Genomic DNA, 53206 nt, shown 5'->3' with positions numbered 1-53206 from the left:
GGCGCCGGCGCATCGGGCTGCGCGCCCGGCTGGCGATCCGGCCGGGAAGGGCGGATCCCGAGATTCGGCTCAGGGGCCGGTGGCAGGCCCGGCTCGGTGATGCGGCCTCTCTCGGTGTCGGCGGATCGCTCGGGCGCCGCCGCTTCCGGCAGCACGTCGCGCTCCTCCGGTACGGCGAAGACCGGTGGCGCGACATCGTTGGCGACGGTGGCGGGCGGCCCACCATGCTCGCTCTCGACCCGACTGATCGCGGTTTCGAGGGCCTTGCTCTCGAGGTCGATATCGGCTTCGGACAGGGGCGGTTCGAGCGAGCGGAGTTGCCCGATCAGGGCGCCGCGTGCCCGGTCGTAGACCGCCTTGCGCAAGGCCGGAGAACGATCCGGCATCGCTTGGAGCGCTCGTGCCAGCAAGGGGTAATAGTCGGCCATCGAACCTCGGTCCGCCCTATACGGGCCGGCCGGCAGGCCGCCCTCTTCTCACTGCAGGGATGGAACACCCTTGGGCGAGGCACGTCGGCATCATCCGCGATGTCCGCCCTTCGGACGAGGCTTCATCCACCCGCACGGCGCTTCATCCCCTGTCATTCGTCCACCGGTTGCCCTGGAGGAACCGGTGGGCCTCGCCTCGGCCGGACGCTCAATCCTCGAAGGGATTGTGCATCAGGATGGTGTCGTTGCGCTCCGGTGACGTGGAGAGCAGTGCCACCGGCGCTCCGATCAGTTCCTCGATCCGGCGCACGTACTTGATCGCCTGAGCGGGGAGGTCGGCCCAGGAGCGTGCTCCGGCGGTGGTGCCGGACCAGCCCTCGATGGTCTCGTAGATCGGCTCGACCTTCGCCTGCGCGGCCTGGTTGGCGGGGAGGTGGTCGAGCACCTGTCCGTCGAGGCGGTAGCCGGTGCAGACCTTGATCTCGTCGAACCCGTCGAGGATGTCGAGCTTGGTCAGGGCGATCCCGTCGATGCCGGAGGTCCGCACGGTCTGGCGCACCAGCACGGCGTCGAACCAGCCGCAGCGGCGCTTGCGCCCGGTATTGACGCCGAACTCGCGGCCCTTGGCGCCGATCGTCTCGCCGATCTCGTCGAAGAGCTCGGTGGGGAACGGCCCCTCGCCGACGCGGGTCGTATAGGCCTTGGCGATGCCGAGCACGTAGCCGATCGCCGACGGCCCCATGCCGGAGCCGGTGGCGGCCTGGGCGGCGACGATGTTCGAGGAGGTGACGAACGGGTAGGTGCCGTGATCGACGTCGAGGAGGGCACCCTGCGCGCCCTCGAACAGGATGCGCTTGCCCGCCCGGCGCTCGTCGTCGAGGAGCTTCCATACGGTGGTGGCATAGGGGAGGATCGTCGGCGCGATCGCCTTCAGTTCGGCGAGGAGCGCGCCGGCATCGACCTCGTCGATCCCGAGGCCCCGTCGCAGGGCGTTGTGGTGGGTGAGGACCCGCTCGATCTTCGATTCCAGCGTGCTCTCGTCGGCCAGATCCACCACGCGGATGGCGCGGCGGCCGACCTTGTCCTCGTAGGCAGGGCCGATGCCGCGCTTGGTCGTGCCGATCTTCAGGCCGGCATTCGAGGTCTCGCGAAAGTGGTCGAGCTCGCGGTGCAGCGGCAGGATCAGTGTCGCGTTGTCGGCGATGCGCAGGGTCTTGGGCGAGATCTCGACGCCCTGCGCCTGGAGCCGGGCAATCTCGTCCACGAGGTGCCACGGATCGACGACGACGCCGTTGCCGATCACCGACAGCTTTCCGCCCCGGACGACGCCGGACGGGAGCAGGGCGAGCTTGTAGGTCACGCCGTCGATGACGAGCGTGTGCCCGGCATTGTGGCCGCCCTGGAAGCGGACCACCACGTCGGCCTGCTCGGAGAGCCAGTCGACGATCTTACCCTTGCCTTCGTCGCCCCACTGGGCGCCCACGACGACGACGTTCGCCATTCACTTCAACCTGTCCGGTGCCCGCGTGGAAACGCCCCGCCGCGAGGGCGGGCCGACACGCATCTCCGGGGTCTTTCCGCGATCCCTCGCAGGAAATCAAGCAAACCGCGCCCGAACGCTTGGGGTGCGCCCAATTCCTAGCGCGCTTCCGTCCCCGGTTCGCTGCCCGGCAACTGGCCCGGCTTGATCACCGGCATGCCGCTGTTCCCGGTCTCGGGAGGCTTGACCACCAGGCCCGGGGCGGAATTACCGGGTGGCGTGATGACGCCGTCGTTCTTCTCGAGCTTGTCGCTCAAGGTCGAGCCGCCGGTCCCCTCCTCGGACGGACGAACCTTCTCCGGCACCGTCTCCGTGGAGGGCGGGATGTTCGGGGAGGTGTCGCGCCCTTTCAGCGGTGCATCGGGCGACTGGGCATAGGCGCCCGACGCCGTGAGGGCGAAAGCGAGCAGTGCGGCGTGACGAAACGGTGTCGGCATCGATGTCCCCCAGGAAGTCGGGAGACAAACCGCTCCGGCGGCGATGCAGTTCCTATGGCGGCGCCGGATGACGGATGAGACCGGCTGCCCTCATGCCCCGGCCATCTCCAGATAAAGTGCGCGCAGGCGCTTCGTCAGCGCGCCCGGCTTGCCGTCGCCCAGTTCGTGCCCGTCGATGTCGATGACGGGCATCACGAAAGCCGAAGCGCTGGTGTAGAAGGCCTCCTGCGCCGCGAACGCCTCCTCCACGGAGAACAGCCGCTCCTCGATCGTCAGGCCTGCTTCCTCGGCAAGGCGCATGACGGCAAGGCGCGTGATGCCGGGCAGCAGGGCGGTGGAGAGCGGGCGGGTGACCACCTTTCCGCCGGTGATGATGAAGGCGGTCGACGAGGAGCCCTCGGTGACGAAACCGTCCTCCACCATCCAGGCTTCCGCGACGCCGGCCCTGGCCGCCTCCTGCTTGGCCAGAACCTGGGCGAGGAGCGCCACCGACTTGATGTCGCGGCGCTTCCAGCGGATGTCGGGGACGGTGATGACCTTGGCGCCCCGCTCCGCCAGCGGGTTCCTGGCCACGGTCTTGGCCTGCGTGAACATCACCACGGTGGGTTCGGTCTCGGCCGGCGGGAAGGCGAAATCCCGCTCGAAGGCGCCCCGCGTCACCTGCATGTAGACGAGGCCCTCGTCGACGCCGTTGCGACGGACCAGTTCGGTCTCGAGCCGGATCCACTCTTCGGTCGGGTAGGGATTGCGGATGCCGATCTCGCCCAGCGACCGGTCGAGCCGGGCCAGATGCGCCTCGTTGTCCACGAGACGGCCGCCGAGGACGGCGGACACCTCGTAGATGCCGTCCGCGAACAGGAAGCCCCGGTCCATGATCGACACGGTGGCGGCCTCGAAGGGCACGAACTCGCCGTTGACGTAGACGATGCGCGACATCGAACTTCCTCTTCTCCGGATAGAAACGGCGGCCTCGCCGCTACGCGATCCGCGAAGCACGAAGCGTGCTCCGCGGATCGCCGAGTCGGGGACGGTCCTGGCTCAGGCCGTACCGAAGACGCGCGAAAAAATCGTGTCCACGTGCTTGAAATGGTAGCCGAGGTCGAAGCACTCCTCGATCTGCTCCGGGCTCAGCGACGCGGTGACGTCCGCATCCGCCTTCAGCAGGGTGAGGAAGTCGCCTTCGCCGCGCCAGACCGGCATGGCGTTGCGCTGGACCAGGCGATACGCGTCCTCGCGGGACACGCCCGCCTGCGTCAGGGCCAGAAGCACCCGCTGCGAGTGGACGAGGCCGCCGAGCTTGTCGAGGTTGCGCTGCATCTGCTCGGGGTAGATCAGCAGCTTGTCGATCACGCCGGTGAGCCGCGCCAGGGCGAAGTCGAGGGTCACCGTCGCGTCGGGGCCGATCATGCGCTCCACCGAGGAATGCGAGATGTCGCGTTCGTGCCAGAGCGCCACGTTCTCCATGGCGGGCAGCGCGAAGGAGCGCACCATGCGGGCGAGGCCGGTGAGGTTCTCGGTGAGGACGGGGTTGCGCTTGTGCGGCATGGCCGACGAGCCCTTCTGCCCCTCGGAGAAGAACTCCTCCGCTTCCAGGACTTCCGTGCGTTGCAGGTGGCGCACCTCGATGGAGAGACGCTCCACCGAACTCGCGACCACGCCCAGGGTGGCGAAGAACATGGCGTGGCGGTCGCGGGGGATGACCTGCGTCGAGACCGGCTCGGGTGTGAGGCCCATCGCCTTGGCGACATATTCCTCCACGCGCGGATCGATATTGGCGAAGGTGCCGACGGCGCCCGAGATCGCGCAGGTGGCGACTTCCTCGCGGGCGGCGACGAGGCGGGCGCGGGCGCGCTCGAACTCGGCATAGGCCTGGGCGAGCTTCAGGCCGAAGGTCACGGGCTCGGCATGGATGCCGTGCGAGCGACCGATGGTCGGGGTCAGCTTGTGCTCGAAGGCCCGGCGCTTGATCGCGGAAAGAAGTGCATCGACATCCTTGATCAGGATGTCGGCGGCCCGGACGAGCTGCACGTTGAAACAGGTGTCGAGGACGTCCGACGAGGTCATGCCCTGGTGCACGAACCGCGCATCGGGGCCGACGATCTCGGCGAGATGCGTCAGGAAGGCGATGACGTCGTGCTTGGTGACCGCCTCGATGGCGTCGATGCGGGCGACGTCGAACACCGCGTCGCGGCCCTTCTCCCAGATCGTGGCGGCGGCCTCCTTGGGCACCACGCCGATCTCGGCCAGCGCCGTGGTGGCGTGAGCCTCGATCTCGAACCAGATGCGGAAGCGGCTCTCGGGAGACCAGATCGCCGTCATCTCGGGGCGGCTATAGCGGGCAATCATACGGGCGCCTCGGGTCGGACGGATCGGGACAAGGAGGCTGGCGCCTAGCATGAGCGGGGCCTGCGCTCAACGCGCGGCCCCAGGGGGCGCTCTGTGCGAAGTGATACATTTCTGCATCGCCTCGGTGAAACCAGATGTGCTCGACTCTCAGCGCTGCTTTGCGGGCGAGGCGTTTTCCGCCGCGCGTTCCGTCGCTTAGTCGGTATCTTAGAACGCTTATTAAATGACCTGCAAAATTACAGCGTTGTCAATCCGATTATGACAGGTTGCCGATCAACTATGCGTGTCTATTAGACGAATGTGATCTGCAGATAAGCGTAATATTTCTCCGCTTATGCAGAATAGTACCAATAGAATTGAGACGCGCCGATGCATCCTTTCGCCCGTATACGTCTGATCACGGTTCTCTCGGCCGTGCCTTTCCTATCGGACATGCGGGTCGCGGAAGCACAGGCCGTTGCCGCCGATCCCGGCAACCACACTGAAGTGACTCTCGACCAGCTCAGTGTGGACGGGGTGGGGGGCCATACCGTTGGCTACCGCGCCAACCGCAGCCGGAGCGCGACGAAGACGGACACCCAACTGATCGACACCCCGCAGGCGGTGACGGTCGTGACGCGCGAGCAGGTCCAGGATCAGGGGTTTCAGGGCGTCACCGAAGCATTGCGCTACGTGCCCGGCGTGTTCCTGCACCAGGGCGCCGCCAACCGGGACGAGGTCGTGATCCGCGGGCAGCAATCCAGCGCCGATTTCTACGTGAACGGCATGCGCGACGACGCGATGTATTACCGCGATCTCTACAACGTCGAACGGATCGAAGTGCTCAAGGGGCCGAACGCGATGATCTTCGGTCGCGGCGGCGGCGGGGGCGTCGTCAACCGCGTGCTCAAGGACGCCACCGGAACCCCGGTCCGGGAAGTCATCCTTCAGGGTGGCCAGTATTTCAACAAGCGGGTGGCCGTGGATGTCGGCGACCGGGTCTCGGACAGCGTGTTCTTCCGCCTCAACGGCATGTTCGAGGACAGCGGCACCTATCGTGACTACGTCGACCTGCGGCGCTGGGGCATCAATCCGACGGCGACGATCCTGCTCGGGCCCGAGACCACGCTGAAACTGTCCTAAGAGTATTTCCACGACGACCGGACGGCGGATCGCGGCATCCCGTCCCAACTCGGACGTCCCTATCGCTATCGCGACAACATCAGAACGTTCTTCGGCAATCCCGACCTCAGCTACTCCCGTGTCGATGCGCATATCGCGACGGCGGTTCTCGATCACCGCTTCGCCTCGGGCGTCGAGATGCGGAGCCAGTTCCGCTACGCCGATTACGCCAAGGCCTATCAGGTCGTGTATCCGAGCATCCGCTCCGGCGGCGCGGTGAACGCCGCCGGGACGGCCGTCGATCTCAGCGCGTTCAACAACGACACGCCGAGGACGAACTTCTTCAACCAGAACGATTTCACCTACAAATTCGCCACGGGGCCGCTGGCCCATACGCTGCTCGCAGGTTTCGAACTCGGCAAGCAGGACGGCATCACCTACCGGGAGGACGGCTTCTTCGCGACGACCGGAACGCAGACGCTGACCGTCAATCCGCTCTCGCCGGTCTCGCGAGTCCCCGTCACCTTCCGCAACCTGGCCTCGGCCTCCAACAGCCGCTACGACCTCGGATTGGCTGCGGTCTACGTCCAGGATCAGGTCGAGATCGGTCCGCATGTCCAGGTGATCGGCGGCCTGCGCTACGATCACTTCGATTTCTCCTCGACGGACCGGCGCACCAACGTCACCAATTCCCGCATCGATGACCTGCTGTCGCCGAGGGTCGGGCTGGTGTTCAAGCCGGTGGACACCCTCGCCTTCTACGGCAACTACAGCGTTTCGTACCTGCCGTCCGCGGGCGACCAGTTCACCGCCTTGTCCGAAGGGCTCGCCATCGCCGAGCCGGAGCGGTTCGAGAACCGCGAGGTCGGCGTGAAATGGGACGTCTCGTCGACGCTCCAGCTGACGGGCGCGCTCTACGACCTCGACCGGTTCAACCAGCGCCTCGCCGATCCGAACCGCCCCGGCTTCTTCCTGCTGAGCGGCCAGACCAACGCGAAAGGCGTCGAGATCGGCGCCAACGGCTACGTCACCGATTGGTGGCAGGTCGCGGGCGGCTATGCCTTCACCGATGCGCGCATCGTCAGCGGGTTCAGTTCCGCGGCCATCGTTCCGGGCAACCATGTGGGGTTGGTGCCGTTCAACGCGGTCACCGTGTGGAACAAGTTTGCGGTCACGCCGTCCTTCTCGTTCGGCGTCGGCGCGATCCACCAGACCCATACGTTCGCGGCGGCCGACAACACGGTCAGGCTCCCCGGCTACACCCGCTTCGACCTCGGCCTCTTCTATCAGGTCACGGATCTGGTGCGGGCGCAGATCAACATCGAGAACGTCTTCGACCGGGGCTACATCGCCACGGCGGACGGGAACAACAACATCAGCCCGGGCGCGCCGAGGATCGTTCGCGCTCAGGTCATCGCCAAATTCTGACCCGTGGTTCGCGTCGACGCCGTTCCGGCGAATGATCGGGGCGGCGGCCTATTCCACCCGCTGCCAGCCCGGTCCCATCAAGCGTTCCTGAGGCCGGAAGCGGGCCTTGTAGTCCATCTTGCGCGAGCCATCGACCCAATAGCCGAGATAGAGATACGGCAGGCCGAGGGAGGCGGCGCGGCGGATATGGTCGAGGATCATGAAGGTCCCGAGCGAACGCTGGGCCTCCGCCGGATCGTAGAACGAGTAGACCATCGACAATCCGTCGGAGAGTACGTCCGTCAGGCACAGGGCCACGGTCGGCCCGGTGCCCCTTCCGTTGATCGCCGTATCGGGACCGCGCCGACGATAGGCCACGAGATGGGTGTCCACATGGCTGTCCTCGATCATCATGGCGTAGTCGAGCACGGTCATGTCGACCATGCCGCCATCGCCATGGCGCGCATCGAGATAGCGGCGAAACAGGGCATATTGCTCCGAGGCCGGGCGGTTGGGCTCGGGATTGCCAATGAGATCGGCGTTTCGCTGAAGGATGCGGCGATGACTCGCCGAAGGCAGGAAATCGGCCACCACCACCCGCACCGAGATACAGGCCCGGCAGGTCTCGCAGGCCGGCCGATAGGCGATGGTCTGCGAGCGCCGGAAGCCGCCCTGGGTGAGGATCTCGTTGAGGTCGCGGGCGCGCCGCCCCACGAGATGGGTGAACACCTTCCGTTCCTCTTGCCCCGGCAGGTAAGGGCAGGGCGAAGGCGCCGTCAGATAGAATTGCGGTGTGTCGCGGGGATGGCTCGTCACGCTTGCAGCTGACCTCGGGGCCGGCGGGAGCGTTCCCCGCACGAGACGAGTGTACCCGCCCCGTGGCGGGGCTCAAGTGGGTGAGCGTCGCAGCGCCCCATTTTCGCGAAGGGTGGCTGGCATGGCAGGGCTGCTGCCCCTATCAATGGCGCCATAGGTAGACCGGTCGCGTTTCCGACCCAATTCGGGATGAATGCACCCGTTGTCGCGGGGTGGCCATCGGTGACGGGCGGAAACACGGTGGCAAAGTTCGCGCGCGCATGGTGCCCGCCGCCTTCCGGGGGTGGGCCGGAACACGTGAGGCGGCTTCACGGGATCGCCGGTCCCCGCCGCTGCCGAGCGTGACCCGATCTTTCAAGACCGGATAGGGAAATCGTCTCATCAACGCTCTCGCAACATCGATGCCGCGTTCCGACCGTTCGCGTGAAGCCTCGGCCGGTCCCTCGCGTGAGGAAGCCGGACCTGCGGATTACACCCGTCGTGTCGTCGCTGTCCTGATCGCCTCTTTCCTCGCCCGTCTCGTGGTGGTGCGGTTCCTCGACCTCACCTTCATGGAAACCTACGGTGCGGTCGTCGCGAGGCAGCCGTCGCTCTCGTTCTTCGACCAGCCGCCGCTGACATGGTGGACGATCGCGGGCGCCATGCGCCTGTTCGGCTCCGACGATGCCTTGATCGTGCGCCTGCCGTTCCTCGTCATGTCGGTGATCTCGGGCTGGCTGATCTATCGGATCACGACGCGTCTCTTCGATTCCCGTGCGGGATTCTACGCGGTCTGCGCCTATCTGCTGTCGCCGCTTCTCGGACTTTCGGATGGGAGTCTCGCCCAGACGAACGGGCCGATGACCGTCTTCATTCTCGCGGCCCTGCTGACGTTTCTTCACATCGACTTCGCCGCGTCGCGCATCCGCGACAACGGGATCTGGTACACCTGCGCATTCCTGTTCGGATGCGCCCTCGCGTCCAAGTATCTCGCGATCCTCCTGGTCCCCGGACTGCTCGTCGCCGTGGCGAGCCGGGCGGAGGGGAGGCGCTGGCTCCTGCGGCCCGCCACCTATCTCGGCCTCGTTGTCCTGCTGGTGCCGCTTCTCCCGGTCATCGTCTGGAACGCCGAGCACGGCTGGGTCTCCTTCCTGTATCAAGGTGCCCGCGCCGGTGGGGACGGCAGCATCAACATGGCGCGGGCATTCCGCTGGACCCTGACACAGGTCTTGATCGTCCATCCCCTCGTGTTCGGCCCGGCGCTGTACATGCTGTATCGCGGCCTTCGAAACGGGCCGAGGCAGGAGGGGCCGTGGCTTCTGGCCTGCATGTCCGCGCCGGTCCTCCTGTTCATCTTCGGCGTCATGGTGTGGAGCAGCCACCCGCTGCGCGGCTATCACTGGGCCTCCATGGGCTATCTTCCATTGCTGCCCCTCGTCGGCGCCTGGGCGGGTGGCCTCGCCGCCGATCGGCCGGACGCCGCACGGCGCTGGCTCGCCACCCTGGCCGCGACGACGATCCTGGTGATCGGTCTTCTCATGACCCATGTCTTCACCGGCTGGGCCGAGCGGGTCGCCCCGGCCAAGGCTTTCCGGTCGCAGGACCCGATCCTGCTGGAACTCTACGATTGGGACGATCTTCCCGTCGCGCTGACGGCGCGCGGGTTCGATCCCTCGCGCACCTTCATCGCCGCGACCCGTTGGGAGGATTGCGCCAAGGCCTTCTATGCCGTCGGGGACAGATTCCGCAGTCTGTGCCTCGCGGGCGACAACATCCACTTCACGTATCTCGCCGATGCCGAGAAATTCCGCGGCATGGATGCCGTCATCGTAGACAGGTATGCCAATCTCGATGCGGTCAGATATAATCTCGACGGGCATTTCGAGACGTTCTCGGAAGATGTGCCCATCCGCCTGAATTTCCACGGGCGTAAGATGCATGATCTCAGGATCGTCCGGGCGACCCATTTCGATGGGACCTGGCCAAAGCCCAGGATCGGCGCGAAAGGCCGCCAGTGACGCTTCCCTCTACCCAGACATCGTCCGCCTCGCAGGCGGATCGGCCCCTCCTCACGATCGTCATCCCCACCTTCAACGAGCGGGACAACATCGCCGTCATCTGCGGCCGGATCGCCACCGCGCTCGCGCCGCACCGTTTCGAGGTGATCGTCGTCGACGACAATTCGCCCGATGGCACATCCGCCGTCGTCGAAGAACTGGCGAGGAGCGATCCGCGGATCAGGATCATCACCCGGACCGGCCGGCGGGGGCTCGCGGGAGCCTGTATCGAGGGGATGCTGGCGGCCCGTTCCGACCTCGTCGCCGTGATGGATGCGGACCTGCAGCACGAACCGGCGACGCTGACGCCGATGCTCGATCTGATGATGTCCACCGATTGCGACGTGGTCATCGCCAGCCGCTACCTCGACGATCCCGACGTGGCGGCCTTCTCGTCGGTCCGCAAGGCCCTGAGCAATGCCGGAAACCGGCTGGTGCGCGCCTTTCTCCGGGTCCAGACCAGCGATCCCATGAGCGGCTTCTTCCTCATGCGCCGGAGCATTCTGGTGAAGGCCGCGCCACGCCTGAGCCGCGACGGCTTCAAGCTCCTGGCGGATATCCTGGCCCAGGGTGGCCGGTCGCTGAAGATCGGGGAAGTCCCCTATGTCTTCGGCCCTCGACTGACCGGACAGAGCAAGCTCGACGAAAGGGTTCTCTTCGATTTCGCGGTCCTTCTCATCGCGAAATCGGCCTTCGGCGTGCTCCCGACCCGGTTCGTCTCCTTCGCCCTCGTCGGCGGCCTCGGCGTCCTCGTCCACCTGTCGCTGCTGGGGCTCATGCTCTTCGCCCTGAACGACAATTTTCTGATGTCCCAGACCATCGCCACGCTCGGCGCGATGACGGCCAACTTCTTCCTGAACAACATCCTGACGTATCGGGACCAGCGGATCGTCGGCGCCGACCTCCTGCGCGGGCTCGCGGTCTTCTGCCTGTCCTGCTCCTGCGGCGCGTTCAACAATATTCTCGTTGCCCACCTCATCTACACCGGGACCGGCATCTGGTGGCTGGCCACGGGAGCGGGCATTCTGGTGGGCGCAGCCTGCAATTACGTGCTGTCGGCCCTCACCGTATGGCGGCGCTTCGAAAAGCAGCCGGACCGGGAGAAGCAGGTCCACCAGAGCGATGCCGCTCTGGCGAAGGGCGGCGGAGACCTCGGCATTCCCCAGCCTCCCTCCCTATCGCGGTAGTGGCGAAGTCCCAGCTGGACTTCGCCCGGTAGGCTCAGACCCGCACCACCGCCAGGCCGACGAGCACGTCGTGGCCCAGGCGCCGGTCCGACCTCATGAGCCCGAACAGGATATCGACGAACCACAGCAGGAACGTCGAGATGGCGACGTAGAACAGCAGGGCGTGGATGGCGGCGGTGAGGAAATCCACCCGCAGGCCGCTGGCCGGAGTCACCACGCGCAAACCCATCATCCGCATGCCCCAGGTGCTCTGGGCGGCGCCGCCCACCGTCACCGCGCTGTAGAGGATGCCGCTGGCGGGAAGGATCGCAAACAGGGTCCAGCCGAGGCCGAAGGTCAGCACTCCGAGCACCGTGATCGCCAGGGTGAGGAGCGCGGTGAAGCCCAGGATGAAGAGGATGTCGAGGAGATAGGCGACGAAGCGCGCCCCGAGGCTCGCCCTGACGAAGGGGACCGGTAGGGCGTTCGGGAACCCGGTCCCGTAGCGCTCGGCATAGCCGGCGGGGTCGTAGCCTGGGGGCGTGTTGAGCATGGCCGATAGCCTTCGAGAGGGGAGACGATTCTCCCTCATGAAGAAGACATGGGAGGACCCATGCCTTCGCTCAAGGTCACACGGGCTTCGCCGGGGTCGAGGTCAGGCGGATTGCTCGATCACGCCGCGCCATCCCAGTCCGCGATACGTCTCGTAGCCCGGGGTCTCGTGGAAGGCGACGAGGCGCCCCGCTGCATCGATGTAGCTTCCCTGGCTCCGTCCGTCCGTGCGGAGGGGATAGCGCTCGGTGAGGAGGCCATTGCCCTTGGAACAGGCGATGACGCGGTTCTCGGCATCGAGCAGCATGACACGGCTATGGGCCCGCTCCGCCGGCGCGAGGCGGACGCCCTCGACGATGGTGCGTGCCTGCGGCTCCCAATCGAAATGGATCGCGAGAAAGCCGATGGGCTTGCCGTTCGCCTCGCCGCCTTCCCGCACCGAGGCGACATAGGTGGCGCTCTGTGCGCCGTTGAGCGCGGCGACCCGTGCCACGTTGGCCACCGCGAACTCATCGCCGGAGGCCAGCGGCTTGGCGCGGGCGAACCACGGCTCCTGGCTCACATCCTGGCCGACGACATTGAACCGGTCGGGCCGGCCATTGGCGATGACCTTGCCGTCGAGGCTGCACAGCCAGAGATCGAGATAGACCGTGTAGGCGGAGAGGATGACTCCGAGCCGGTGGGAGGCGTGGTTTCTGACCGCTTCGGTCGGAGAGACCGCGCATGCGACCACCGCGGCATCGGTCGCCCACCACCTCACGTCGCAGGTCCGCTCGTAGAGATTGCGGTCGATGATCTCCACGGCGTTGAGGGCGAGATCGATGCAGCGCGCGGAACGGCTCTCGCTGGCCAAGTGCTCCACGGCCTGGGTCAGGCTGTCGACGCCGTCGCCGAGAGCGCTGCCGAGGCCCGAGACCAGGCCCTCGATTTCGCCTGCGACGCTGCGAACCTCATTGGCGACGACGGAGAAACCGGCGCCGCGCTCGCCCGCATGCGCCGCTTCGATGAGGGCGTTCAGGGCCAGCAGATTCATGCGCCGTGTGATGGACTTGATCGAGCCGACGCTACGATGGGTGAGAGACTTCAGCTGCTGGGTCGATGTCTCGACGAGCATCGAGAGACTGTCGGCCGGGTGATCTATCTCGTTCAGTTTTGTCGACATCGCATCCTCAAAATGGACCGCCCAAGCTCAGCGCTTGGTATTTCGTATATGTATTCAAGACTGAGATTGGCCGGCAGGCGACTGCGAACGTTTCGAGGTCTGCCGGTCAGAGACAATCCTGCCGCCTCCCCAAGCAAACCGAAGCAATAAGAATGCCAGGGCCGCGCGAATGCCTAGCGCGCCGGCGCGGGGTCGTTTGCTTCGGAATCTAATGTTTCGAGATAGTATTTCTTAAGCATGAAAAGCGCCCCGCCCGACACCGCCTTGTGGTCCATGCGGATGCCGATGAGACCCGCGCCGCCGTCGAACAGGCAGTCGATGCGGTGCTGGCGTTGGCCCAAAGCGTAATCGACGCGCACGCTGTCGGGCGCCGATCCACGGCCGACATGGAGCAGACGGGGCGAGAGGTCGGCTGCCACCAGCGCGGGAAGCGTCCGCCGGCAGGTGGTGATCCGCAGCCGGTCGACGGAGCTGTCGCAGGCCGTCAGGAATGCGACGACCGCGATCGGCAGGAGCGCGCCGGCGGGCCGAGCCGCCCGCGGGCGCATCTCAGATGCCGTCGCGCAGGCGTTCGGCCACGCGGGGCGCGTAATAGGTCAGGATGCCGTCGGCGCCGGCGCGCTTGAAGGCGAGGAGGCTCTCCGTCATGGCGCGGGTGCCGTCGAGCCAGCCGTTGAGGGCGGCGGCCTCGATCATCGCGTACTCGCCCGAGACCTGATAGGCGAAGGTCGGAACGCCGAATTCGTCCTTCACCCGGCGGATGATGTCGAGATAGGGCAGGCCCGGTTTGACCATCACGGAATCCGCGCCCTCCTCGAGATCGAGGGCGACTTCCCGGAGGGCTTCGTCCGAATTGCCCGGATCCATCTGGTAGGTGCGCTTGTCGCCCACCAGGGCGGCCGAGGTGCCGATGGCGTCGCGGAACGGGCCGTAGAAGGCGCTGGCGTACTTCGCCGCGTAGGCCATGATCTGGACGTCGCGAAAACCGGCCTTGTCGAGGCCGGTGCGGATCGCGCCGACGCGGCCGTCCATCATGTCGGAGGGGGCGATGATGTCCGTGCCCGCCTCGGCCTGGATCAGGCTCTGCTCCACGAGGAGCGCCACCGTCTCGTCGTTGAGGATGGCCCCGTCCTCGATCAGGCCGTCATGGCCGTGGCTGGTATAGGGATCGAGGGCGACGTCGGTCATCACGCCGATTTCCGGCACCGCCTTCTTCACGGCACGCACGGCGCGGCAGACGAGGTTGTTGGAATTGAGGGCTTCCGATCCGGTCGGGTCGCGCAGGGACGCTTCGGTATAGGGAAAGAAGGAGATGGCCGGGATGCCGAGCCGCGCCGCGCGTTCCGCCTCGCGGACGATCTCGTCCACGCTGAGGCGCTCCACGCCGGGCATCGAGGCGATGGGCTCGCGCCGTCCGGTCCCCTCGATGACGAAGAGCGGCCAGATAAGGTCATCCACCGTCAGGGTATTTTCGCGCACGAGGCGGCGCGACCACTCCGCCTTGCGGTTGCGCCGGGGGCGCTGGGTGATGCTCAGCGACGCGGCGGAACTCGCCTTGGCGCTCTCGATGGCGAGGGGACGCGGGGTCGGGGTCGCTTCGGTCATGGTCTCTACGTCTCGAAGGCCCGTCGCGGGCGCGTCGGGGCCGGCCTAACACATCCCCAAAACTCTTCGAAACCCGGGCCGATCGCCGCCCCCCGATTGACGGGTCACGACAGAGTTCGTCTAAGCGACACGGTGAACGCGGCGTTTCCTCGACCCCGCACCGCGCGACGCGCCGAATCCCGCGAGCCCCCGAGGGTGAGGCAGCCGCCGACCGGAGACGATGGATGACAGGCGCAGACGAACCGGAGATCCTGTTCGAGCGGCGCGGGCACGCCGGCCTGATCACCCTGAACCGGCCTAAAGCCTTGAACGCGCTCACGGTCTCCATGACGACGGCGATGTATCGCGCCCTGTCGGAGTGGGAGCGCGACGACACGATCACCCGCGTGGTCGTCCGCGGCCGGGGTGGGAGGGCGTTCTGCGCCGGCGGTGACATCCGCCAGATCCACGACCTCGCCCGCCGGGGGCTGGACGACGAGGTGAGGCGGTTCTGGCTCGCGGAGTACCACCTCAACGCCTATGTGCAGCGCTATACGAAACCCTACATCGCCCTGATCGAGGGGATCGTCATGGGCGGCGGGGTGGGTTTGTCCCTGCACGGGAGCCACCGGGTATCCTCGGAGCGCTACACCCTCGCGATGCCGGAAGTGGGAATTGGGTTTTTTCCCGATGTGGGAATGACCCATTCGCTTCCGCGCCTGGCCGGTCGCGCAGGGGTCTATCTGGCCCTGACCGGCGCCCGGATCGGTGCCGGCGATGCCCGCGCTCTGGGGCTCGCCACCCACCATGCGGCGGCGGAGAATTTCGACGCCATCACGGACGAGCTGGCCGGAGGTGGCGCCATCGAACGGGCTTTCGACCGCCACGCGACGGCCTTTCCCGAGGTCGGTCCGATCACGGCGCATGGCGCCACGATCGAGGCCTGTTTCTCCGCCGACAGCGTCGCCGGGATCCTCGCGAGACTCGACGCGGACGGGTCGCCCTTCGCCACCGAGACCGCCGCGCTGATGCGCACGCGCTCTCCCCACTCCCTGTGCATCGCGCACGAGCAGATGAGGCGGGGCATCGGCATGGACTTCGCCGAGGCGATGCAGGCGGAGTATCGCCTCGCCATGCGGGCCATGCATTGGCACGACTTCCACGAGGGGGTCCGCGCCGTGCTGGTGGACAAGGACAACCGCCCGGACTGGCGGCCCGCCGCTTTGGCCGACGTGGACCCGGCCGGGATCGCCGAGGCGTTCACCGACCTGCCCGATGGCGACGCGCCGACATTCGATGGATCGGCGACATTCGATGGATCGGAAAGGATGCCGTCATGAGGGGACTGACCAAGGTCGGCGCGACGCGGGACGGGCGCGGGCGCGCCAACGACGTGGCCGGCGACCGCATCGAGCGGTCGCCGCGTGTGCCGCAGACGGGGTGGGACGTGGTCCTGGTTTGGTTCATGCGCGTCACGGCCGTGTTGTGGCTGGCGAAGGGCGTCTCGACCTGGGCGACGATCCTCGACATCTTTCCGGGGGCGCGCCCGTTCGAAGCCGAATCGCTCGGCCGCCAGACGGTCATCGTCTACTTCGCCGTGATCGACTTCATGGCGGCGATCGGGATGTGGCTCACCAGCGCCTGGGGCGGTGTGGTCTGGTTGCTGGCCGCCACGAGTGCCGTCACCCTGGCGATCCTCACGCCGCATCTGTTGCCGATGTCGATCCCGGTCCTCGGAAGCCTGGGCGCTATTGTTGTGATCTATTTCGCTTTGTCTTGGGCTGCGGCGCGCGAGGTCAGGTAAACAACACCTTACTGGATTACTTTCATTTTGCATTTACCGACAGAGGTAAATTGCAAATTCATCGTATCGCTTAAACCGTCTTTCACCCGTGACTCGTAGATTGGCTTCATAAGCGGTGCCGAACACAACGGCGCCCGACCCAAGAACCCTGACGAGGCACCCAGATGAAGTCCCAGTCCGCCAAGGTGATCGAGAGCAACACCTCCGCCGAGACCAGCCCGGCGCACGGTTCCTATCTCGAAGCGCTGCACCTCGTGGAGCGTCTTCACCGCCGCCTTCTCGACGTGATCAAGGACGAGTTCGAGCGTCGCGGTCGTGAGGACGTCAACAGCGTCCAGGCGCTGCTGCTCTACAACATCGGCGACAAGGAACTGACGGCCAGCGAGCTGCGGACGAAGGGCTACTATCTCGGCTCCAACGTCTCCTACAACGTCAAGAAGCTCGTGGAGGCCGGCTACCTCCACCACGCCCGGTCGAAGACCGACCGCCGCTCGGTGCGCATCAGCCTCACCGACAAGGGCCGCACGATCCACGACATCATCCAGGGCCTCTACGACAAGCACGCCCGCACCATCCAGCCGATCGGCGGCATCTCCGACGACGATTTCGGACGCCTCAACGTCGCCCTCGGCCGCCTCGAGCGCTTCTGGACCGACCAGATCCGCTACCGGCTCTAAGTACCTGTTCGAGCGGTTCGTCCAAGGTTTCACCTCATCCTGAGATGCCGCGGAGCGGCCTCGAGGGAGGCTTCCAGGGATCGCGCGACGACTGGAGGGCTCCCTCAGAGCCTCCGCTACGCTCCGGCACCTCAGGATGAGGTGGTTGGTTTGGACGATCGACTTTGGCAGCTGTTCGGCGCTGGCGCGAGCATCCGCTGAGAAATCTCATCGAGCGGGTTTTGAGAACCGCTCCGAGACGAGCGCGCACCGCCAACCCGCTCGTCATCGACGTCCCGGAACGTCCCGGATCCGTCTCGGGCCATTCCTCGTATCGACCCAGCCCTATGAGGGCTGCTCCTCGCCGACATGTTCTTCCTCCTCCGTGAGAGGGGGCTTTTCGTCGGCATCGTCTCCGACCAGCTCATCGAGTTCGTCGATGAGGTCGTTCACCTGATCTTCCGTGGCGAGGATGCGGAAGATCTCGCCGTCCACGGTTTCGATGGTCAGGCGATAGCCTCCGTCCGTCTCGTCGGTGAGGACGCGAGCCAGCTTCTTCGTCGGTGTCATGCGGTTTCCCTCTCGTGCGAACGGGTTCGGTTAGGGATCAGATCAGGTCGGAAAAGACGCGATCGGACCAGGCCGTGGAGGCGGCGGGGCGGGGCGGGGCTTGCCCCGGTTCGGCGCGCGCGGGCTTCGTGCGCCTCGGGCCGGGCGTCGTCTTCGCCTGCCGCGCGGGCTTGTGAGGGCCGCCCACGGCGTCGTGTTCGAAGAGGAGGCAGGCTCCGTGCTCGTCCGAGATCCAGCCTCGGTCCGCCCAGCCGATGAAGCGGCCGTCATAGGCGTAGACCTTGTCGTCATGGATGAAGGCCGCGGCTCGGCCGTTCCAGAGGTAGAGGGAGTGCCCGTCGTGGCAGTACGCCGCCTCGCCGCCCTGTCTGTCGAAGAACTCGATCATGGACGATTCAAGCCCCGATCTGGCTGTTGTGCAGCGTGCGGAGCTCGACATAGCTCATGGTCTCGCTGCTCCAGGTCGGTCCGTCGGAATCGTGCAGGCGCTTTGCGAGCGGCTTGTGCTTGTCGCCCTGATAGAACCCCATGATGACGGTCTGGCCGTCGGTATCCTCGGCCTCGATCCGGTAGGCCGGCTGGGTGCCCGATCCGAGCCGGCTCAGGCGAACGCGCAGGGTCGGATTGCGGGTCTGGTCGGGGACCATGTTGAGATAGACGCCCTTCAGATATTCGAGGCGGTCCGCTTTCCGTCCGGCGAGATCCGCGATCGAGACGTTCTCGGCGAGCATGTCGGGCTTGTTCATGAAGGATCTGCTTTCTGGTGGATGTGATGGGGCGCGGGCCACTCGCATAGACAGGGCGCATCGACCTGCGATGTTCCATGCGGCGACCGGAGCGGTGTCGGGTATGGGCCGGGCCATCGTCGGCGTGTTCGCCCTCTGAGGCCGGCGAGAGGGGGACGACACCACCGCCATCCACCACATCGCTTGCTGCGTGGGGCGGCGGAGGGCCGATCCGGATCGTGTCAGTGCAAGGTCGGCGGCGGTTCGAGGAACGCGCGCATGCCGTCACCGTCCTCGATGGCCTCCATGAAGGCGTCGAGGGCGTCTTCGTCGGAGGCGAAGGTCGTATCCCAGACGGTGGACCAGCCGGTCTGATCGATGACTTCGAGCGTCCACGGATCCTGCGTGCCGGCGAAGCGATAGACGTTCACCGTCACCGTGATGCCGTTCTGGGTCGCCCGTCCGGTCAGGTCCGAGAATTCCATAGTTGGCATCTCTTGGGTCATGGGGTGTTTCTCTCGAATGACGAGTTCACCGCAGGGACCCGAACGTGTCCCTATCTCATGAGCCGAAGTGCCAGTTCTAGCAGAGTTCTTGCCGGAACGGTTCCGAAAACTTTGAAACGGCCGGGCATCGAGCCCAGGCGAGCACGAAAAAGGCGGCATCCCTGCTGGAACGCCGCCCTTTCATACCGCTCTTAAAAGCGATCGACTTAGTTGAAGGTGTCGATCTCAGCCGACTCGTAGCTGGTGACTTCCATGCCGACGCACACTTCCTGAACGATGGGGGCAGACCACGTCATGACGTTTCTCCTGGCTGGTGATGATGGGGCTTGGTGACACGGGCCCGTGAGGGCGCCGATCCCTCAGTTGAAGGGATCGATTTCCGCCGACTCGTAGCTGGTGACTTCCATGCCGACGCAAACTTCTTGAACAACGGGGGCAGACCAACTCATGGCGAAACTCCTTCGTGTCCGACGCCCTCAAGATAGGCGATACATTGGGCGCAATACAAGCGGGCGCGAGACTTATATTTTTCATATGATGGCTCGTCGTGGCCGGATTTTCCCCGATAAGCGGACGATCTTCCTCCCATAGAGAAATATGTTGCAGGATTGTGCTCCGTCGGCGCGCGATCCCGGTCGCGTCGCTGCCCGTTCCGAAGGCGGAAGCGGCGGCTCCCACGGCCGTCCCGCGCGTCCCGCCGGCAGGTCCGAAAGACAGGAGGAAATTCATCTTGACGCGCCCCGTGGCGGAGCGCATGGGGGCGCCGCCGACGGCTTCCCCTCGGCGATCCGCATGTGCGGATCGCAGGTGGACGCCTTGGAGCCCGAATTCCCCATCCATGCCCAGCGACAGTCCCGTCGATCCAGCCCGCCCGGCCGCTATCGTTCTGACCGCCTGAGGCCCTGAGGGGTTCACGCGCGGCTCACCGCGATCCGGCCGAACACGGCCCGATCGCACTCCTCCCCCGAGGTGAGCCCATGAACCAGATCGCCCCCTTCCCGACCAAGATCGATCCCTCCGTGCTGGCCGCCCGGTTGTCGGACGAACGCGCGCCCGACATCGTCGAGGCGCTGAACGAGGAGGCGCCCGAGGTCGCCGCCGCGATTCTGCTGGGGCTGCCCCACGACCGGGCGGTGGAGGTGCTCGACCAGCCCGAGCTCGACCTCGCCGCCGACATCATCGAGATGCTGCCGCGCGACCGGGTGGCGTCCTACCTGTCGGGCATGTCGGCGGACCGGGTGACGGACGTGTTCCGCGAGATCGAGGAGCCGGGCCGCTCCGATCTGAGGGCGCGGCTCGATGCGGAGACGCGCGGCACGATCGACCGGCTCAGCGCCTATGGCGAGGAGAGCGTGGGCTCGCTGATGACCACGGAATTCGTCACGGTGCCGGGCAACTGGACGGTGCAGCAGACCCTCGACCATGTCCGCACCGTCGAGAAGACCCGCGAGACGATCTACGCGATCTTCGTCCTCGACCCGCGCACCCAGGCGCTGACGAAGGCCGTGCCCCTGCGCCGGCTGATCTCCGGCAATCCCGACGACAACGTCCTCAGCGTCGCCGCCGGCCGGCGGCCGCTCGCCGTCTCGCCCACCGCCAGCCGCGAGGAGGCGGCGCGGCTGATCTCGAAATACGATCTGCTGGCCCTGCCGGTGGTGGATGCGGTGGGCCACCTCATCGGCATCGTCACGGTGGACGACATGATCGACGCCATGGTGGAGAAGCAGACGCAGGACGTGCAGCGCTTCGGCGGCATGGAGGCCCTGCCCGAGCCCTATATGGATATCGGCTTCGGCACGATGATCCGGAAGCGCGCCGGCTGGCTCTGCGCCCTGTTCCTCGGCGAGATGATGACCGCCACGGCGATGCAGGGGTTCGAGGGGCAGCTGGAGAAGGCCATCGTCCTCACCCTGTTCATCCCGCTCATCATGAGTTCGGGCGGCAATTCGGGCAGTCAGGCGACCTCGCTCCTCATCCGCGCGCTCGCGCTCCACGAGGTCCGCCTGCGCGACTGGTGGCGCGTGGCCCTGCGCGAGGTGCCCACCGGGTTGCTGCTGGGCGCGATCCTGGGGACGATCGGCATCGTCCGCATCGTGGTCTGGCAGAAGGCGGGGCTCTACGATTACGGCGAGCACTGGATGCTGGTGGCGGCGACGGTGGGGGCCGCCCTGGTCGGCATCGTCACCTTCGGCTCGCTGACGGGATCGATGCTGCCCTTCGTGCTCCAGCGCCTCGGCTTCGATCCGGCGACGGCCTCGGCGCCCTTCGTGGCCACCCTCGTCGATGTGACCGGCCTCGTCATCTACTTCTCGGTGGCGATGCTGATCCTGCGCGGCACGCTGCTCTGACCCTTATCGATCCTCCCGGGCGGAGTGAGCCCGGGAGGAGACGACCGCTTACGCCGGCACGCGGCCGTCGGGGGTGTAGCGGTCGATGGCCTGCGGCAATTCCCGCGACAGGCGGGACAGCAATTCCTCGCGGGTCAGTCCCGTCTGCTGCGCGAGGGTCGCCAGGATGTCCGGGCCGATCGCCTTTTCGAGGTTCTGCGGCGCGATCTCTTGGTTCGGACCCTGGTTGACCCAGGAGGACGCCGTCTCGCCGTGGCCGTTCTGGGTGAAACGCTCCACGAGCTCGCTCAAGCCCCCGCCGAGGAGGCCGCCGGCCCCGGCACCCCCGAGGGCGCCTCCCAGCTGGCCGAGGATGCCACCGAGACCGCCCTGGTTGTCGGTCGCGGCTCCCGGCGTTCCCGGAGCCGTCGTCTTGTTCGTAGCACCGCCCAGGAATTCGGCGATCTTGTCCCTGTTCTGGTAACCCGCGACGGCGAGCAGACCCAGCAAGGCGGTCATGGACGGATATCCGCGGCTCATGCGCTGTCTCCCTTGAGGTTCGCCGCCGGCTCATCGGCGAGGCGACGCTCACTCAACGTGCCTATGGCGCGGCGGGATGCATCGGGCCGCCGTAATGCCCACGATCGAGGCGCCATGGCGCGCCGCACACAAAACTTGTCCGCCCGGCGGTTGTCGACCGTGACCCGCGCATTACGTCGCAAGCGAAGCCGTATGGCGAGGGAACCAGACCCTCGCGGACGGCCTTCTCCCCCGTGGCCGGTGCGACCCGGCCGCGAGGTTTCCCAATGAGCGAGATGGCGGTCTGATGCGGCGCACACACGACATGAACTTCGGTGCCGCGATCGCGGCGGACGGCGTGCGCTTCGCCCTCTGGGCACCCACGGCCAAGGACGTGGCCCTCGTGGTCGACGGGGCCGAGCATCCCATCCCAGAGGCCGGCGAAGGCTGGCGCCGCACCACCGTGCCGGATGTCCGCCCCGGTGCCCGCTACGGTTTCCGCATCGACGGCGACCTCGTCGTGCCGGATCCCGCCTCGCGCTTCCAGCCGGACGACGTGTCGGGCCTCAGCGAGGTCATCGACCCGAAGGCATTCGACTGGAGCGACGGCGAATGGACGGGTCGCCCCTGGGAAGAGGCCGTCCTCTACGAGCTGCATGTGGGCACCGCCACGCCGGAGGGGACCTATGCCGCCCTGGAGGCCAAGCTCGAAGACCTGACCCATCTCGGGGTCACCGCCATCGAGCTCCTGCCGCTGGCCGACTTCAAGGGCACCCGCAACTGGGGCTATGACGGCGTGCTGCCCTACGCGCCGGATGCCGCCTATGGACGCCCGGACGAGCTCAAGCATCTGATCGACACAGCCCATTCGCTCGGGCTGATGGTGTTCCTCGACGCGGTCTACAACCATTTCGGCCCGGCCGGGAATTACCTCCACGCCTATGCCAAGACCTTTTTCACCGAGCGTCACCAGACGCCCTGGGGCGCCGGCATCAACTTCGACGGCGAGACCAGCGGCAAGGTCGTGCGCGACTATTTCATCGAGAACGCGCTCTACTGGCTCGAGGAATACCATTTCGACGGCATCCGCTTCGACGCGGTCCACGCCATCCTCGACGATTCGCCCAAGCACTTCATCGGCGAGCTCGCGGAGACGATCCGCACGCGCCTGCCCGGACGGCACATCCACCTCGTCCTCGAGAACGAGGCCAACCAGGCCCGCTGGCTCGAGCGCAACGATCAGGCCCAGCCGCTCCAGCACACGGCGCAATGGGCCGACGACCTCCACCATTGCTGGCACGTGCTGCTGACCGGCGAGGACGCGGGCTATTACGTCAGCTTCGCCGACAAGCCGGTGGATCATCTCGCCCGCTGCCTCGCGGAAGGCTTCGCCTATCAGGGCGAGCCGTTCCCGAGCCTCGACAACCACCCGCGCGGCGAGCCCTCCGCCCATCTACCGCCCTCGGCCTTCGTCACCTTCCTCCAGAACCACGATCAGGTGGGAAACCGTGCCCTCGGTGAGCGCCTGAGCGCGCTCAGCGACCCGGACAAGCTCAGCCTTGCGCGAGCCGGCCTGCTCCTTGCTCCGCAGATCCCGATGCTGTGGATGGGCGAGGAATGGTCGGCCACTGCGCCGTTCCTGTTCTTCGTCGATTTCGCGCCGGACGAGGAGTTGAACAAAGCGGTGCGCGAGGGGCGCCGGCGTGAATTCAAGAGCTTCGCGGCTTTCGCCGACGACACCTCGGTCATCCCCGATCCGACCGCCGAGCAGACCTTCGTCGATTCGAAGCTCGACTGGGCGGAGCCGGAGCGGCAGCCCCATCGCGGTGTCTGGGCCGACACCCGCAACCTGCTCCAGATCCGGCACCAATCCGTCGTGCCCCTGACGAAGACCCGCTATCTCGGGGCCGACGTGACCCGGCCGTCCCCGGATTCCCTCGACGTGACATGGCGCTATGCGGGCGGCACCCTGCGCTTCGTCGCCAATTTCGGCGAGGATCCCCTCGCCGTCGATTCCCATGGAGGTCAGGTGATCTGGTCGAACGGTCATACGGGCAGCGAGATCGAGCTTCCCACCTGGACGGGTATCGTGCTGACGGGAGCCGCCCGATGAGCCGCGACCTCGAACGGCTGGCCGATCTCCTCGGCATCGCATCCGGCTATACCGACGCCTTCGGCCAGCCCGTGGCGACCGACATCGAGACCCGGCGCGGCATGGTCGCCGCCCTGGGTTTCCCGGCGGGCAACGACGACGAGATCGCCAGCAGCCTCGCGGAGGTGGAATCCGTGCGGCTCGGGCTCGTCCCGTCGCTGATTCCGGTCGAGGCGCGGCGCGCCTCGACGATCCCCGTTCAGGCCGTGGACGCGCATGGCGCCGTGTCGTGGCGCCTCGTCGACGAGCGCGGCCTCGCGCGGGAGGGGAGGGCGTCGATCACGGGGGCGGGCGAACCCCGTATCGAGTTGCCGCCCCTGACGCCCGGCTACCACCGTCTCACCGTGGCGCTCGGCGAGCGGAAATCGGAATCCTGGGTCATCTCCGCCCCGCAGCGCTGCTGGCGCCCCGCCGCCTATGCCGACGAGGGCGCGCGGGATTGGGGCCTCGCCGCGCAGCTCTACGGCCTGCGCTCGCCGCACAATCTCGGCATCGGCAGCTACGCCGATGCGGGCCGCGCCGCACGGGATGCCGGCATTCGCGGCGCCTCGTTCCTGGGCCTGAGCCCGGTCCATGCGCTGTTCGAATCGGACCGCAGCAAGATCTCGCCCTATTCGCCGTCTTCGCGCCTGTTCCTCGAGACGCTGTTTATCGAGCCCGGCGCGTTGCCCGGTTTCGCCGGCTCGCGCGCCGCTGCCTTGTTGGGAGAGAAGGCCACCGAGATCGCCGGCCTTCAGGCCGCGACCCTGGTCGACCATCCCGGTATCTGGGGTGTTCTGTCTCCCGTGCTGGAAGCGTTCTGGCACGAATCCCCGGCGCGTGCGGGTGACGACGCCGCCTTCTCGGCCTTCCGCGACGCGGGCGGCGCGGATCTCGAAGCCCATGGGACGTTCGAGGCGCTGTCCGCCCATTACAAGGCGCTCGGCGCTTATTGGTCCGGCGACTGGCCGGAGGAGATGCGCCGCGCCGGGACTCCGGCCGTGGAGGCGTTCGCGCTCGCCCATGCGGAGGCCGTCACCTACCATATCTGGCTGCAATACCTCGCCGATCGCCAATTGGCCGATGCGTCGAAGGCGGCCCTCGAGAGCGGCATGCGCCTCGGCCTCTACCGCGATCTCGCTGTCGGCGCCGATCGCGGCGGGTCGGAAGTCTGGTCGCATCCCGAACGCTTCGCCAACGGCGTCTCCATCGGTGCGCCGCCCGATCTGCTGGCGCCCAAGGGCCAGGATTGGGGCCTGCCGGCCTTCCACCCCCTCGAAATGGAGCGCGACGGGCTCGCGGCGTTCCGCGCCCTGGTCCAGGCGAACATGCGCCATGCCGGCGCGATCCGCATCGACCATGCCTTCCAGCTCGCCCGCCTCTTCCTCATCCCTGTCACCGGATCGGCGAAGGACGGCGCCTATGTCGCCATGCCGTTCGAGCCGATGCTGGCGGTCCTGCGGCTGGAGAGCCACCGGGCGAAATGCCTCGTCATCGCCGAGGATCTCGGCACCGCGCCGGAGGGCTTCTCCGACGCGCTGATGCAGGCCGGCATCCTGAGCTACCGCATCCTCGCCTTCGAGCGCGAGCATGGCGGCCGCTTCAAGAGCCCCGGCGCCTATCCGCGCGACGCGCTGACCGCCATCACCACGCACGATCTGCCGACCTTCGTCGGCTGGTGGCGCGGGGTCGATACCGACACCCGCCAGGCGCTCGGCCTCTACGACGCCGAGCGGGCGGAAGCGGAGCGCCGGGAGCGCGTCACCGAACGCTCCCGCCTTACCGAGGCGCTCGCCTCCGAGCAGCTGCTGCCGAGCTACGACGTGCCCGAGGTGGCGCCGTTCGAAGCGGCGGCGCGCTACTTGGCGCGTGCACCGTCCATGCTCACGGCGGTGCAGTACGAGGACGTCGTCTCGGAATTGAGCCAGGCCAACGTGCCGGGCTCGACGGAAGGCTATCCCAACTGGCGGCGCAAGCTCGACCGCACCCTGGAGGCCATCGCCGCGCCGGGCGGTCCGCTGGCGAAGCTTGCCGCCGCGCTCTCGGCCGAGGAACGCGGCCCCCGTTCGGGTGCGGCGCGTCTCTCCTCGCCGCCGCCGCGCGCCACCTATCGGCTGCAGTTCCACAAGGACTTCACTTTCGCCGATGCCGAGCGGATCGTGCCGTATCTGGCCAAACTCGGCATCAGCCACGTCTATGCTTCGCCGATCCAGAAGGCGCGGCCGGGCTCGACCCATGGCTACGACATCGTCGACCATTCGACGATCAACCCGGAACTCGGCGGCGAGGAGGGCTTCGTCCGCTTCTCCGACGTGATGCACCGGCACGGCCTGAAGCTGCTCCTCGACATCGTACCCAACCACATGGGCGTCGGCGGAGCCGACAATCCGTGGTGGCTCTCCGTCCTTGAATGGGGCGATCTCTCGCCGCTGGCGCACGCCTTCGACATCGACTGGCAGCGGCAGGGTGCCCGCAACAACCTCGTCATCCCGTTCCTGGGCGACCGCTACGGCGAAGCCCTCGAACACGGCACCCTCGACCTGAAATACGATGCCGCCGCCGGCGCCTTCAGCGTCTGGCATTACGAGCATCAGTTCCCGATCTGCCCGCTGCAATATCCCTCGATCCTAAACCGGGCGCTTGCGGCGCATGGCGAGATCGGCGACGACGCGGCGGCCGAAGTTCTGGCCGTCTCCGAGCGCCTGCGTCTCATGAGCGAGGAAACGAGTGCGGAGCGCCGCCGGGGATTCCCGGAGGAGGCCGACGGCCTCAAGCGCCGGCTCGCCGACGCGGTGGAGGCCTCGCCCGCCATCGCCAAGGCCATCGACCGGACCCTGACCCTGCTCAACGGTTTCGAGGGAAGGCCCGACAGTTTCGGGCCGCTCCACCGGCTCCTCGAGCAGCAATCCTACCGCCTCGCCCATTGGCGCGTGGCGGCCAGCGACATCAACTACCGCCGCTTCTTCGACGTGAACGGCCTCGCGGGCCTTCGCGTGGAGAAGTCCGACATCTTCCACCGCTCGCACGAGACGGTGTTCCGCCTCATCTCCGAGGGGCGGATCGACGGGCTGCGGATCGACCATATCGACGGTCTGGCCGACCCACAGGGTTATGCGCGCGCCCTGCAGAGCGCCGTCGGCCCCGGCTTCTACGTCGTGGTCGAGAAGATCCTCGAACCCGGCGAGAAGCTGCGGCCCTGGCCCGTCGCCGGAACCACCGGCTACGACGTGCTGAACCAGCTCGACGGCATCCTGGTGGATCAGGAGAAGCACACCCGCATCACCCGGTTCTATCGCTGGGCCACCGGCATGGACGAGCCCTACAAGGCGCAACTCCGGGCGGCCAAGGCGGAGATCCTCGAGATCAGCTTCGCCAGCGAGCTCGAAGTGCTCACCGCCGACCTGAAGCGCATCGCCGATGCCGATCGGCGCACGCGCGACTTCTCGGTGAACGCCATCCGCCGTGCGCTGATCGAGATCATCGCGCGCTTTCCCACCTACCGCTCCTACCTGGCGAGCGACCTCGACGAGAGCGATGTCGAGGACGAGGACGTCCGCCTCATCGAGGGGGCGGTGGCCAAGGCCAAGCGCTGGAGCGCCCTGCCGGACCGGTCGGTCCACGACTTCGCCTCGAAGGCCCTGCTCGGCCGGATCGATGCCGGGGGGCCGGGACGTCCCGATCCCGCCGTCATCCTGCGGTTCCGCCGCCGGTTCCAGCAGCTGACCGGTCCGGTCATGGCGAAAAGCCTGGAAGACACGCTGTTCTACCGCTTCTCGGAACTCCTCGCCCTCAACGAGGTCGGCGGCGATCCAGGGGAATACGGCATCGATCTGGAGCATTTCCACGCGCTCCAGGCGGCGCGGGCGCGTGACTGGCCGAACGCCATGATCACCACGGCGACCCACGACACCAAGCGCGGCGAGGATGCCCGCTCGCGCTTGCTGGCCCTGTCCGAGATCCCCGAAGTCTGGGCCGAAGCCTGGACCATCCTCGGCCAGTCGGCCCGCACCCACCTCACCGCCATGGAGGAGGGGCCGGCGCCCGACGCCAACGACCAGTGGATGTTCCTCCAGGCCATCCTTGGTGCCTGGCCGCTCGAATTGCTGGACGGGGACGACGAGGCCGCCATCGCGGAGTTCCGCGACCGTCTCGACGCCTATTCCGAAAAGGCCCTGCGCGAGGGCAAGCGCCGGTCGAGCTGGGTCAATGTGGATGAGCGGTACGAGGCCGCGGTCAAGCGGCTGTTCGCCGGCCTGATCACGCCGGGCGCGAAGTTCATGACGCTCATGCGCCCGATCGCGCGGCGGCTCGCCCATCTCGGCATGATCGCCGGCCTCGGCCGGACGGTGCTGAAGGCGACCCTGCCGGGGCTCCCCGACGTCTACCAGGGCACCGAGTTCTGGGACTTCTCCTTCGTCGATCCCGACAACCGCCGCCCGGTGGATTACGCGGCGCGGGAGGAGGCCTTGAGCGACACGGCCGATCTGCCCGCCTTGCTCGACCATTGGCCGGACGGGCGGGTGAAGCAGGCGACGCTGGCGCGTCTCCTCGCCGACCGGGCGGAGCGACCCAGCTTCTATGCCGATGCCGACCATATCGCCGTGACGGCCGACGGCAGGCTCGCCGCCCATGTCATCGCATTCACACGCTCGGATGCCACAAGCGGGGAGGGCGACCTTCTCGTGGCGGTGCCGCGCCTCGTCTCCGGCCTCGTCGGCGACGCGACGTGGTCGGGCGAGGCCTTTGCCGGCACCACCCTTCCGGTGGCGGCGGAGAGCCGCTGGATCGACCTCATGACGGGCGGCGACGTCCAGCCGGAGGGAACTTCGGTCGACCTCGGCCGGTTGTTCGCGCGTTTGCCCTACGCGGTCCTGAAGCGCACCGCCTGAGTCCCGGATCCGGGACGGTCGCCGAACCTAGAAGGGTGGTCCTCGCCGAGGGCCGCCCATCCCCACCCCACCCGCCGCCGCGCGGGAGGCTCCTCTGGGAGACGGGGACACGATATTCAAGAGAACGGAGTACGCATGAACGCGCCGAGCCCAGCCAAGATCTCCGCCGAGCGGACCGAAGCCGGAACCGTGGCGCTGCCTGCGGGCCTCGCCCCCCGCGCCGAGGGGCCGCGCATCTACAACCTGTTCCCCCTCCTCGTCGGAAAGGTCTCGGCCTGGACGGCGGAGCTTCCGCGCATCGCCGGGATGGGGTTCGACTGGATCTACCTCAACCCCTTCCATCAGACCGGCGGCTCGCGCAGCCTCTATGCGGTCTCCGATCCGGACCGGCTCGACGAGCGGTTCCGTGACGATGACGGCACCTCGGACGACGAGCAGATCCGGCGCTTCTGCGCCGCCGCCGCCGCGCATGGCATCGGCGTGATGACCGACCTCGTCATCAACCACACCGCCAAGGACGGTCCCCTGGCGCGGGAGCGGCCGGACCTGTTCCTGCGCGACGAGGCCGGCAACATCGAGAGCCCGGCGGCCGTCGATCCGGACGATCCCTCGATCCGCACGGTCTGGGGCGACCTCGCCGAGTTGAACTACCATTCGGCGGGTGCGCGCGAGGAGCTGACCCGGCTCTGGGCCGGCTACATCAACCGGATGCAGGATCTCGGCGTCGGCGGGTTCCGCTGCGACGCCGCCTACAAGGTGCCGCCGGATGTCTGGCGCAGCCTGATCGGCGCCGCCAAGGCGCTGGAGCCCGATTGCCTGTTCGCCGCCGAGACCCTGGGCTGCACTTTCGAGGAGGCCCAGGCTACGGCGGGTGCGGGCTTCGACTACCTGTTCAATTCCTTCGCCTGGTGGGACCTGAAGGCGCCGTGGGCGCTCGAGCAGTACGACCGCCTGCGCGTGATCGCCCCCTCCATCGCCTTCCCCGAGAACCACGACATGCCCCGACTCGCCGCCGGCCTCGGCGGTAGCGCGGAGGCTGTGGCGCGGCACCTGAAGGCGCGCTACGCCCTGGCCGCGTTCTTCTCGGCCGGCGTGCTCCTGCCCATCGGCTACGAATGGGGCTACCGCCGCGCCCTGCACGTGGTCGAGACCACACCGGATTCCCGCGAGACCGATACCGGCATCGACATTTCCGGTTATGTGAAGGCGATCAACGCCCTGAAGGCCAGCCTCGCCTCCGCCAATGTGGAGGGCGCGCAATCCCGCATCTCCGCGCCGGATGCGGATTACGTGGCGCTCCTGAAATTCGATACCGGGCACGGCGCCTCCGCGCGCCACGCCACCCTCGTCCTGTTCAATCCCGGCCCCGTTGCGGTGGCGGTGGATGCCGGGCCGCTGGTGGCGCGGACGGGCGGCATGCTCGACCGGTTCAAGGACGTCACCCCCGAGGCGGAGCCGATCGACTTCCTCCCCGGCACGAGCCTCGACCTCGCGCCCGGCGAGATCCGCATCCTCGCCGCCGAACGGCGTGTGGTGGCGAAGCCCCCGACTCCCTCCACGCCGTCGGGCGAAGGCCGCGTCGTCATCGAGGCGGTCTCGCCCGAGATCGACGGGGGCCGTTCCCCGGTCAAGCGCGTGGTCGGCGAGCAGGTGGCGGTCTCCGCCGACATCTTCAGCGACGGCCACGAGATCATCGACGCCGCGATCCTGTCGCGGGTCGTAGGCGAGGAGGAATGGCGCCGGGACCGCATGGTGTTCGTGGACAACGACCGCTGGAGCGGCTCCTTCCCCCTCGAACACAATGCCCGCTACGAATTCACCATCGAGGCTTGGCGCGATGCCTTCTCGTCCTGGATCCGCGACACGCTGAAGAAGCGCGATGCGGGCGTCGACGTGCGCCTGGAGACCATCGAGGGCGTCACCTTCGTGCAGGGGGCGGCCGACCTCGCCACCGGACCGGACCAGGCCCGGCTCCAGGCCATCGTGTCGGCTCTCGCGGCGGAAAAGACCGGATCGGCGGCGCAGCTCGACCTCATCCTCGCGCCCGAGACCGCGTCCCTGATCCGCAAGCATGCCGAGCGGGTCAACCGCTCGCGCTATCCGGTGAACGTGCCGGTGATCGCCGACCGCCTCGCGGCCCGGTTCTCGGCCTGGTACGAGATCTTTCCGCGCTCGCAATCCATGGACGTCAACCGCCACGGCACGTTCGACGACGTGATCCGGCGCCTGCCCGAGATCCGCGAACTCGGCTTCGACGTGCTCTATTTCACCCCGATCCACCCGATCGGGAAGACCAACCGCAAGGGCAAGAACAATACCCTCACGGCGCTCGAAGGCGATGTCGGCTCGGTCTACGCGGTCGGGTCGGAGGCGGGCGGGCACGAGGCGGTGCACCCCGAACTCGGCACCCTCGACGATTTCCGCCGTCTGGTCGCGGCCAGCCACGCCTACGGCATGGAGATCGCCCTCGATTTCGCGATCCAGTGCTCGCCCGACCATCCCTGGATCAAGAACCACCCGGAATGGTTCGAGTGGCGCCCCGACGGCACGCTGAAATTCGCCGAGAACCCGCCGAAGAAGTACGAGGATATCTCCAACGTCCACTTCTATGGCGGCGCGCTGCCCTCGCTCTGGATCGAGCTGCGCGACATCGTCATGGGTTGGGCCGAACTCGGCGCCCGCATCTTCCGGGTCGACAACCCCCACACCAAGCCGATCCCGTTCTGGGAATGGATGATCGGGCAGGTGAACGCGCGCTATCCCGACGTGATCTTCCTCGCCGAGGCCTTCACCCGGCCGAAGATGATGAAGAAGCTCGCCAAGGCCGGCTATCAGCAGAGCTACACCTACTTCACCTGGCGCAACACGAAGCAGGAGCTCATCGACTATTCCACCGAGCTCGCCGGCGAGATGGGGGAATATTACCGGCCGAACTTCTTCGCCAACACGCCGGACATCAACCCGGTCTATCTCCAGACCAGCGGCCGCGCCGGATTCATCGTGCGGGCGACGCTCGCGGCGACCCTGTCCTCGGTCTACGGCATCTATAACGGCTTCGAGATGTGCGAGGCAGCGCCGTATCCGGGCAAGGAAGAGTATCTCAATTCAGAGAAATACGAGCTGAAGGCCTGGGATTACCATGCTCCGGGCAACATCCGCGCGCACATCATCAAGCTCAACCGGATCCGGCAGGAGAACCCGGCGCTCTGGGACTTCCGCAACGTCACCTTCACGGGGGCTTATAACGACCAGATCGTCGCCTATGCCAAGACGACGCCCGAGGGCGACAACTGCATCTTCGTGATGGTCAATCTCGATCCGAAGAACCGTCAGGAATGCACCTACGAGGTGCCGCTCTGGCTCCTCGGAGAGCCCGATGACGGCGCCGTCGAGGTGGAGGACCTGCTGCTCGGCTACAAATTCGAGCTGCGCGGCAAGTCCCACCGCATCGCCCTCGATCCGGCGGAGCGGTCCGTGGTGATCTGGCGTCTGCGCGCGCCCCGCCGGGTTGCGGAGTAGCGGCCCGCGTGTCAGCACAAAACTTCGAGTTTTCAGCCGTCCGTCGCGTTGTCGCCCAGAAGCTGGTGCCAAAGCTGCGGCCGACGCGGCTGGCACCGTTCGCATCCGCGACCGGTGCCGCTGTGACGCCGAACACGCCCTTGAACCCGACGCATGAGGCAACGACGCGATGATCGATCGTAGCGATCCGCAATGGTACCGTGACGCCATCATCTATCAGATCCACGTCAAGTCGTTCTTCGACTCGAACAACGATGGGATCGGCGATTTCGAGGGCCTGACGCAGAAACTGGACTATGTGCGGGACCTCGGGGTCACCGCCATCTGGCTGATGCCGTTCTATCCGTCGCCCCTGCGTGACGATGGCTACGATATCGGCGATTACCGCGACGTGAACCCGTCCTACGGGACGATGGAGGAGTTCCGGAAGTTCGTGGAGGCCGCGCATGACCGTGGCCTGCGCGTCATCACCGAGCTCGTCATCAACCACACGTCGGACCAGCATCCCTGGTTCCAGCGCGCCCGCGAGGCGCCGGCCGGGTCGCCGGAGCGCGACTTCTACGTCTGGTCGGACACCGACACGCCGTATTCCGACACGCGCATCATCTTCCTCGACACCGAGACCTCGAACTGGACCTGGGACCCGGTCGCCAAGCAGTATTTCTGGCACCGGTTCTACAGCCACCAGCCGGATCTCAACTTCGACAACCCCGCCGTGCTGGAGGGCGTGATCGAGGTCATGCGCTACTGGCTCGACATGGGTGTCGACGGCCTGCGCCTCGACGCGATCCCCTACCTGATCGAGCGCGACGGCACGAATTGCGAGAACCTGCCGGAGACTCACACGGTCATCAAGGCGATCCGCGCCGCCCTCGACGCGAGCTATCCCGACCGCATGCTGCTGGCGGAGGCCAACCAGTGGCCGGAGGAGACCGCGCAGTATTTCGGCGACGGCGACGAATGCCACATGGCGTTCCACTTCCCGCTGATGCCGCGCATGTACATGGCGATCGCCCGCGAGGACCGGCACCCGATCACCGACATCATGCGGCAGACCCCGGAAATCCCCGAGGGCTGCCAATGGGCCATCTTCCTGCGCAACCACGACGAGCTCACCCTCGAAATGGTCACGGCGGAAGAGCGTGATTACCTCTGGTCGTTCTATGCCGCCGAGCGCCGCGCCCGCATCAATCTCGGCATCCGCCGCCGTCTCGCTCCGCTGCTGGAGAACGACCGCCGCAAGATCGAGCTGATGAAGTCCCTCGTCCTGTCGATGCCCGGCACGCCGGTGCTCTACTACGGCGACGAGATCGGCATGGGTGACAACATCTATCTCGGCGACCGCGACGGCGTGCGGACCCCGATGCAATGGTCCCCGGACCGCAACGGCGGATTCTCCCGCGCCAATCCGGCCAAGCTGTTCCTGCCCTCGGTGCAGGACCCGATCTACGGCTTCGACGCCATCAACGTCGAGGCGCAGACCCAGTCGCAGACGAGCCTGCTGAACTGGACGCGCCGCATGATCGCCATCCGCAACAACTCGGTCGCCCTCGGGCGCGGCGCCATGCAGTTCCTGTATCCCACCAACCGCAAGGTTCTGGCCTGGATCCGCGAGTTCGAGGGCGAGCGCGTCCTCTGCGTGGCCAACCTGTCGCGCGCGCCACAGGCCGTGCAGCTGGACCTGTCCGAGTTCCGCAGCGCCGTGCCGATCGAGCTTACCGGCGGTTCGGAATTCCCGGCCATCGGCGAGTTGCCCTACCTGCTGACCCTGCCGTCCTACGGGTTCTACTGGTTCTCCCTCAACGCCGCGAATGCCGGCGAGATCGGCCCGCAGCCGGAGACGCCCGAACTGTTCACCCTCGTCCTCACCGGCGGGGTCGAGACCCTCATGGCCGGGCGCGAGCGCACCGCCTTCGAGCGCACCGTGGCGCCGCGCTTCATCGGCACCCGCCGTTGGTTCGGCGCCAAGGGCACCCGCATCAAGTCGGTCTCGGTGATCGACAGCGCCACCCTGAAGGATGCCGGCGGCGCCACCCGCTTCCTGCTGCCGCGCGTGGCGGTGCATCTCGCCAATGGCGAGCGCCAGGATTACTTCGTGCCCCTCGGTGTCGATGAGGGCCGCGAGGACGAGACGCTGCTGTCGCACGCGGTCGCCCGCGTCCGTCGCGGACCGCGCACGGGCCTCTTGTTCGGGGCCTCCGCCTCGCCCGCCTTCTCGGTCGCCCTGATCGACGGCATGCGCAACGGCGTCGAGCTGCCGACGGAGACCGGCAAGCTCGTCTTCTCCCATACCTCGGCCTTCGATCGCGACGTCGTCGTGGATCTGGCGGAAGTCCGCAGCCTGAACGCGGAGCAGAGCAACACCTCGATCGCCATCGGCTCGAAGATGATGCTCAAGCTCCTGCGCCGCATGCAGACGGGCGTCCATCCCGAGATCGAGGTCGGCCGGTTCCTCACCGAGCAGGCGGGCTTCGCCAACACCCCGGCTCTCCTCGGCGTCGTCGAGCACGTGGCCGAGGACGGGACGCGGACGGCGCTCGCCGTGCTCCAGGCCTTCGTGCCGAACCAGGGCGATGCCTGGACGCTCATGCTGGAAGGCTTACGTCGCGACTTCGACACCGTCGTGCTCGCGCCCGAAAGCGAGGCGCCGGACCCGACCGAAGCCTTCGCCCCGCATCTGCGCTGGGCCGAGCTCCTCGGCCGCCGCACCGCCGAGCTGCACAACGCCTTCGCCATCGAGACCGACGACCCGGCCTTCGCGCCCGAGCCGTTCACGCATGACGACCTGCGCGACCTCGGGGAGGACGCGCGCCGTCTGGGCGAGCGGGCGTTCCGCGCCCTCGACGCCCTGGCGGGACGCACCTCCAGCACGGCGATCACGGAGCTCGCCGGCCGCCGCCGCGAGGTCGAGCTTCTGATCGAGGACATGACGGCGCGTGCGCCGGTGGGGGCGACCAAGACCCGCATCCACGGCGATTTCCACCTCGGTCAGGTTCTCGCCTCCGAGAGCGATCTCATCATCATCGACTTCGAGGGCGAGCCCGCTCGCCCCGCCGACGAGCGCCGCGCCAAGTCGACGCCGCTGCGCGACGTCGCCGGGATGCTGCGCTCCTTCGCCTACGGCGCCGAGACCGTCACCCGCGAGATCGCGAGCCGGTTCGCGGATTCGGAAGGCCGCGCCCGCAGCGCGTCCATCGCCTGGCGCGGCATGATCGATGCCGCGTTCCTCGACGCCTACCGTGCCGTGGCCTCCACCAGCCGCGCCGCGGTGACGGACCCGGAGACCGAGACGCGGCTGCTCTCGCTCTCGCTCCTGGCGAAGGCGCTCTACGAGGTCGATTACGAGGCCAATAACCGGCCGGATTGGATCGAAATCCCAGCCCGTGGGGTTCTCACAATTCTGGACGACACCAAGAGAGGCGTTTGAATGACGGATATCGACGAGAGCCTGGCGAAGACGTCCGAGCAGGAGCGGAAGCGGTCCGAACGGATCGCGGACCGCTCGGCCGCGTCGGGGAGTTCCCGCCAGGCCGATGCCGATACGTCGACCGTTCAGGGCGTCCATCCGGACGCGGTCGCCGCGGTGATGAGGGCGGATCACGGCGATCCGTTCTCCGTGCTCGGCCCTCACCAGATCGGCCCCGGCCTCTGGGAAGTGCGGGTCATCCTGCCCGAGGCGAAGTCGGCGACCCTTCTCACCGCGGGCAAGCGCATTCCGTTCGAGCGGCGCCACCAGGACGGGTTCTACGTCGCCCGCGTGCAGAGCGAGGGGCGTCCGCTCTACGAACTCGCGGTCGAGGGCTGGGACGGCACCGAGCGTACGCGCCACGACCCCTATAGCTTCGGCTCGTCGCTGCATCAGCAGGACATCGACAACCTGCGCGAGATCGGCAGCGACGTGACCTATCGGGTGCTCGGCGCCCAATCCATGGTGCTCGACGGCATCGACGGCTTCCGCTTCGCGGTCTGGGCGCCCAATGCCCGCCGGGTGAGCATCGTCGGCGATTTCAACGAGTGGGACGGCCGTCGCCACCCCATGCGGCTTTGGCAGACCGGCGGCATCTGGGAACTGTTCGTCCCGGGCCTGCGCGCCGGCGTCCACTACAAGTTCGAGATCCGCGGACCCGACGGGTCGCTCCTGCCGCTCAAGGCCGATCCCGTCGCCTTCGCGGCGCAGAAGCCGCCCGAGACCGCCTCCGTGCTCCAGGGCACGAACGCGCCCGTCTGGAGCGACGGCAAGTGGATGGCGACGCGGGGCGAGAAGGACCCTCGCCACACCGCCATCTCGATCTACGAGGTGCATCTCGGCTCCTGGGCGCGCGTCGCCGAGGAGGGCAACCGCTACCTGACCTACAAGGAGTTGGGCGAGCGCCTGATCCCCTACGTCAAGGAGATGGGCTTCACCCATATCGAGATGCTGCCGATCACGGAGTATCCGTTCGACGGCTCATGGGGCTACCAGCCGGTCTCGCTGTTCGCGCCGACGAGCCGCTTCGGCACGCCGGACGATTTCGCGGCCTTCGTCGACACGGCCCACGAGGCCGGCATCGGCGTGATGCTGGACTGGGTGCCGGGCCACTTCCCCCTCGACGCCCACGGCCTCGGCCAGTTCGACGGGACGCATCTCTATGAGCATGCCGACCCGCGCCAGGGATTCCACCAGGACTGGGGGACCTACATCTACAATTTCGGCCGCACGGAAGTGTCGAGCTTCCTCGCCGCCAATGCCCGGTTCTGGCTCGAGCATTATCATCTCGACGGTCTGCGCGTGGATGCCGTCGCCTCCATGCTCTACCTCGACTATTCGCGCCGGCAGGGCGAGTGGATCCCCAACCAGTACGGCGGTAACGAGAATCTCGACGCCATCAACTTCCTGCGCAAGACCAACGAGGCGACCTACAGCCACGCGCCGGGCACGATGACGATCGCCGAGGAATCCACCTCCTGGCCGGGCGTCTCCCACCCGACCTATACGGGCGGACTCGGCTTCGGATTCAAGTGGAACATGGGGTGGATGCACGACACCCTGGAATTCATGTCGAAGCAGACGATCCATCGCCGCTATCACCACCACGACCTGACCTTCGGCCTGCTCTACGCCTTCTCCGAGAACTTCATCCTGCCGCTGTCGCATGACGAAGTCGTCCATGGAAAAGGCTCGCTGCTGGACAAGATGCCGGGCGACCGCTGGCAGAAATTCGCGAATCTGCGCGCCTATTTCGGCTACATGTGGGGCCATCCGGGCAAGAAGCTGCTCTTCATGGGCGGCGAGTTCGGCCAGCAGAAAGAGTGGAACCACAACCAGAGCCTCGACTGGCACCTGCTCGACGATCCTCTGCATCGCGGCGTGAAGGATCTCGTCCGCGACCTGAACCGCCTCTACACCTCGACGCCCGCCCTCCACGTGAGGGATTGCGAGGCCGCCGGCTTCCAGTGGCTGGTCTCCGACGACCAGGACAACAGCGTCATCGCCTGGGCACGCAAGGGCACGAATCCGGGTGAGGTCGCCGTCGTCGTCTCTAACTTCACGCCGATTCCGCGTGAGGGATATCGGATCGGCGTGCCGGAGGCCGGGTTCTACCGCGAGGCGATCAACTCGGATTCCGAGCGCTATGGCGGCTCGAACGTCGGCAATATGGGCGGCGTCCAGGCGGAGCCGGTGGAGAGCCACGGCCAGCCCTATTCGCTGGTTCTCGCAGCGCCGCCGCTCGGGACGATGATCTTCGTGCGCGAGGGCTGAGATCGGCCCGTGTCATCGGGATAGTATGAGAAAGGGCGCCGGTTCGATGAACCGGCGCCTTTTTTGTTTGAGGCTGTTTGATCGGATCGCTTAACCGGTGCTCTCGCCAAAGTAGAGCATCCCACCAGACCACCTCATCCTGAGGTGCCGGAGCGCAGCGGAGGCCTCGAAGGAGTACTCCAGTTCGCGCAGTGGCTTCTGGAACTCTCCTTCGAGGCCGCTACGCAGCACCTCAGGATGAGGTAAAGCTTTGGACAGACAACACAAATCGGCTCGTCGGACGCAAGATTGCTCCGAGGCAGACGATCAGACCGTGCGGGCGCGAAGACCGCCGCCATTGCCCAGCGCGCGGGCGTAGAGCGCCGAGTAGTCCATGGCCGCGCCGTCCCAGGTGAAGGAGCGGGACATGGCGCGGCGGCGCATGGCGTTGAGGCGCTTCTTCTCGCCGAACGTGTCGAGGGCGCGGCGGACGGCGCCGAGGAACCCCTTCTGCGAGGCTTCGCCGAAGGTGAAGCCGGTCACGCCGTCCTCCACCGTGTCGGCGAGGCCGCCGGTGCGACGCACGATCGGCAGAGAGCCGAAACGCTGGGCGTACATCTGCGCGAGGCCGCAGGGTTCGAAGCGCGAGGGCATCAGCAGGAAGTCGCTTCCGGCGAACATCCGCCGGGCTTCCTTCTCCTCGAACCCCACCTGGACCCCGACGGCATCCGGATGGCGGCGGGCGAGATCGCTCAACGCAGTCTCGAACCGGCGCTCGCCCTCGCCGATGACGACGATCTGGCCGCCCTCGGCCACGATGGTCTCGGCCGCGCTGAGGCTGAGGTCGATGCCCTTCTGGTGGACCAGGCGCGAGACGATGGCGAAGAGCGGGCCGCGCGAGACGGCGAGGCCGAAATGGCGGCGGACCGTCTCGGCATTGGCGCGCTTGCCCTTCCAGTCGTCGGCCTCGAAGCGGGTGGCGAGGTGCGGATCGGTGCGCGGGTCCCAGCTCTCGTCGATCCCGTTGAGGATGCCGGCCAGCCGCCCCTGTGCGGCGCGGGTGCGCAGGAGGCCGTCGAGGCCGCAGCCGGATTCCGGCATCATGATCTCGCGGGCATAGGTCTCGCTCACCGTGGTGACGTGCGAGGCGTAATAGATGCCGGCCTTGAGGAAGGAGAGATGCCCGTAGAACTCGCAGCCATCCATCTGGAAGGCCCCGTCCGGGATGCCGAGGCGACCGAGGGAATCGCTCGGGAACAGGCCCTGATAGGCGAGGTTGTGGATCGTCAGGACGCTGGGGACGCGCTGCCCGGTCCATTCGAGATAGGCGGGGGCGAGCGCCGTCTGCCAGTCGTTGAGGTGAAGCAGGTCGGCCGACCAGGACGGGTCGACCCCGCCGGTCAGTTCCGCAGCCGCGAGGCTGAGGCGCGCGAAGCGCAGGTCGTTGTCGCGAAAATCGCCCTGCGCGTCGCCATAGGGCGTGCCGTCGCGCTGGTAGAGGTCGGAACTCAGGATGATGTAGACCTTGAGGCCGTCACCCGTCTCGATGAGCCCGAGATCGCAGGGCGGGATGCCGGCATGGCCGCGCAGATGGGCGACGACGGGGATGTGATCGAACCGGTCCACCACCTGGCGATAGCCGGGGATGAGGACACGAACATCGTAATGGCGGCGCAGCGACCGGGGCAGGGCGCCGGCGACCTCGCCCAGACCGCCGGTCTTGACGAAATCCGCCATCTCCGGGGTCGCGTAGAGGATGCGCGGCTGGAGCGAAAGGCCCCGAATTACCTCGGCGTCGGCCGCGCCGGAGGCGAAAATCGGCGAGGCGAGGTCGGCACTGGAGGTGGTCGTCGCCGGCATATGATGGAGACCTCTAGGGCAGATCGTGCTCTTCGCGATGCACAACTCAAGCCACTGGGTCGGTTAATACTACGTTCAGTTTGCTGCGGCGCGGGGAAAATGTCGCGCCGCGATAGTTTTTTCGGCCTCCCTCGGCTCCGCCGCCTTCAGTCAGGGTGCCGGAGCAGGATCACGCCCTCGTTTCCGGCCATGTCGAGCACCTCCGAGGCGCCGATATCGGCTCGTCCGGGATGGGTGGAGAGGAGGACGCTCCAGCCTGATTCGCCCGCCAGCGGGAACCGGACCGGCCAGCCCGAGAAGTTCAGTACGATCCGCACGGTCTCGCCGGCCTCCACCCTCTCATAGGCGAGGACGTGGTCGAGCCCGTCCGTATCGAGCCTGCGGTAGCTTCCCACCGCCAGGGCCGGATAGGCGCGGCGGAGATGCAGGAGCCTCCGGTAGAGGGTGAGGATCGAGGTGGAATCGTCGCGCAGGGCCTCGACATGCCGCCTGTCCCGGTCGGCGCTCAAGGGCAACCAGGGTTCGGCCTCGCTGAAGCCGGCATGCTCGGTGTCGTCCCACTGCATCGGGGTCCGTTCCGGGTCGCGGCCATGGCCCGGCTCGTTGAAGCCCCAGGGGTCTCGCATCCGCTCCGGCGGGATCTCCACATGGGCGAGGCCGATCTCGTCGCCGTAATAGACCGTGGGTGTGCCGCGTAAGGTGAGGAGGAGGATCGCCGCGATCCGCGCCTGCGCCTCGCCGATCCGTGCGGCGATGCGGGGCTGGTCGTGGTTGCCCAGCACCCAGTTCGGCCAGCCGCCGGGGGGCAGCGCCTCCTCGTACTCGTCCACCAGGGCCGCCACGGCATCGGCCTGCCACGGGGTCTGGATCAGCTGGAAGTTGAACGGCAGGTCGACGCCGGTCAGACCGGGGCCGTAATAAGCCACCAGCCGCTCGATCGGCAGGTAGATCTCGCCGATCAGCACCCGGTCGTCGTAACCGTCCAGCACGCGGCGCATGCCGGCGATGATGTCGAACACTTCCGGGCGGTCGGCGGAATAGACCTGATCGAACCGGTTGATCTCCGGCTGTTCAGGGTGGAAGGCGGGGTTCGCCGGATTGTCGCGAAAGCCCTCGTCCTTCATCAGGTGCCAGATCACGTCGACGCGGAACCCGTCGATCCCCCGGTCGAGCCAGAAACGCAGGACGTCGTGCATCGCTTCCCGCACCGCCGGGTTGCGCCAGTTCAGGTCGGGCTGCTGGCTCAGGAACGCGTGGTAGTAATATTGGCCGCTGGGCTCGTCGAAGGTCCAGGCCGGGCCGCCGAAATTGCTCAGCCAGTTGTTGGGCGGCCCGCCATCCGGCGCCGGATCGCGCCAGATGTACCAGTCCCGCCGCGGATTCTCGCGCGAGGCGCGGCTCTCGGTGAACCACGGATGCGCGATGGAAGAGTGGTTCGGCACGAAGTCGAGGATGACCCTGAGCCGGCGGGCATGGGCCTCCGCGATCAGCGCGTCGAGGTCGGCGAGGCTGCCGAAGAGCGGGTCGACGCCGCAATAATCGGCGACGTCGTAGCCGTAATCCGCCATGGGCGAGGGATAGATCGGCGAGATCCAGACGGCGTCGACGCCGAGCCAGGCGAGATAGTCGAGCCGGCGCGTGATGCCGGGAAGATCGCCGACACCGTCGCCATTGGTGTCCTGAAACGAACGCGGATAGACCTGATAGACGGTCCCCCGCTTCCACCAGACGGCTTTCGCCAGATCCGGAACAGTCGTCTCGCCTGACGTCATCCGCCCCCCGATTCACACCCCGATGCCGGTCACAGCCTAGCCTGTGGCGGAGCACCAAGCGACCCCGCCCCGGGCCTCCTTCCCGCTGCCGCGCCAGCGCGCTTCCGCCGCATTCATGAAACCTTCAGCGCTAAATGGTCTCATTCCCGCACGGTTTGGATGGGAGACAGGCGAATCGCGGGGACCGGTCACCGCCAGCGGGATCGGTCGATCCCGGAAGTCCGACCTGTCCATAGCGACGCCGCCGCACGGTCACCGCCGGAAGAAGCGGGTGCCGAACAGCGCTCTGCGGCAGCGACACTGAGGGGGAATGAGACCATGCTGAACGAAATCCTGGGCGCCACCGCTCGGAGCGAGGACATCGGCACGCGTACCGCCGCCGGAGACGCCCCGGCCCGGCCGGGCTGGACCGCTCCGGCCAAGCCCGCCTCCGGCGACCCCGTGGCGGATCTGCGCGAAGCCATCCTCGCCAAGCTCGCTTATGCCATCGGCAAGACCCCCGAGACCGCCCGCGAGCGCGACTGGTTCGCCGCCACCGCCCTGGCCCTGCGCGACCGGATCGTCGATGCCTGCATGGACGGCAGGTCCACCAGCATCCCCAACAAGCGCGTCTATTACCTCTCCCTCGAATTCCTCATCGGCCGACTCCTGTCCGACGCCATGAACAATCTCGGCCTCGTGGATACGACCCGCCGGGCCTTGCGCGATCTCGGCATCGAACTCGGCGACGTCGAGGCGGCCGAACCGGATGCGGCGCTCGGCAATGGCGGTCTCGGCCGTCTCGCCGCCTGTTTCATGGAGAGCATGGCGAGCCTGTCGATCCCCGCCATCGGCTACGGTATCCGCTACGATCACGGCCTGTTCAAGCAATCCCTGGAGGATGGCTGGCAGAAGGAGGCGCCGGAAACCTGGCTCGCCGAGGGCAATCCCTGGGAATTCGTGCGGCCCGAAGCGACCTACACGATCGGCTTCGGCGGCCACGTCACCATGTCGGCGATCTCGGACGGCGTGATCCGTCGGCACTGGCACCCGGCCGAGACCGTTCGGGCCGTGGCCCATGACGTCCCCGTGGTCGGCTGGCGCGGTAAGCACGTCAACACCCTGCGGCTCTGGAAGGCGGAGGCGAACTCGCCCCTCGAACTCGCGCAGTTCAACGGCGGCGACCATGTGGGCGCGGTGGCGGCCCGGTCCAAGGTCGAGGCGATCTCGCGGGTGCTCTATCCGAGCGATTCCTCGGAGAGCGGCCAGGAACTTCGACTGCGCCAGGAATACTTCTTCACCTCGGCCTCGCTGCAGGACCTCGTCTCCCGGCACGTGGCCGAGCGCGGCGACCTGCGCTCCCTGCCGGACCATGCCGCGATCCAGCTCAACGACACCCACCCGGCCATTGCCGTGCCGGAGCTGATGCGCATCCTCCTCGAGGATCACGGCCTCGCCTGGGAGGATGCCTGGCACATCACCACCCATACCCTGAGCTATACCAACCACACCCTCCTGCCCGAGGCGCTGGAGACATGGCCGGTGGAGCTCATGGAGCGGCTACTGCCGCGCCACATGCAGATCATCTACCTGATCAACTGGATGCATCTCGAAGAGCAGGGACGCCACGGCAGGGCCGATGCGGCGCAGCTCGCCTCGGTCTCGCTCATCGACGAGGCCAACGGCAAGCGCGTGCGGATGGGCCATCTCGCCTTCCTAGGCGCACGCCGGGTGAACGGCGTCTCGGCGCTCCACACCGACCTGATGCGCTCCACGGTATTCAAGGACCTCCACGCCCTCGACACCGACAAGATCGTCAACAAGACCAACGGGATCACCTTTCGGCGCTGGTTCCACAACTGCAACCCGGAGCTGACGAAGCTCGCCGTGGAGGTGGTGGGCGAGCGCGTCCTCGACGATCCCGAGGCGCTGCTGGGGCTGGCCGATTACGCCGCCGATTCCGCCTTCCAGGCCCGCTACGCCGCCATGCGCACATCCCGGAAGGAGGCGCTGGCCAAGGTGGTGGCCGAGAATACCGGCATCGTCGTCGATCCGTCGGCCCTGTTCGACACGCAGATCAAGCGCATCCACGAATACAAGCGCCAGCTCCTCAACGTGATCGAGACCGTGGCGCTCTACCAGGCGATCAAGGCCGAGCCGCACAAGGACTGGACGCCGCGCGTCAAGATCTTCGGCGGAAAGGCGGCGCCGAGCTACGTCCAGGCCAAGCTCATCATCAAGCTCGCCTGTGACGTGGCCAAGCTCGTGAACAGCGACCCGGATATCGCCGGCCGGCTCAAGGTGGTGTTCCTGCCGAATTACCGCGTCAGCCTCGCCGAGGCGATCATCCCCGGCTCCGACCTATCGGAGCAGATCTCCACCGCCGGCATGGAGGCGTCGGGCACCGGCAACATGAAGCTGGCGCTGAACGGCGCGCTCACCGTGGGCACACTCGACGGCGCCAATATCGAGATCCGCGACCATGTGGGGGCGGACAACATCTTCATCTTCGGCCTCGACGCGGCCGGGGTTCAGAAGCGCGCGGCCGAGCCGGATTACGCCGCCCGGGCCATCGCGGCCTCGCCGCGCCTCGCCGCCGCCCTCGACTTCATCGAGGCGGGCGGGTTCTCGCCGGAGGAGCGCGGCCGCTTCCAGCCGATCGTGGACGATTTGCGCCACAACGACCGCTACCTGCTCACCGTCGATTTCGACGATTACTGGCGCGTCCAGCGGGAGATCGACGCCGCCTGGATCGACAAGGCGAGCTGGTGGAAGAAGGCCATCCTCAACACCGCCCGGATGGCCTGGTTCTCCTCCGACCGCTCCATGCGCGAATACGCCGACGACATCTGGCGGGTGAAGGTGGGGTGAGCCGAGAGGTTCGTCCTTTATCTTCCGCAAGGCGGTCGAAAACCGACGACCCGGCTTCCATCCCGGAGCATCAGGGATTGGGAGCCGTAGTTCTGCGAAAGCCGGATGCGCGTTCGCAGACGGACTGGACTCGGCTCCAGGCTCGACCGCCGTTATCTCGTGCCGCCCCTTTCCGGAGAGACTCGATGTTCACGCACGTGATGATCGGCAGCAACGACCTGGAGCGGGCCCGAGCCTTCTACGATGCGACCTTCGTCGCATTGGGGGCCGAGCCCGGCGAGATGGATGCCAGAGGCAGGCTCATCTATTCCCATGAGGGCGGTCGGCTGATGATCACGACACCCATCGACGGCAAGCCCGCAACCGCGGCCAACGGCGGAACGATCGGTATCGCCGCTGCGAGCCGCGACCATGTTCTCGCCTGGCATCAGGCCGGCACCGAGCGTGGGGGCAGCGCAATCGAGAGCGCTCCCTCTCAGCGTCCGAACGGCGCCTTCGTCGCCTACCTTCGTGATCCCGATGGCAACAAGCTCACCGCACGGACCGTGCCTGCGAAGTGAGGACAATCGTGGCCGCTTGGGTGGAGGCGCGGGCTGATGCCCGGGCGCAGACCCATGGGCCGTCGCAACCGTGCGCGACATCTGTCGTGCATCTCACGTCCAGACCAGCCGTGGGCGCCGCCTCCCGATCAGATCCGGCAAGCGCCTTCGAGCGCCGTGTTCTCCGCATCCGTAAAAATCCGCGAGCGGATGAGGAAGCGCTTGTCGCGGCCGTTCTCCAGCGAGAACATGCCGCCTCGGCCGGGCACCACGTCGAGGATCAGGTGGGTGTGCTTCCAGACCTGGAACTGCGGGCGGCTGATCCAGAAATCCGCGCCGGCCACCTGGCCGAGATGGACATCGCTGTCGCCGGTGAGGAAGTCGCCCACCGGGTAGCACATGGGCGAGGACCCGTCGCAGCACCCGCCCGATTGGTGGAACATCACCGGCCCGTGCTCGGCGCGCAATTCCTCAATCAGGGCGATGGCGGCTGGTGTCGCCGTGACCCGCAGGGGCGTTCCGTCGGCGCCGACCTGATCGGCGGTGGTCGCTTCGGTCGTGCTCATGGAACGCTCCCTCCCGTCATGTGACCCCGGCAGGGGATGTCCCGAGCCGGAATGTTCGTTCACGCCGCCTTCTTGGCTGCGGCCTCGCCGTAGAAAGTGCCGCCGGCCTCCGCCATGCGCAGGAGGTTCTCCGGCACCGCGAAGCGCGCCCCGTGCCTGGCCTCGAGACCCTGGGCCAGGGCCACGAACGCTTTCGCACCCATGAAGTCGATGTAGGACAGGGCGCCGCCGGTGAAAGGGGCGAAGCCGAAGCCGAGGATGGAGCCGACATCGGCCTCGCGCGGGTCGGTGATGACGCCTTCGCCCACGGTGCGGGCGGCCTCCAGCGCCTGAACCACCAGTAGCCGCTGCTTCAGCTCGGTGAAATCGACGTCGTCGGGGTCGATCCGCGTCGCCTGGAGCTCCGACAATCCGGGCCAGAGCTTCTTCGAGGCGCCGTCCGGATAGTCGTAGAAGCCTTTCCGGTTCTTGCGCCCGAGCCGGCCCTCGCCCTCCACCAGGGTGGTGAGCAGAGCCTTCTGGGCGGGGTCGATCGCCTCGGCGCCGAGCTGCGCCTCGGTCGCCCTGACGATCTTCAGGGCGAGGTCGACGGCGACCTCGTCGGTGAGGGAGAGGGGCCCCACCGGCATCCCGGCCTGGCGGCCGGCATTCTCGATCATGGCGGCGGGGATGCCCTCGATGAGCATCTTGTGGCCCTCGTAGAGATAGGCGCCGACGCAGCGATTGGCGAAGAAGCCCCGGCTGTCGTTGACGACGATGGGCGTCTTCTTGATCGCGCGGACGTAGTCGAGGGCGGTGGCGAGCGCCGCGTCCCCGGTCTCCTCGCCCTTGATGATCTCGACGAGCATCATCTTCTCCACCGGCGAGAAGAAGTGGATGCCGACGAAATTGCCCGCGCGCCGGGACGCCTTGGCGAGGCCCGAGATCGGCAGGGTCGAGGTGTTGGAGGCGAAGATCACGTCCTCGCCGATCACCGCCTCCACCTTGGCGATGACTTCGGCCTTCACCTTGGGATCTTCGAACACCGCCTCGATCACGAGATCACAGGATGACAGGTCGGCGTAATCGGCGCTGGTGGTGATGCGCGCGAGAAGCGCCTCGCGGTCGGCGGTCTTGGCCCGGCCCTTGTTGATCTGGTCGGTGACGAGCTTGTGGGCGTAGGCCTTGCCCTTCTCGGCGGCGTCCGTGGACTGGTCGAGGAGGATCACCTCCATCCCCGCATTGGCGCTGACGTAGGCGACCCCGGCCCCCATGAAGCCGGCGCCGACGACGCCCACCCGCTTCACGCTGGTCTTGGCGATCTCCTTCGGCCGGCGCGCGCCTTTGTTCAGCTCGCCCATGGAGATGAACAGCGTGCGGATCATCGCCGCCGCCTCCTTGGAGCGCAGGATCTTGGCGAAGTACCGGCTCTCGACCCGCAGGGCGAGGTCCATCGGCAGTTGCAGGCCCTCGTAGACCGAGGCGAGGATGGCCTTGGCGGCCGGATAATTATCGTGGGTCTCGCGGCGGTAGATCGCGTTGGCCGGGGGCCAGATCATCATGCCGGCGGGCGAATAGACCTTGCCCGAGGGTGCCTTGAACTTCGGCTGGTCCCAGGGGGCCACGGGCGAGCCGCCGGCCCTGATCCAGGCCTTGGCCTTCTCGACGATCTCGTCTTTCGGCGCGACCTCGTGGACGAGGCCCATGTTCTTGGCCATGAGCGGACGGATCTGCTCGCCCTTGAACAGCATCTGCAGGGCGTCGCCCGTCTGCATCAGGCGGGGGACGCGCTGGGTCCCGCCCGCGCCGGGGAACAGCCCGACCTTGATCTCGGGCAGGCCGACGCGGGTCTTCGGGTCGTCGGACAGCACCCGGTGGTGACAGGAGAGCGAGAGTTCGAAGGCGCCGCCGAGGCAGATGCCGTTCACCGCCGCCGCGAAGGGCTTGCCGCAGGTCTCCAACTTGCGGAAGACCAGGGTGAGCTTGCGCGATTCCTCGAAGAAGTGGCGCATGGCCTCCTCCTCGCCCTTCTCGGCTTTCAGCGTCTCGTAAGCCTGTCCGAGGCCCTGCAGCATGGTCAGGTCGGCGCCGCCGGAGAAGTTGTCCTTGCCCGAGGTGATGACGCAGCCCTTCACGACCGGATCGGCCACCACGGCGTCGATGACCTGATGCAGGTCGCTCATCACCCCTTCGGTGAAGACGTTCATCGAGCGGCCGGGCATGTCCCAGGTCGCGAGCGCGATACCGTCGGAATCGACCTCGAAGCTGAAGTTCGTGAGATTCATGTCTGATCCTTGTGGGGTCGGCTTGAGGCGTGAGGCTATTAAGACGTTTTAAAAATTTGGGCTGGATAAAGAATCCCAGGATCGAAAAGGTGGAACGAGGAAACTTATCGAATGTTGGCGCGAAACGTCTGCCAGGGATGCCGCGACGGCGCCGATCTCGACTTTACGTTTACCATGGCGTTCCAACCCATCCTCGATCTCGACGCTCAGCGCGTGTGGGGATACGAGGCGCTGGTGCGCGGCCCCGAAGGCCAGTCCGCCGCCTCCATCCTCGATCGCGTCACCGAGACGACGGTCTATCGCTTCGATCAGGCCGCGCGGGTGCGTGCCATCGAGCTGGCCGGCCGGCTGTTCCCCGTCGACGACGAGACCAAGCTGTCCATCAACTTCATGCCGAACGCGGTCTACGAGCCGGCGGCCTGCATCCGCTCCTCGCTGGAGGCGGCGCGCCGGGCCGGATTCGCCCATGACCGGATCATGTTCGAGTTCACCGAGAACGAGAAGTTCCGGGACATCGACCATGTGAAGCGCATCGTCGCCGAATATCGCAAGCAGGGCTTTCTCACCGCGCTGGACGATTTCGGCGCGGGCTTCGCCGGCCTCAACCTCCTGGCGAACTTCCGTCCCGACCTGATCAAGATCGACATGGAGCTCCTGCGCGGCATCGATACGGACAAGGGCCGTCAGATCATCACGGCGGGGATCATCTCCATCGCGCGCCAGCTCGGCGTCTCGGTCATCGCGGAAGGTGTCGAGACGCGGGGCGAACTCGAGACCCTGCGCGAGCTCGGGGCAACGCTGTTCCAAGGCTATCATTTCGCCCGCCCCCAACTCGAAGCCCTCCCGAGTGTCGCCGGATTCGAGGCACGGGAGCCGCGCCTCGCCGCCCTGGCGTCATAGCGCTCCTCTCGGCGCGCCCGTCGCGTCGCTGCGCCTGCATGTTCGCGTCGTCGGTCTCATGCAGGGCCGCCCCAGGCGGTGCGGCCCCGCCGTCGATCCTCCGCTGGATCGACCTCAATCGGGTTTTACTTGGCCGGCGCCGTTCCGGGCAGCGGCGGTGCGCCCGCCGGCCTGTCGCCAGCCGAGGCGATGGCCAGCATGTTCAGGATCTTGGTGACCGCGCCCTGCGAGATCACCGTGACCGTCGAGGCCGGGTCCGAATTGATCGCCTGGAACTTCTGGTAGATCTTGTCGTCGTAGATGCCGCTGAGGTGCTTGAGCTCGTCGAGATTGAACTTCTCGGCATAGGCCTTCGACAATCCTTCGATCATCACCTCGCGCTGCTTGTCGAACTCGGCGCGGACCTCCTTGCGGATGGCCTCGGCCTTGTCCTCGGGCATCGGCTGCACGGTCTTTTCCAGGGCGCCGGTGAAGCCGGTTTCGAGGTTCTTGATCAGGGTCTTCTGAACCAGATCCTTGGCGACCGCGACGCGGTCGGCGGCGTCGTCCGCATGGGCGGCGAACGGCGCGCAGAGCGCGGTCGTCAGCATCAGGGTCGCGAGAAGGCGTGTCATCGTGGCGTGTCTCCCGGTGTTTATGATTGCGCCGCCGGCATCGGCGGCGGGAGTGCGCCGTTTAGCAGCGTTCCGAAGGGTTTGGGAGGGATAGCGCCCCATCACACCCGCTCGATGATCGTGGCGGTGCCCATGCCGGCGCCGATGCAGAGGGTGACGAGGGCGCGCTCCTTGCCGGTGCGCTCCAGCTCGTCGAGCACCGTGCCGAGGATCATCGCGCCGGTGGCGCCCAGCGGATGGCCCATGGCGATGGCGCCGCCATTGACGTTCACCTCGGACGGGTTGAGCCCGAAGGCCTGGCAGAAGCGCAGGACCACGGCGGCGAAGGCCTCGTTAACCTCGAACAGGTCGATATCGGCGACGGTCATGCCGGCACGCGCCAGCACCTTCTTCGTCACGTCCACCGGTCCGGTGAGCATCAGCGCCGGATCAGAGCCGATATTGGCGAAGGCGCGGATGCGGGCGCGCGGCTTGAGCCCGGCCCGCTCTCCGGCTTTCTTCGAACCCACCAGCACGGCGGCGGCGCCGTCGACGATGCCGGAGGAATTGCCGGCATGGTGGACGTGGTTCACCGTCTCCACGTCGGGATGCGCGTCGATCGCCACGGCGTCGAACCCGCCCATCTGGCCCATCTGGACGAAGGAGGCCTTCAGCCCGGCCAGCGACTGCATGTCGGTGGAGGGACGCATGTGCTCGTCGGTGTCGAGCAAGGTGATGCCGTTGACGTCGCGCACCGGCACGACGGACTTGCCGAACAGCCCGTCGGCCCAGGATCTCGCCGAGCGCTTCTGCGACTCCACCGCATAGGCATCGCAATCGTCGCGGGAGAAGCCGTATTTCGTGGCGATGAGGTCGGCCGAGACGCCCTGCGGCATGAACCACGACTTGATCGCGATGGCCGGGTCCACCGGCCAGGCCCCGCCCGAGGCGCCCAGACCGACGCGGCTCATGGATTCGACGCCGCCGCCGATGGTGAGGTCGTGCTGGCCGGCCATGACCTGGGCCGCGGCGAAATTCACCGCGTCGAGGCCGGAGGCGCAGAAGCGGTTGATCTGCACGCCGGGCACGTGGTCGCCGTAATCGGCCACCAGGGCCGCCGCGCGGGCGATGTCGCCGCCGGCCTCGCCGACGGGATCGACGCAGCCCAGGATGACGTCGTCCACCTGCCGCGTGTCGAGCCCGTTGCGCTCCTTGAGGGCGCGCAGGGCCGTCTCGGCGAGGCGCAGGGCCGTCACCTCGTGCAGCGCGCCATCCGGCTTGCCGCGGCCGCGCGGCGTGCGGACGTGATCGTAGATGAAGGCCTCGGGCATATGCGTTTCCCTGTTGTCCGCTCCTGCGGAGCGACGGCTTTCAAAGTCTGCTCTCGGTCTTACCGTCATTCCGGGGCCGCGAAGCGGAGCCCGGAATCCAGATCCGCGAACACATCCAAGATTTATCGCGTCGGCGGTTCTGGATTCCGGGCTCGCTCTGCGAGCGCCCCGGAATGACGTGGTGAGCTGAAAGTCTGTCGTCCGCTCTAAAACGCCTCGGCGCCGAGCGCCATGGTCGTCTCGGCCCCGGCCTTGATCCGCACCAGCCGCATGGCGGTCTCGGGCAGCGTCCGCTCCATGTAGAACCGGCCGGTGACGAGCTTGTCGTCCATCTCCGGCGACGGGCCCTGGGCGATGCGGGCCAGCGCCGCCTTGGCGATCCGGGCCCACATGTAGCCCATGGCGACGAGGCCGAGGAGGTGCATGTAGTCGGTGGCGCCGGCCCCGGCATTGTCCGGCTTGGAGAAGGCGTTCTGCATGAACCACATGGTGGCGCCCTGGAGGTCGTTCAGGCCGGCCTGGAGCGGCGCGGTGAACGGGGCCATGCCCTCCACCTCGGCATGGTCCTTGATGAAGGTCTGGACCTCGGCGAGGAAGCCCATCATCGCCCGGCCGCCATCCTTGGGCAGCTTGCGGCCGATGAGGTCCATGGCCTGGATGCCGTTGGCGCCCTCGTAGATCATGGCGATGCGGGCATCGCGCACGAATTGCGACATGCCCCATTCCTCGATGTAGCCGTGCCCGCCGAAGAGCTGCTGGGCCGCCACCGCGTTGTCGAACCCCTTGTCCGTGAGCACGCCTTTCACCACCGGGGTCATCAGGCCCATATGATCCTCGGCCTTCTGGCGCTCGGCCGCGTCGTCGGATCGGTGGCCGATATCGGCCTGGAGCGCGGTCCACAGCACCAAAGCGCGGGCGGCCTCGTTGAAGGCGCGGATGCCCATGAGGGTCCGGCGCACGTCCGGGTGGACGATGATCGGGTCGGCGACCTTGTCGGGTGCCTTTGCCCCCGTCAGCGAGCGGCCCTGGAGCCGGTCCTTCGCGTAGGCCACGGCGTTCTGGTAGGCGACCTCCGACTGGGCGAGACCCTGGACGCCCACCGCGAGGCGCGCCTCGTTCATCATCACGAACATCGCGTTGAGACCGCGGTTCTCCTGGCCGACGAGCCAGCCCTTCGCGCCGTCATAGTTCATGACGCAGGTGGAATTGCCGTGGATGCCCATCTTGTGTTCGAGGGAACCGCAGGAGACGCCGTTCCGCTCGCCCACCGAGCCATCCTCGTTGACGAGGAATTTCGGCACCACGAACAGGGAGATGCCCTTGGTGCCGGCCGGCGCACCCTCGATCCGGGCGATGACGAGATGGACGATGTTCTCCGACAGGTCGTGCTCGCCGGCCGAGATGAAGATCTTGGTGCCGGTGAGGCTGTAGGAGCCGTCGCCGTTCGGCACGGCCTTGGTCTTGAGGAGTCCGAGATCCGTGCCGCAATGGGGCTCGGTGAGGTTCATCGTGCCGGTCCAGGCACCCTCGACCATCTTCGGCAGGTAGGTCGCCTTCTGCTCCTCGGAGCCGTGGACGAGGAGAGCGGCCATCGCCCCCTGCGTCAGGCCGGGATACATCGTCAGCGCCAGATTGGCCGACGACGCGAATTCGGAGATCGCGGTGTTGATCGTGTGCGGCAGGCCCTGGCCGCCATATTCCTCCGGCACGGAAATGCCCATCCAGCCGCCCGCCGCATAAGCGGCGTAGCCGGCCTTGAACCCGTCCGGCGTGGTGACGCTGCCGTCGGCGTGCCGGGTGCAGCCCTGCCTGTCGCCGATGGCGTTGAGGGGGGTCAGCACCTCTTCGGCGAGCTTGGCGCCCTCGGTGAGCACGGCCTGGATCAGGTCGGGCGACGCATCGGAGAACCCGCGCAGGTTGTTGCGGCCGTGGAACGCGAAGACGTCGTCGAGGAGAAACCGAACGTTCTCCACAGGTGCCCGGTACGTCGGCATGTCGTCTGTCCTCCACCCGTTCGACCGCGTGCTCGATTCGGCCCGGAGGCCACGGCGCGCTTGATGGTTCACATATAAACTATCGAGCCCGGGAGGGGAAGGGGGGGCGCCTTCCGGCGCCTTTCCCGAGAGATATGATCAGTTTGGCACAGGGCTTAACCCGCTGTTTACCAAGAGTATCAAATGTCGTGGGCAATCGATCCGTTTGCCTGCCGCTGCGACACCCCCACGTTGCACAACGACACGTCGGATTGGGTCACGGACCTCGCTGCCCCGGGTTTGACGATGAAACGCAACGCGACGCTGAACCTGGAAGAGTTCGATCCGGAAGTCCTCGACGCCGCGCGCGACGTGGCGCGCCGCGCCGGCGTGCCGGTGGAAGCCTGGATCGCGTCCATCGTCTCGCCGGATCAGAAGCCCAAGGCGCGCCGTTCCCGCACCTCCTCGTCCACGCACCATCTGGCCCGGCCCCGCCCGGAGGGGCAGGTCCCGTCGCCGGTGCCGCCCTCCCCGGTGGAGACCGCCGCCGTTCCCGAACCCTCACCGGTCGTCGATGCCGCCGCCGCTCCCGAATCCTCCCAGGAGGCCGAGCCCGCC

38 protein-coding genes and 2 pseudogenes are annotated in these 53206 nt (G+C 67.0%); 16 read left to right on the top strand and 24 right to left on the bottom strand.

The genetic code is table 11. The features are described from left to right. The 5 genes and pseudogenes from FV220_RS25970 to purB all read right to left on the bottom strand — a co-directional run. A pseudogene (locus FV220_RS25970) lies at nt 1–428 on the bottom strand (histidine kinase); the annotation flags it as partial. Nucleotides 429–636: 208 nt separating this feature from the next. Beyond that, nucleotides 637–1929 carry an adenylosuccinate synthase gene (locus tag FV220_RS04725; protein WP_056150105.1) on the bottom strand — a complete coding sequence of 431 codons (1293 nt, stop codon included), beginning with the start codon at nt 1927–1929 and terminating at the stop codon, nt 637–639. A gap of 137 nt (nt 1930–2066) precedes the next feature. Then, nucleotides 2067–2405 (bottom strand): hypothetical protein, encoded by a 339-nt coding sequence (locus FV220_RS04720; RefSeq protein ID WP_018042152.1) that lies wholly within the window; start codon nt 2403–2405, stop codon nt 2067–2069. Between the two features lie 90 nt (nt 2406–2495). Beyond that, a complete protein-coding gene (locus FV220_RS04715; protein WP_056150102.1) occupies nt 2496–3341 on the bottom strand; it encodes a D-amino-acid transaminase in 846 nt (281 codons plus the stop codon). A gap of 102 nt (nt 3342–3443) precedes the next feature. Then, nucleotides 3444–4751, bottom strand: coding sequence for an adenylosuccinate lyase (purB, locus tag FV220_RS04710; RefSeq protein ID WP_056150099.1), 1308 nt, complete (start codon nt 4749–4751; stop codon nt 3444–3446). Nucleotides 4752–5120: 369 nt separating this feature from the next. On the opposite strand from purB, the pseudogene FV220_RS04705 reads away from it, so the two are divergent. Continuing rightward, nucleotides 5121–7280: pseudogene (locus FV220_RS04705) on the top strand (TonB-dependent siderophore receptor). Between the two features lie 48 nt (nt 7281–7328). On the opposite strand, the gene FV220_RS04700 reads toward FV220_RS04705, so the two are convergent. Next, a complete protein-coding gene (locus tag FV220_RS04700) occupies nt 7329–8075 on the bottom strand; it encodes an arginyltransferase (protein ID WP_018042156.1) in 747 nt (248 codons plus the stop codon). Nucleotides 8076–8476: 401 nt separating this feature from the next. On the opposite strand from FV220_RS04700, the gene FV220_RS04695 reads away from it, so the two are divergent. Both FV220_RS04695 and FV220_RS04690 read left to right on the top strand, forming a co-directional pair. Then, on the top strand, nt 8477–10072 hold the full coding sequence (locus FV220_RS04695) for a glycosyltransferase family 39 protein (protein WP_147829931.1): 1596 nt from the start codon (nt 8477–8479) through the stop codon (nt 10070–10072). Next, nucleotides 10069–11298, top strand: coding sequence for a glycosyltransferase family 2 protein (locus tag FV220_RS04690; protein WP_056252144.1), 1230 nt, complete (start codon nt 10069–10071; stop codon nt 11296–11298). Before FV220_RS04695 ends, FV220_RS04690 begins: the two co-directional genes overlap by 4 nt. A 34-nt stretch (nt 11299–11332) precedes the next feature. Here FV220_RS04690 and FV220_RS04685 read toward each other — a convergent pair whose 3' ends face one another. The 4 genes from FV220_RS04685 to hemB form a co-directional block, all read right to left on the bottom strand. Further along, a complete protein-coding gene (locus FV220_RS04685; protein WP_048437773.1) occupies nt 11333–11830 on the bottom strand; it encodes an RDD family protein in 498 nt (165 codons plus the stop codon). A 102-nt stretch (nt 11831–11932) separates the two neighbouring features. Beyond that, entirely contained in the window at nt 11933–12991 is a 1059-nt protein-coding gene (locus tag FV220_RS04680) for a methyl-accepting chemotaxis protein (RefSeq protein ID WP_280136347.1), read from the bottom strand. A gap of 173 nt (nt 12992–13164) precedes the next feature. Next, nucleotides 13165–13539 (bottom strand): hypothetical protein, encoded by a 375-nt coding sequence (locus tag FV220_RS04675; RefSeq protein ID WP_056150091.1) that lies wholly within the window; start codon nt 13537–13539, stop codon nt 13165–13167. Nucleotide 13540: 1 nt separating this feature from the next. Further along, a complete protein-coding gene (gene hemB, locus FV220_RS04670) occupies nt 13541–14596 on the bottom strand; it encodes a porphobilinogen synthase (RefSeq protein ID WP_056150087.1) in 1056 nt (351 codons plus the stop codon). Nucleotides 14597–14820: 224 nt separating this feature from the next. On the opposite strand from hemB, the gene FV220_RS04665 reads away from it, so the two are divergent. The 3 genes from FV220_RS04665 (at nt 14821) to FV220_RS04655 (ending at nt 17056) form a co-directional block, all read left to right on the top strand. Beyond that, on the top strand, nt 14821–15915 hold the full coding sequence (locus FV220_RS04665; RefSeq protein ID WP_147829929.1) for an enoyl-CoA hydratase/isomerase family protein: 1095 nt from the start codon (nt 14821–14823) through the stop codon (nt 15913–15915). Further along, a complete protein-coding gene (locus tag FV220_RS04660) occupies nt 15912–16379 on the top strand; it encodes a DUF6163 family protein (protein ID WP_018042164.1) in 468 nt (155 codons plus the stop codon). Before FV220_RS04665 ends, FV220_RS04660 begins: the two co-directional genes overlap by 4 nt. A gap of 164 nt (nt 16380–16543) precedes the next feature. Further along, complete coding sequence (locus FV220_RS04655; protein WP_018042165.1) at nt 16544–17056, top strand: winged helix DNA-binding protein; 513 nt, start codon at nt 16544–16546, stop codon at nt 17054–17056. Nucleotides 17057–17380: 324 nt separating this feature from the next. Here FV220_RS04655 and FV220_RS04650 read toward each other — a convergent pair whose 3' ends face one another. From FV220_RS04650 to pqqA (FV220_RS04625), 6 genes are all read right to left on the bottom strand, one after another. Further along, nucleotides 17381–17605 (bottom strand): hypothetical protein, encoded by a 225-nt coding sequence (locus FV220_RS04650; RefSeq protein ID WP_018042166.1) that lies wholly within the window; start codon nt 17603–17605, stop codon nt 17381–17383. 37 nt (nt 17606–17642) lie between these two features. Next, nucleotides 17643–17993 (bottom strand): 4-fold beta flower protein, encoded by a 351-nt coding sequence (locus FV220_RS04645; RefSeq protein WP_056150079.1) that lies wholly within the window; start codon nt 17991–17993, stop codon nt 17643–17645. A 7-nt stretch (nt 17994–18000) separates the two neighbouring features. Next, entirely contained in the window at nt 18001–18351 is a 351-nt protein-coding gene (locus FV220_RS04640; protein WP_238254130.1) for a hypothetical protein, read from the bottom strand. Nucleotides 18352–18572: 221 nt separating this feature from the next. Continuing rightward, complete coding sequence (locus tag FV220_RS04635) at nt 18573–18836, bottom strand: hypothetical protein (protein WP_026175651.1); 264 nt, start codon at nt 18834–18836, stop codon at nt 18573–18575. A 206-nt stretch (nt 18837–19042) separates the two neighbouring features. Next, nucleotides 19043–19132, bottom strand: coding sequence for a pyrroloquinoline quinone precursor peptide PqqA (gene pqqA, locus FV220_RS04630; protein ID WP_018042171.1), 90 nt, complete (start codon nt 19130–19132; stop codon nt 19043–19045). 63 nt (nt 19133–19195) lie between these two features. Beyond that, entirely contained in the window at nt 19196–19285 is a 90-nt protein-coding gene (gene pqqA / locus FV220_RS04625; protein ID WP_081612606.1) for a pyrroloquinoline quinone precursor peptide PqqA, read from the bottom strand. A 528-nt stretch (nt 19286–19813) separates the two neighbouring features. Here pqqA (FV220_RS04625) and mgtE point away from each other — a divergent pair. Next, complete coding sequence (gene mgtE, locus FV220_RS04620) at nt 19814–21184, top strand: magnesium transporter (protein WP_018042172.1); 1371 nt, start codon at nt 19814–19816, stop codon at nt 21182–21184. 48 nt (nt 21185–21232) lie between these two features. On the opposite strand, the gene FV220_RS04615 is transcribed toward mgtE, so the two are convergent. Beyond that, nucleotides 21233–21703 carry a YidB family protein gene (locus tag FV220_RS04615; RefSeq protein WP_026175652.1) on the bottom strand — a complete coding sequence of 157 codons (471 nt, stop codon included), beginning with the start codon at nt 21701–21703 and terminating at the stop codon, nt 21233–21235. Between the two features lie 286 nt (nt 21704–21989). On the opposite strand from FV220_RS04615, the gene treZ reads away from it, so the two are divergent. From treZ to glgB, 5 genes are all read left to right on the top strand, one after another. After that, nucleotides 21990–23795: a malto-oligosyltrehalose trehalohydrolase gene (gene treZ / locus FV220_RS04610; RefSeq protein ID WP_147829927.1), complete on the top strand. Its 1806-nt coding sequence runs from the start codon at nt 21990–21992 to the stop codon at nt 23793–23795. Then, nucleotides 23792–28702 carry a malto-oligosyltrehalose synthase gene (locus FV220_RS04605; protein WP_147829924.1) on the top strand — a complete coding sequence of 1637 codons (4911 nt, stop codon included), beginning with the start codon at nt 23792–23794 and terminating at the stop codon, nt 28700–28702. Before treZ ends, FV220_RS04605 begins: the two co-directional genes overlap by 4 nt. Before the next feature lie 135 nt (nt 28703–28837). Next, nucleotides 28838–32221 carry a maltotransferase domain-containing protein gene (locus FV220_RS04600; protein ID WP_147829922.1) on the top strand — a complete coding sequence of 1128 codons (3384 nt, stop codon included), beginning with the start codon at nt 28838–28840 and terminating at the stop codon, nt 32219–32221. A 169-nt stretch (nt 32222–32390) separates the two neighbouring features. Then, the gene (gene treS, locus FV220_RS04595; protein WP_147829920.1) at nt 32391–35648 is read left to right on the top strand and encodes a maltose alpha-D-glucosyltransferase; all 3258 of its coding nucleotides are present in this window, start codon (nt 32391–32393) and stop codon (nt 35646–35648) included. A gap of 159 nt (nt 35649–35807) precedes the next feature. Further along, the gene (glgB, locus tag FV220_RS04590; RefSeq protein ID WP_246689381.1) at nt 35808–37961 is read left to right on the top strand and encodes a 1,4-alpha-glucan branching protein GlgB; all 2154 of its coding nucleotides are present in this window, start codon (nt 35808–35810) and stop codon (nt 37959–37961) included. Nucleotides 37962–38267: 306 nt separating this feature from the next. Here glgB and glgA read toward each other — a convergent pair whose 3' ends face one another. Continuing rightward, a complete protein-coding gene (glgA, locus tag FV220_RS04580; RefSeq protein WP_147829916.1) occupies nt 38268–39800 on the bottom strand; it encodes a glycogen synthase GlgA in 1533 nt (510 codons plus the stop codon). Nucleotides 39801–39946: 146 nt separating this feature from the next. Continuing rightward, complete coding sequence (locus FV220_RS04575; RefSeq protein WP_187273328.1) at nt 39947–41572, bottom strand: alpha-amylase family glycosyl hydrolase; 1626 nt, start codon at nt 41570–41572, stop codon at nt 39947–39949. 318 nt (nt 41573–41890) lie between these two features. Between FV220_RS04575 and FV220_RS04570 the strand changes: the two genes are divergently transcribed. Both FV220_RS04570 and FV220_RS04565 read left to right on the top strand, forming a co-directional pair. Then, nucleotides 41891–44422 (top strand): glycogen/starch/alpha-glucan phosphorylase, encoded by a 2532-nt coding sequence (locus FV220_RS04570; RefSeq protein WP_147829914.1) that lies wholly within the window; start codon nt 41891–41893, stop codon nt 44420–44422. Nucleotides 44423–44607: 185 nt separating this feature from the next. After that, on the top strand, nt 44608–44982 hold the full coding sequence (locus FV220_RS04565; protein ID WP_147829912.1) for a VOC family protein: 375 nt from the start codon (nt 44608–44610) through the stop codon (nt 44980–44982). Between the two features lie 128 nt (nt 44983–45110). On the opposite strand, the gene FV220_RS04560 is transcribed toward FV220_RS04565, so the two are convergent. Next, the gene (locus tag FV220_RS04560; protein ID WP_056426231.1) at nt 45111–45527 is read right to left on the bottom strand and encodes a DUF779 domain-containing protein; all 417 of its coding nucleotides are present in this window, start codon (nt 45525–45527) and stop codon (nt 45111–45113) included. 59 nt (nt 45528–45586) lie between these two features. Next, a complete protein-coding gene (locus FV220_RS04555) occupies nt 45587–47791 on the bottom strand; it encodes a 3-hydroxyacyl-CoA dehydrogenase NAD-binding domain-containing protein (protein ID WP_147829910.1) in 2205 nt (734 codons plus the stop codon). A 111-nt stretch (nt 47792–47902) separates the two neighbouring features. Between FV220_RS04555 and FV220_RS04550 the strand changes: the two genes are divergently transcribed. Further along, nucleotides 47903–48691, top strand: a complete 789-nt coding sequence (locus FV220_RS04550) for an EAL domain-containing protein (protein ID WP_056150034.1) — start codon at nt 47903–47905, stop codon at nt 48689–48691. 125 nt (nt 48692–48816) lie between these two features. Here the strand turns inward: FV220_RS04550 and FV220_RS04545 are convergent, their stop codons facing one another. The 3 genes from FV220_RS04545 to FV220_RS04535 all read right to left on the bottom strand — a co-directional run bounded on the left by FV220_RS04545 (nt 48817) and on the right by FV220_RS04535 (nt 52609). Further along, nucleotides 48817–49305 carry a hypothetical protein gene (locus FV220_RS04545; RefSeq protein ID WP_018042186.1) on the bottom strand — a complete coding sequence of 163 codons (489 nt, stop codon included), beginning with the start codon at nt 49303–49305 and terminating at the stop codon, nt 48817–48819. A gap of 101 nt (nt 49306–49406) precedes the next feature. Continuing rightward, on the bottom strand, nt 49407–50615 hold the full coding sequence (locus tag FV220_RS04540; protein WP_147829908.1) for an acetyl-CoA C-acetyltransferase: 1209 nt from the start codon (nt 50613–50615) through the stop codon (nt 49407–49409). Nucleotides 50616–50821: 206 nt separating this feature from the next. Continuing rightward, a complete protein-coding gene (locus FV220_RS04535) occupies nt 50822–52609 on the bottom strand; it encodes an acyl-CoA dehydrogenase C-terminal domain-containing protein (protein ID WP_147829906.1) in 1788 nt (595 codons plus the stop codon). 285 nt (nt 52610–52894) lie between these two features. Here FV220_RS04535 and FV220_RS04530 point away from each other — a divergent pair. Further along, nucleotides 52895–53206 (top strand): hypothetical protein (locus tag FV220_RS04530; RefSeq protein ID WP_187273329.1); only part of this gene is annotated, 312 nt, incomplete at its 3' end.

The organism is Methylobacterium sp. WL19, from assembly GCF_008040005.1.
In the GTDB taxonomy this organism is placed as follows: domain Bacteria; phylum Pseudomonadota; class Alphaproteobacteria; order Rhizobiales; family Beijerinckiaceae; genus Methylobacterium; species Methylobacterium bullatum.
Note: the sequence above shows the minus strand (reverse complement) of the source record. Positions and strands in the feature narration are given on the sequence as shown.

Coding starts and splice junctions, on each gene's coding strand:
- FV220_RS04725 (WP_056150105.1), bottom strand. CDS start 1,929: ATGGCGAACGTCGTCGTCGTGGGCGCCCAGTGGGGCGACGAAGGCAAG.
- FV220_RS04720 (WP_018042152.1), bottom strand. CDS start 2,405: ATGCCGACACCGTTTCGTCACGCCGCACTGCTCGCTTTCGCCCTCACG.
- FV220_RS04715 (WP_056150102.1), bottom strand. CDS start 3,341: ATGTCGCGCATCGTCTACGTCAACGGCGAGTTCGTGCCCTTCGAGGCC.
- purB (WP_056150099.1), bottom strand. CDS start 4,751: ATGATTGCCCGCTATAGCCGCCCCGAGATGACGGCGATCTGGTCTCCC.
- FV220_RS04695 (WP_147829931.1), top strand. CDS start 8,477: ATGCCGCGTTCCGACCGTTCGCGTGAAGCCTCGGCCGGTCCCTCGCGT.
- FV220_RS04685 (WP_048437773.1), bottom strand. CDS start 11,830: ATGCTCAACACGCCCCCAGGCTACGACCCCGCCGGCTATGCCGAGCGC.
- FV220_RS04680 (WP_280136347.1), bottom strand. CDS start 12,991: ATGTCGACAAAACTGAACGAGATAGATCACCCGGCCGACAGTCTCTCG.
- FV220_RS04675 (WP_056150091.1), bottom strand. CDS start 13,539: ATGCGCCCGCGGGCGGCTCGGCCCGCCGGCGCGCTCCTGCCGATCGCG.
- hemB (WP_056150087.1), bottom strand. CDS start 14,596: ATGACCGAAGCGACCCCGACCCCGCGTCCCCTCGCCATCGAGAGCGCC.
- FV220_RS04665 (WP_147829929.1), top strand. CDS start 14,821: ATGACAGGCGCAGACGAACCGGAGATCCTGTTCGAGCGGCGCGGGCAC.
- FV220_RS04660 (WP_018042164.1), top strand. CDS start 15,912: ATGAGGGGACTGACCAAGGTCGGCGCGACGCGGGACGGGCGCGGGCGC.
- FV220_RS04655 (WP_018042165.1), top strand. CDS start 16,544: ATGAAGTCCCAGTCCGCCAAGGTGATCGAGAGCAACACCTCCGCCGAG.
- FV220_RS04650 (WP_018042166.1), bottom strand. CDS start 17,605: ATGACACCGACGAAGAAGCTGGCTCGCGTCCTCACCGACGAGACGGAC.
- FV220_RS04645 (WP_056150079.1), bottom strand. CDS start 17,993: ATGATCGAGTTCTTCGACAGACAGGGCGGCGAGGCGGCGTACTGCCAC.
- FV220_RS04640 (WP_238254130.1), bottom strand. CDS start 18,351: ATGAACAAGCCCGACATGCTCGCCGAGAACGTCTCGATCGCGGATCTC.
- FV220_RS04635 (WP_026175651.1), bottom strand. CDS start 18,836: ATGACCCAAGAGATGCCAACTATGGAATTCTCGGACCTGACCGGACGG.
- pqqA (WP_018042171.1), bottom strand. CDS start 19,132: ATGACGTGGTCTGCCCCCATCGTTCAGGAAGTGTGCGTCGGCATGGAA.
- pqqA (WP_081612606.1), bottom strand. CDS start 19,285: ATGAGTTGGTCTGCCCCCGTTGTTCAAGAAGTTTGCGTCGGCATGGAA.
- mgtE (WP_018042172.1), top strand. CDS start 19,814: ATGAACCAGATCGCCCCCTTCCCGACCAAGATCGATCCCTCCGTGCTG.
- FV220_RS04615 (WP_026175652.1), bottom strand. CDS start 21,703: ATGAGCCGCGGATATCCGTCCATGACCGCCTTGCTGGGTCTGCTCGCC.
- treZ (WP_147829927.1), top strand. CDS start 21,990: ATGCGGCGCACACACGACATGAACTTCGGTGCCGCGATCGCGGCGGAC.
- FV220_RS04605 (WP_147829924.1), top strand. CDS start 23,792: ATGAGCCGCGACCTCGAACGGCTGGCCGATCTCCTCGGCATCGCATCC.
- FV220_RS04600 (WP_147829922.1), top strand. CDS start 28,838: ATGAACGCGCCGAGCCCAGCCAAGATCTCCGCCGAGCGGACCGAAGCC.
- treS (WP_147829920.1), top strand. CDS start 32,391: ATGATCGATCGTAGCGATCCGCAATGGTACCGTGACGCCATCATCTAT.
- glgB (WP_246689381.1), top strand. CDS start 35,808: ATGAGGGCGGATCACGGCGATCCGTTCTCCGTGCTCGGCCCTCACCAG.
- glgA (WP_147829916.1), bottom strand. CDS start 39,800: ATGCCGGCGACGACCACCTCCAGTGCCGACCTCGCCTCGCCGATTTTC.
- FV220_RS04575 (WP_187273328.1), bottom strand. CDS start 41,572: ATGACGTCAGGCGAGACGACTGTTCCGGATCTGGCGAAAGCCGTCTGG.
- FV220_RS04570 (WP_147829914.1), top strand. CDS start 41,891: ATGCTGAACGAAATCCTGGGCGCCACCGCTCGGAGCGAGGACATCGGC.
- FV220_RS04565 (WP_147829912.1), top strand. CDS start 44,608: ATGTTCACGCACGTGATGATCGGCAGCAACGACCTGGAGCGGGCCCGA.
- FV220_RS04560 (WP_056426231.1), bottom strand. CDS start 45,527: ATGAGCACGACCGAAGCGACCACCGCCGATCAGGTCGGCGCCGACGGA.
- FV220_RS04555 (WP_147829910.1), bottom strand. CDS start 47,791: ATGAATCTCACGAACTTCAGCTTCGAGGTCGATTCCGACGGTATCGCG.
- FV220_RS04550 (WP_056150034.1), top strand. CDS start 47,903: ATGTTGGCGCGAAACGTCTGCCAGGGATGCCGCGACGGCGCCGATCTC.
- FV220_RS04545 (WP_018042186.1), bottom strand. CDS start 49,305: ATGACACGCCTTCTCGCGACCCTGATGCTGACGACCGCGCTCTGCGCG.
- FV220_RS04540 (WP_147829908.1), bottom strand. CDS start 50,615: ATGCCCGAGGCCTTCATCTACGATCACGTCCGCACGCCGCGCGGCCGC.
- FV220_RS04535 (WP_147829906.1), bottom strand. CDS start 52,609: ATGCCGACGTACCGGGCACCTGTGGAGAACGTTCGGTTTCTCCTCGAC.